44 protein-coding genes and 3 pseudogenes (2 of these 47 only partly in view) are annotated in these 57671 nt (G+C 62.9%); 27 read left to right on the top strand and 20 right to left on the bottom strand.

What is annotated here, in order from left to right:
- Both betB and betI read right to left on the bottom strand, forming a co-directional pair.
- On the bottom strand, window positions 1-608 hold the start of the coding sequence (gene betB / locus HU719_RS10430; protein WP_186537157.1) for a betaine-aldehyde dehydrogenase. 865 nt of this gene lie to the left of the window's left edge; the window shows 608 of its 1473 coding nt (coding positions 1-608); it begins with the start codon at window positions 606-608; its stop codon lies off the left edge, out of view.
- Window positions 609-647: 39 nt separating this feature from the next.
- Window positions 648-1304 carry a transcriptional regulator BetI gene (gene betI, locus HU719_RS10425; protein ID WP_186537158.1) on the bottom strand — a complete coding sequence of 219 codons (657 nt, stop codon included), beginning with the start codon at window positions 1302-1304 and terminating at the stop codon, window positions 648-650.
- 478 nt (window positions 1305-1782) lie between these two features.
- On the opposite strand from betI, the gene HU719_RS10420 reads away from it, so the two are divergent.
- Window positions 1783-3786 (top strand): BCCT family transporter, encoded by a 2004-nt coding sequence (locus tag HU719_RS10420; protein ID WP_186537159.1) that lies wholly within the window; start codon window positions 1783-1785, stop codon window positions 3784-3786.
- 179 nt (window positions 3787-3965) lie between these two features.
- The gene (locus HU719_RS10415) at window positions 3966-8612 is read left to right on the top strand and encodes a dermonecrotic toxin domain-containing protein (protein WP_186537160.1); all 4647 of its coding nucleotides are present in this window, start codon (window positions 3966-3968) and stop codon (window positions 8610-8612) included.
- Here the strand turns inward: HU719_RS10415 and HU719_RS10410 are convergent.
- The 4 genes from HU719_RS10410 to gpmI all read right to left on the bottom strand — a co-directional run bounded on the left by HU719_RS10410 (window position 8599) and on the right by gpmI (window position 13820).
- Complete coding sequence (locus tag HU719_RS10410) at window positions 8599-9381, bottom strand: divergent polysaccharide deacetylase family protein (RefSeq protein WP_186537161.1); 783 nt, start codon at window positions 9379-9381, stop codon at window positions 8599-8601. The two genes, HU719_RS10415 and HU719_RS10410, sit on opposite strands and share 14 nt — an antisense overlap.
- Window positions 9382-9390: 9 nt before the next feature.
- Window positions 9391-10725, bottom strand: coding sequence for a S41 family peptidase (locus HU719_RS10405; RefSeq protein WP_186520934.1), 1335 nt, complete (start codon window positions 10723-10725; stop codon window positions 9391-9393).
- A gap of 86 nt (window positions 10726-10811) precedes the next feature.
- On the bottom strand, window positions 10812-12110 hold the full coding sequence (locus HU719_RS10400) for a murein hydrolase activator EnvC family protein (RefSeq protein WP_186537162.1): 1299 nt from the start codon (window positions 12108-12110) through the stop codon (window positions 10812-10814).
- Window positions 12111-12284: 174 nt separating this feature from the next.
- On the bottom strand, window positions 12285-13820 hold the full coding sequence (gpmI, locus tag HU719_RS10395) for a 2,3-bisphosphoglycerate-independent phosphoglycerate mutase (protein WP_186537163.1): 1536 nt from the start codon (window positions 13818-13820) through the stop codon (window positions 12285-12287).
- A gap of 206 nt (window positions 13821-14026) precedes the next feature.
- On the opposite strand from gpmI, the gene HU719_RS10390 reads away from it, so the two are divergent.
- From HU719_RS10390 to secB, 3 genes are read left to right on the top strand one after another with little or no spacing between them, the layout of a single operon-like run.
- Entirely contained in the window at window positions 14027-14440 is a 414-nt protein-coding gene (locus HU719_RS10390; protein ID WP_186520937.1) for a rhodanese-like domain-containing protein, read from the top strand.
- 1 nt (window position 14441) lies between these two features.
- Window positions 14442-14696 (top strand): glutaredoxin 3, encoded by a 255-nt coding sequence (gene grxC, locus HU719_RS10385; protein WP_186520938.1) that lies wholly within the window; start codon window positions 14442-14444, stop codon window positions 14694-14696.
- 39 nt (window positions 14697-14735) lie between these two features.
- Window positions 14736-15221 (top strand): protein-export chaperone SecB, encoded by a 486-nt coding sequence (gene secB, locus HU719_RS10380; protein WP_186520939.1) that lies wholly within the window; start codon window positions 14736-14738, stop codon window positions 15219-15221.
- Between the two features lie 53 nt (window positions 15222-15274).
- Here the strand turns inward: secB and trmL are convergent, their stop codons facing one another.
- Window positions 15275-15736, bottom strand: a complete 462-nt coding sequence (gene trmL, locus HU719_RS10375; protein WP_186520940.1) for a tRNA (uridine(34)/cytosine(34)/5-carboxymethylaminomethyluridine(34)-2'-O)-methyltransferase TrmL — start codon at window positions 15734-15736, stop codon at window positions 15275-15277.
- On the opposite strand from trmL, the gene HU719_RS10370 reads away from it, so the two are divergent.
- Both HU719_RS10370 and HU719_RS10365 read left to right on the top strand, forming a co-directional pair.
- On the top strand, window positions 15735-16172 hold the full coding sequence (locus tag HU719_RS10370) for a hypothetical protein (RefSeq protein WP_186520941.1): 438 nt from the start codon (window positions 15735-15737) through the stop codon (window positions 16170-16172). The genes trmL and HU719_RS10370 overlap by 2 nt on opposite strands.
- A 407-nt stretch (window positions 16173-16579) precedes the next feature.
- A pseudogene (locus HU719_RS10365) lies at window positions 16580-17032 on the top strand (REP-associated tyrosine transposase); the annotation flags it as partial.
- A 530-nt stretch (window positions 17033-17562) separates the two neighbouring features.
- Here the strand turns inward: HU719_RS10365 and ntrC are convergent.
- From ntrC to glnA, 4 genes are all read right to left on the bottom strand, one after another.
- Window positions 17563-18999: a nitrogen regulation protein NR(I) gene (ntrC, locus tag HU719_RS10360; RefSeq protein WP_186520762.1), complete on the bottom strand. Its 1437-nt coding sequence runs from the start codon at window positions 18997-18999 to the stop codon at window positions 17563-17565.
- On the bottom strand, window positions 18996-20081 hold the full coding sequence (gene glnL / locus HU719_RS10355) for a nitrogen regulation protein NR(II) (protein ID WP_186520763.1): 1086 nt from the start codon (window positions 20079-20081) through the stop codon (window positions 18996-18998). Before glnL ends, ntrC begins: the two co-directional genes overlap by 4 nt.
- Before the next feature lie 255 nt (window positions 20082-20336).
- On the bottom strand, window positions 20337-20885 hold the full coding sequence (gene aroQ, locus HU719_RS10350) for a gamma subclass chorismate mutase AroQ (protein ID WP_186536697.1): 549 nt from the start codon (window positions 20883-20885) through the stop codon (window positions 20337-20339).
- A 149-nt stretch (window positions 20886-21034) separates the two neighbouring features.
- Window positions 21035-22441, bottom strand: a complete 1407-nt coding sequence (gene glnA, locus HU719_RS10345; protein WP_186520765.1) for a type I glutamate--ammonia ligase — start codon at window positions 22439-22441, stop codon at window positions 21035-21037.
- 493 nt (window positions 22442-22934) lie between these two features.
- Here glnA and thiI point away from each other — a divergent pair, with 493 nt between their 5' ends.
- Entirely contained in the window at window positions 22935-24389 is a 1455-nt protein-coding gene (gene thiI / locus HU719_RS10340; RefSeq protein ID WP_186536698.1) for a tRNA uracil 4-sulfurtransferase ThiI, read from the top strand.
- A gap of 126 nt (window positions 24390-24515) precedes the next feature.
- Window positions 24516-26339, top strand: a complete 1824-nt coding sequence (typA, locus tag HU719_RS10335) for a translational GTPase TypA (RefSeq protein WP_186520767.1) — start codon at window positions 24516-24518, stop codon at window positions 26337-26339.
- A gap of 283 nt (window positions 26340-26622) precedes the next feature.
- On the opposite strand, the gene HU719_RS10330 is transcribed toward typA, so the two are convergent.
- Window positions 26623-27027, bottom strand: coding sequence for a YkgJ family cysteine cluster protein (locus HU719_RS10330; protein ID WP_186520768.1), 405 nt, complete (start codon window positions 27025-27027; stop codon window positions 26623-26625).
- Between the two features lie 186 nt (window positions 27028-27213).
- Here HU719_RS10330 and HU719_RS10325 point away from each other — a divergent pair, with 186 nt between their 5' ends.
- The 3 genes from HU719_RS10325 to HU719_RS10315 all read left to right on the top strand — a co-directional run bounded on the left by HU719_RS10325 (window position 27214) and on the right by HU719_RS10315 (window position 31492).
- A complete protein-coding gene (locus tag HU719_RS10325) occupies window positions 27214-29679 on the top strand; it encodes a glycogen/starch/alpha-glucan phosphorylase (protein ID WP_186536699.1) in 2466 nt (821 codons plus the stop codon).
- A gap of 202 nt (window positions 29680-29881) precedes the next feature.
- Window positions 29882-30892 carry a class 1 fructose-bisphosphatase gene (locus tag HU719_RS10320; protein WP_186520770.1) on the top strand — a complete coding sequence of 337 codons (1011 nt, stop codon included), beginning with the start codon at window positions 29882-29884 and terminating at the stop codon, window positions 30890-30892.
- 3 nt (window positions 30893-30895) lie between these two features.
- Window positions 30896-31492 (top strand): DUF924 family protein, encoded by a 597-nt coding sequence (locus HU719_RS10315; protein ID WP_186520771.1) that lies wholly within the window; start codon window positions 30896-30898, stop codon window positions 31490-31492.
- 117 nt (window positions 31493-31609) lie between these two features.
- Here HU719_RS10315 and HU719_RS23895 read toward each other — a convergent pair whose 3' ends face one another.
- Together HU719_RS23895 and HU719_RS23890 are read right to left on the bottom strand one after the other, a co-directional pair.
- Window positions 31610-32335, bottom strand: coding sequence for a methyl-accepting chemotaxis protein (locus HU719_RS23895; RefSeq protein WP_424804415.1), 726 nt, complete (start codon window positions 32333-32335; stop codon window positions 31610-31612).
- A 129-nt stretch (window positions 32336-32464) separates the two neighbouring features.
- A pseudogene (locus HU719_RS23890) lies at window positions 32465-33502 on the bottom strand (HAMP domain-containing protein); the annotation flags it as partial.
- Between the two features lie 202 nt (window positions 33503-33704).
- Here HU719_RS23890 and bamE point away from each other — a divergent pair.
- Complete coding sequence (gene bamE, locus HU719_RS10305) at window positions 33705-33959, top strand: outer membrane protein assembly factor BamE domain-containing protein (protein ID WP_186520773.1); 255 nt, start codon at window positions 33705-33707, stop codon at window positions 33957-33959.
- Complete coding sequence (locus HU719_RS10300; RefSeq protein ID WP_186520774.1) at window positions 33956-34528, top strand: lipocalin family protein; 573 nt, start codon at window positions 33956-33958, stop codon at window positions 34526-34528. Before bamE ends, HU719_RS10300 begins: the two co-directional genes overlap by 4 nt.
- Before the next feature lie 187 nt (window positions 34529-34715).
- Here the strand turns inward: HU719_RS10300 and HU719_RS10295 are convergent, their stop codons facing one another.
- Window positions 34716-36080 (bottom strand): formimidoylglutamate deiminase, encoded by a 1365-nt coding sequence (locus tag HU719_RS10295; protein WP_186536701.1) that lies wholly within the window; start codon window positions 36078-36080, stop codon window positions 34716-34718.
- Between the two features lie 145 nt (window positions 36081-36225).
- Here HU719_RS10295 and hutC point away from each other — a divergent pair, with 145 nt between their 5' ends.
- From hutC to HU719_RS10230, 13 genes and pseudogenes are all read left to right on the top strand, one after another.
- Complete coding sequence (hutC, locus tag HU719_RS10290; protein ID WP_186536708.1) at window positions 36226-36936, top strand: histidine utilization transcriptional repressor HutC; 711 nt, start codon at window positions 36226-36228, stop codon at window positions 36934-36936.
- Entirely contained in the window at window positions 36933-37505 is a 573-nt protein-coding gene (locus HU719_RS10285; protein ID WP_186536702.1) for a HutD/Ves family protein, read from the top strand. The genes hutC and HU719_RS10285 overlap by 4 nt, the downstream gene beginning before the upstream one ends.
- A 198-nt stretch (window positions 37506-37703) precedes the next feature.
- Complete coding sequence (hutU, locus tag HU719_RS10280) at window positions 37704-39377, top strand: urocanate hydratase (RefSeq protein WP_186536703.1); 1674 nt, start codon at window positions 37704-37706, stop codon at window positions 39375-39377.
- A gap of 85 nt (window positions 39378-39462) precedes the next feature.
- Entirely contained in the window at window positions 39463-40995 is a 1533-nt protein-coding gene (hutH, locus tag HU719_RS10275; protein ID WP_186520778.1) for a histidine ammonia-lyase, read from the top strand.
- Window positions 40996-41086: 91 nt separating this feature from the next.
- Window positions 41087-42490, top strand: coding sequence for an amino acid permease (locus HU719_RS10270; protein ID WP_186520779.1), 1404 nt, complete (start codon window positions 41087-41089; stop codon window positions 42488-42490).
- A gap of 14 nt (window positions 42491-42504) precedes the next feature.
- The gene (hutI, locus tag HU719_RS10265) at window positions 42505-43710 is read left to right on the top strand and encodes an imidazolonepropionase (protein WP_186536704.1); all 1206 of its coding nucleotides are present in this window, start codon (window positions 42505-42507) and stop codon (window positions 43708-43710) included.
- A 10-nt stretch (window positions 43711-43720) separates the two neighbouring features.
- Window positions 43721-44524: an N-formylglutamate deformylase gene (hutG, locus tag HU719_RS10260; RefSeq protein WP_186536705.1), complete on the top strand. Its 804-nt coding sequence runs from the start codon at window positions 43721-43723 to the stop codon at window positions 44522-44524.
- 264 nt (window positions 44525-44788) lie between these two features.
- Window positions 44789-45760, top strand: a complete 972-nt coding sequence (gene pip / locus HU719_RS10255) for a prolyl aminopeptidase (protein ID WP_186536706.1) — start codon at window positions 44789-44791, stop codon at window positions 45758-45760.
- On the top strand, window positions 45757-46194 hold the full coding sequence (gene dtd / locus HU719_RS10250; RefSeq protein WP_186520783.1) for a D-aminoacyl-tRNA deacylase: 438 nt from the start codon (window positions 45757-45759) through the stop codon (window positions 46192-46194). Before pip ends, dtd begins: the two co-directional genes overlap by 4 nt.
- Window positions 46195-46458: 264 nt before the next feature.
- Window positions 46459-48186 carry a glucan biosynthesis protein G gene (locus HU719_RS10245; protein ID WP_217843715.1) on the top strand — a complete coding sequence of 576 codons (1728 nt, stop codon included), beginning with the start codon at window positions 46459-46461 and terminating at the stop codon, window positions 48184-48186.
- A complete protein-coding gene (gene mdoH, locus HU719_RS10240) occupies window positions 48179-50746 on the top strand; it encodes a glucans biosynthesis glucosyltransferase MdoH (RefSeq protein WP_186536707.1) in 2568 nt (855 codons plus the stop codon). Before HU719_RS10245 ends, mdoH begins: the two co-directional genes overlap by 8 nt.
- 339 nt (window positions 50747-51085) lie before the next feature.
- A complete protein-coding gene (locus HU719_RS10235) occupies window positions 51086-51883 on the top strand; it encodes a transporter substrate-binding domain-containing protein (protein ID WP_186521761.1) in 798 nt (265 codons plus the stop codon).
- A gap of 77 nt (window positions 51884-51960) precedes the next feature.
- Window positions 51961-52341 (top strand): annotated as a pseudogene (locus HU719_RS10230) (amino acid ABC transporter permease); the annotation flags it as partial.
- On the opposite strand, the gene HU719_RS10225 reads toward HU719_RS10230, so the two are convergent.
- The 5 genes from HU719_RS10225 to tatB form a co-directional block, all read right to left on the bottom strand.
- Complete coding sequence (locus tag HU719_RS10225) at window positions 52293-53753, bottom strand: methyl-accepting chemotaxis protein (RefSeq protein WP_186534860.1); 1461 nt, start codon at window positions 53751-53753, stop codon at window positions 52293-52295. The pseudogene HU719_RS10230 and the gene HU719_RS10225 overlap by 49 nt on opposite strands.
- A gap of 174 nt (window positions 53754-53927) precedes the next feature.
- Window positions 53928-55844 carry a HAMP domain-containing methyl-accepting chemotaxis protein gene (locus tag HU719_RS10220; protein WP_186534859.1) on the bottom strand — a complete coding sequence of 639 codons (1917 nt, stop codon included), beginning with the start codon at window positions 55842-55844 and terminating at the stop codon, window positions 53928-53930.
- 99 nt (window positions 55845-55943) lie between these two features.
- Window positions 55944-56651 carry a 16S rRNA (uracil(1498)-N(3))-methyltransferase gene (locus tag HU719_RS10215; protein WP_186534858.1) on the bottom strand — a complete coding sequence of 236 codons (708 nt, stop codon included), beginning with the start codon at window positions 56649-56651 and terminating at the stop codon, window positions 55944-55946.
- Window positions 56648-57436, bottom strand: a complete 789-nt coding sequence (gene tatC, locus HU719_RS10210; protein ID WP_186521736.1) for a twin-arginine translocase subunit TatC — start codon at window positions 57434-57436, stop codon at window positions 56648-56650. Before tatC ends, HU719_RS10215 begins: the two co-directional genes overlap by 4 nt.
- Window positions 57433-57671 carry the 3' portion of a Sec-independent protein translocase protein TatB gene (gene tatB, locus HU719_RS10205; RefSeq protein ID WP_186534857.1) on the bottom strand. It continues 115 nt past the right edge of the window, so the window shows 239 of its 354 coding nt (coding positions 116-354); the start codon falls outside the window, past its right edge — the gene reads right to left on this strand; it ends in the stop codon at window positions 57433-57435. Before tatB ends, tatC begins: the two co-directional genes overlap by 4 nt.

Genomic DNA, 57671 nt, shown 5'->3' with positions numbered 1-57671 from the left:
TTGAACACGCCGTTGGGCAGGCCCGCTTCGGTGTAGATCTCGGCAAGCTTGAGGGTGGTCAGCGAGGTGACTTCCGACGGCTTGAAGATCATCGCGTTGCCGGCAGCCAGGGCTGGGGCGGATTTCCACAGGGCGATCTGGATCGGGTAGTTCCACGCGCCGATACCGGCGGTCACGCCCAGCGGCTCACGGCGGGTGTAGACGAAGGACGATTCGCGCAGCGGGATCTGCTCGCCTTCGATGGCCGGGACCAGGCCTGCGTAGTACTCCAGCACGTCGGCGCCGGTGACGATGTCGACATAACGGGTTTCGGAGTACGACTTGCCGGTGTCCAGGGTTTCCAGTTGGGCCAGCTCGTCGTTGCGCTCGCGCAGGATTTCTACAGCACGGCGCAGGATGCGCGAGCGCTGCATGGCGGTCATGGCAGCCCAGACTTTCTGGCCGCGCTCGGCGCTTTCGACGGCTTTCTCGACGTCAGCCTCGGTTGCGCGCTGCACATGGGCGAGGACTTCGCCGGTGGCCGGGTTGATGGCTTCGAACGTGGCAGTGCTGCCAGCGTCGACGTAAGCGCCATCAATGTAGAGTTTTTGCGTTCCGAAACGGGCCATAGTGTCCTCGCAAGTGCAGTGTGTGGTTTGGCTGCCGCGTCACGCCCCTGCCGTTTGGCCAGTGGCTGCGCGCGGTTGATCAGAGGCCTGGTTGGTAATGCCCAGGGTCTGCTGTTTAGCCAGTTGTAGATCCATGTATTCGTTGGCAATTCGTATGGCTTGGGCGGTGTCGAAGGCATCTCCGGACAACGCGCCGCGCAGCCACAGGCCGTCGATCAACGCTGCCAGGCCGCGGGCTGCCTTGCGTGCATGGTAAAGCGGCAAGACGCGGCGGAACTGGCAACACAGGTTGGAGTACAAACGGTGGTCGTTGATCCGTTGCAACCTGTGCAAAGACGGCTGGTGCATGCTGGAGGCCCAGAAGGCCAGCCAGGTTTTCATTGCCGGGCCATTGACCTGGCTGGCATCGAAGTTGCCCTCGATGATGACCTGCAGGTGGGCTCGCGGGCTGTCATCGGTCAGGGCCTGACGGCGCGCGCTCACACCTTCGTTGAGCATGTTCATGATGTAGCGCATCGTCGCTGCGATCAGGCCGTTCTTGTCCTGAAAGTAGTGACTGATGATGCCGTTCGACACACCGGCCAAACGGGCAATCAGCGCAATGCTGGCGTCACCCAGCCCCACCTGATCGACCGCCAACAGCGTCGCTTCGATCAATTGCTGGCGGCGGATGGGTTGCATACCGACCTTGGGCATTCTTGCGTTCTCCTCAGGCCTGGCGAGCGGACGACCGGCGTCTGACTCGGCGAGGACCAGTCTATTTTGTTTTGATTGAACGTTCAATCAATAAAGAATAAGCTCTGCGACAATTTGTGCCATTGACAGTTTTTCAGGCGGTCAAAAAAGCACGGATTGGCACCCCAGGAAATCGCGTAACCCCCGGAATACAAGGCGTTGACGGGCACGGGCGATGCAAGTTACAGATTCTGCCGAGCGGTCACTGACCTGCGCGGACGGCCCTAGGAGCGGGCCAGGCGCTGTGGCGAATGCGCGCACCTTGGTTACCAAGTGCACGCCAGCCGCGGCCCACCGATCTGTTTTTTGCACCGTTTCAATTCGGGTACACGGTTTCCAGGGGGCTTTTATAACACCTGACGCAGTAGGGCTATTGCACCAATTGCGCGGGAAATGACTGATTAGCCTCCACTGCCGCACTGCCCGGAGCATTCGTGCAATGAGTTCTGCCTCCCTTACCAAACCCCCCGCCGAGAGGGTTCGGGTCAACCGCGTGGTGTTCTACACCTCCGCGCTGATGATCCTTGTTCTGACTGCCTTACTGATTGCTGTCCCCGAAGCTGCTGGCGAAGTGCTTGGCGTTGCCCAGAAATGGCTGACGCGCACCTTCGGCTGGTACTACATGCTGGTGATCGGCAGCTACCTGGTATTTGTCATCTACCTGGCCTTCTCCGACTTCGGCAAGCTCAAGCTGGGCGGCAAGGACGATACGCCGGACTTCAGCTACGGCGCCTGGGCCGGCATGCTGTTTTCGTCCGGTATCGGTATTTCGTTGCTGTACTTCGGCGCCTCCGAACCGCTGGACCACTATTTCAACCCGCCTGAAGGTACGCCGGCCAGCCTCGAGGCTGCGCGCCAGGGCTTGCAGCTGACGTTCCTGCACTGGGGCCTGCACGGCTGGGCGATCTACGCCTTGGTCGGCCTGGCCGTGGGCTACTTCGCCTATCGCCACAACCAGCCGCTGGCACTGCGCTCGGCGTTGTACCCGCTGGTGGGCGAGCGTTGGGTCAAGGGCGCTGCCGGCAACGCGGTCGACGTGTTCGGCATGTTCGTCACCTTGCTGGGCCTGGTGACCAACCTCGGTATCGGCTCGATGCAGGTGGCCTCGGGGCTTGAATACCTGTTCGGCATGGACCACAGCAAGACCAACCTGCTGGTGGTGATTCTGGTCATGGCAGGTGTTGCCACCGTGGCTGCTGTGTCGGGTGTGGAAAACGGTATTCGCCGCCTGTCCAACCTGAACATCGTGCTGTTCAGCGGCCTGCTGATCTTCGTGCTGCTGGCCGGCAATACCCTGTACTTGTTCAATGGCTTCGTGCAGAACATTGGTGATTACCTCAACGGCTTTGTGCTGAAGACCTTCGACCTGTACGTGTACGAAGGCGCAGGCGACAAGTCCGAGCGCTGGCTGGGCCTGTGGACCGTGTTCTACTGGGCCTGGTGGATTTCCTGGGGCCCGTTCGTCGGCATGTTCATCGCCCGTATTTCCAAGGGCCGCACCGTGCGCCAACTGGTCAGCGGCGTACTGTTGATCCCGCTGGGCTTCACCTTGGCCTGGCTGTCGATCTTCGGTAACACCGCGCTGGACCTGGTGATGAACCACGGCGCCGTTGAGCTGGGCAAGACCGCGCTGGAACAGCCCTCGATGTCCATCTACCAACTGCTGGAATACTTCCCGGCTGCCAAGATCGTCATTGGCCTGGCAGTGTTCGTCGGCTTCGTGCTGTTCCTGACGCCTGCCGACTCGGGTGCGGTAATGATGGCCAATCTTTCTTGCAAAGGTGGGCAGGTCGACGAAGATGCCCCGCACTGGATGGTGGTGTTCTGGTCGGTCATCATCACCTTGGTGACCATCGGTTTGCTGTTTGCCGGCAACTTCGAAGCCATGCAGACCATGGTGGTGCTGGCGGGGCTGCCGTTCTCGGTGGTGCTGGTACTGTTCATGTTCGGCCTGATGAAGGCGATGAAGCAGGACGTGGCCGCAGAGAGCGAGCGCGCCGAACTTGCCGCCCGTGGGCGTCGCGGCTTCAGCGAGCGGCTTGGCCAGATGGACCTGGAACCGACCCAGGCGGTGGTGCAGCGCTTCATGGACAAGCAAGTCAGCCCGGCCCTCAAGGAGGCCGCCGAGCAATTGGCTACGCTGGGCTTCGAGGTGGAAACCCGGATTGGCCAGTCGCGCAACATGATGGGCCTGCGGGTGATGATGGAGGAGGGCAACCCCTTCGTTTATGAAGCAAGCCTGGATGGCTACCTGGCGGCGCCGAGCGAGGCCCCGGTCGAGGGCGAGCCGCAAGTGCGCCAGCGCTTCTACCGCGCCGAGGTGTACCTGCATGACGGCAGCCAGGAATACGACCTGATGGGCTTCACTCGCGAACAGATCGTGCGCGATGTGCTGGATCAGTTCGAAAGCCACCGCCAGTTGCTGGGGCGTGTCTACGCCTGATTAGTGGCTGCGCGGTGCAAGACCGATACGGCTGTTCACTCGATCCTGGCGATACCTCGCATGGGTGAATGGCCGTAAGCAGCGCGCCTTTTCACGTTTGGCAAGGCGATCAATAACTACCGCCTGAGGCCCTGCGTTGCGCAACATCCTCCGCCCTCCACCTATAGAGGGCTTTGAGCATGTCGACCTTCAACGTATCCCCCTTCGATTTCATGAGCGCCGCTGCCACCGAGTTTGCGGGCCGCCCAACCCTGCGTTCAGTGGTCAGCGAGCAACTGTTGGCCACGCTAGTCAAGCAGTTTCCCGACCTTGAGGCGGTCACCCCGCCGCTGACCTCAGCTGATCCGCTGTTGCTCATCTCGCCTGTAGAAGGTGAGCACTTCAGCACCACCCGCCCGCTGGTGGACCTGGTGCTGGACGCCATGGCGCAGGGTGACGCGCTGCTTATGGAGCCTGCGCAGGAGCAGGCGTACAGCCTCAAACTTTCCGCTGAGTATCGCTTCAAGGGTGCTGACAGCGAGTTCGACGTCAAGGCGGTCACTGGTGCGAGCGAGCCGCTCAACGCCCTGTTGGCCGAACTTGGCCAGGCGTTTGCCCAGGCTCAGCGCGACTATTGGCGCGCCGATGGCGCTGCCGGAGCCAGCCGCGACCGCTGGCTACAACTTCTATTGAAGCAGGCGCTGTTGCAAAACCTTCCTCTGCAAGGCCTGGATGAGCAGGAGCAAGCCTGTGTTCACGGGCTGCTGAGGGGCGAAAGTACTCCATCGACTTTCCTGGTTCACGCACAGCTCGGATATGGCGACGAGTCGTTCAGCATTACGCACCCCAACCTGCTGCTCACTGGGGAGTGGGACGAGCGCCTGGTGGTGCTGTGGTACTCGCCATCGAGCAGGGTTCGAAGCTTCGAGTCGCTGGATGCCTTCGCTCTGGCACTGCGTGACGAGCTGGCGCTTGAGTATCGCTTCGAGACCATGACCTGGGACCGCTATCTACTGGAGGGCGACGTATTCGCCCAACTGGCGGCATTGCTGCTCAATGACATGCAGCAGCGTATTGGCCAGGTGCGGTACTCGCAGGTCGACGACGCCGCGCAGCTCGAAGCGTTGTTCGCGGCCCTGAGCAACCCTGCGCAGTGGTTCTACGCGGACTACTTCATCGATGCGCAGGTGGTTGCAAACCCGCCCCCAGGTATAGCCGCAGCCAATGCCAGCAACCGGTTCGCCTATCAGGACGCGTTGTTCAATCTGGCGCTGGATCAAATCGATGCCGACGGTGTCGGTGCATTGGCCGACATTCTGGATTTGCACAGCTATACCCGTGAGCGCCTGGCCGAGCGGATGAACGAGCTGCACCCTGACGAAGAAAACCCCTCTGCCGACGACGTTCAGCTGGCGCTGGCCGTGGCGGCGGGCGAGGCGGGTGGCGCAGGTGCTGGTACCGGCGGTGGTGAGCCTTTGGTGCCGAGCCCTGGCATGACGCTCACCGAGTTCGCCATCGGCAACCTGGCCGGGCTGGTCGGTCATGTGATCACGGGTATTTCGCTCGAGTCGGGCGGTGAGGTTCCCGTTTGGATGGACGCTGATGCCCTGAAAACCCTGGTTAGCTATGTCGATGTGGGGGAGCGCTACCCACGCTACGTGGCAACCCTTCTGGACGATCGCGCCACCCGTGATGCCAGGGTTGTTCGTTTCGCCCGCGAGTGGCGCTCCGCGCTCTTGTTTGCCGGCCTTTCGGCAAGGATCGACGGCAAATTGAGCGATGAAGGCCTGCAGTGCCTGACCGACTTCTGCCGCCCGCACGCCAATGGCGAGTCGCTGGACATGACTCTGTTCCCGCTGGCCTTCAAGCGGCGCCCCGACACCGATGTCCATGACCAGGTCGCCGGCATGTACGTGCTGTATCGCGCAGTGCCTGCGACGGTGCTTCTGTACCGGCCGCTGTATCGCAGCCGCACGCTGCGCGAATTCGCCAGCCTTGATCTGCTGATGGCGGCGATCCGCGATGAGACCGAGCTGCAGCAGGAAATACTGCAGTGGATTGCGCCAGAGGTGCAGTCTATCTACGACAACGGTGGATTCGCCGAACCGCATATCAGCAGCATCGGCATCGACCCGTTCGACCTGCCCGAGCGTCCCGCCCCTGCGGGCCTCGGTGTGGTGTTGTGGCGCACCAACGTGGATGAAAAGCTATACCAGGCCAACCGTGATTTGCTGGTCGCGCTCGCTGATCTGCAATCGACATCGAATGCCGAGAGCCGCTGGGCGTTGCTGAGCGGTGGTGCATGGTTGCTCTACAACACGGTATCGCTGTTTTTGAGCGGGCCGGTCGCCTCGGTGGACTGGTTGATGCAGAGCGTTGAAAGCCTTGAGAGCGATCTTGAGGCGATCAGTTCTGCCGGCGAGTTCGACCGTTCGAAGGTGGCGGTCGACGTGGTGCTGAGTTTGGGCATGGCACTGTCGCACGTGAAGTCGGCAGCTATCGAGCAGATTGAGGTCAGCCCCTTGCCGCAAAACCGCCAGTTCGAGGGGCCGCCGCTGCGTGGGCAGGCGACTCAAGTGATCAGTGCGGTGCCCTTGCAGGGCAAAGTGGGGGAAGCAGGCTCGGTAGGCCAGGTGCAGGGCCTCTGGCACGATTTGTCGTGGCGCGGTCAGCAAGGTTTCAACATCTTCCCGCCGGCCTTGCGTCAAGCGCTGAGGGCGCTGCGTGTGGGCGTTGACCTGAAATCCGTTGAACCACTGACCGAAGGCGAGGCTGCGCATACTTATGAGGTTGATGGGCTTCATTATGTGAGCCTGGCCAGCGACAACTACCAGGTGAGCATTACCGGTGAAGGCGTACGGGTGGTCGGTGCCCAGGGCGAGCAAGGGCCTATGCTGTCGAGGGTGTTGGGAGCCTGGCGGGTTGATGATGGTCTCAACCTGCCAGGTGGCGGGCGAACGCCGACCAGTGTCAACCTGGAGCGAAACTTCAAGAAGATGCGACAGGCCGCTGACCGTGATACCGAGCACGCGAACGTTGCCGCAGAAAAGTTCAGTAAGGTCGGTCAAGAGGTAAGAGCACTAAGTGACGAGCTTGAGGCCGCCCACACGCTCATGGTGAACGCTCAGGCAGAGGCTGAGGTCGATGAGGTGTTGGTCCAGCAGTACGCAAGCCGCATCGCCGAACTCAAGGAGCAAATACACACCAAGCGGCTTGAAGCTGTTACCGAGATGGAAACCGTCATCCAGATCTACAGCAAGGCTTCGGCTCTTTTGGGACAGATGCTGGAGCCCAAGTACGGCGCGTCGATCAGGCTGATGGGCGAGGCCATTCCGATCCAAGCGCGGGCTGAAATGCACAATGCCATGATCAACGGCAACGACTTCGTGTTGGGCGAGTTGGAAGAGCTGGTCGACTACCCAAAACTGAACGAGCAAGTCAAAGCTATTCAGGGGGTTATTCCTCGCAAGTCCAAGGAGCAATACCGCCTGTTCCGCCTTGAACTCGAGAAAGCGGTGGCGCTGCAGGAGCGGATGCTGGTCTGCACGTCGAACCTCGACCAACTGCTGGCGCAGTCGGAGCCCGAGTTGCAGATAGTTGCTGGAGCCTCGACGCGCAGCGTGGCACAGATCGTCGCTAAGCGCCTGTTCACCACGGAGGACCTGCGTTTTCATCACGTGCTGGATCTGGTAACCCTGTCTTTGCACCACGACTCGCCTACAGGTTTGAGCAAGCTGGCGCACTACGAGGAGGCATTGCGTGGGGCCAGCTTGCGCAGCACCGCCAACGCCCACGGCGATTCGATCATGGCCAACCTGTCGCACACTGATCGTGTGATCATTCTGCAGGAGGCGTGGGATGAATATGCTGCCGCGATCATCAACAGCGATTTCGTCGCCAGGGACGGTGGCGCACTGGTTGATCCGGCAATGCTCAAGCGCTACAAGGAGCATCTGCAACTGCTCAAGGATGACGCCGGGCGGCGCCTGGTCGAGGCGCGTAACGCGCTTGACGGTAAGCCCGTCAGCACTACGGTCGGCAGTGCCTATGTAACCTCTGGCGAAGTGCAGCACGCCATCCGTAACAGAGACGGCATGCTCATCATTGCCACCGAGGTGCAGGAAGACGGCGTCGACCTGTTGGTGGTGCGTGACCCGTTGAGGCAGGCAGTGGTGCAGCGCTTCGATAGGGTCGATGGGCAATGGGTCGAGCGTACTGGCGGGGTTGCGGCGCCCGTGGCGGCTGAAGAACCTGCCGAGGACCGCGCCCGTGAGGTACTGGCAGATAATGCCAGGGTGCTGGAACTGGCGCCGCGATATGTGGCGCAGGACATCAGCGGTAGGCGCCTGGCTAGGTTGTTCGACCAGCAGATCACCCGGCTCCAGGCCGCCGAGGGCGAGTTGCCCGAGCAAAGTGATGTCGGCGAGTCGCTGGTTGCAGGGCGCACAGCGCTGCAAGACAAGAAGATCGAGCGTCTCACCCAGCTATATTTGGCCACACCTTATCCCGATGCCGAAGCGCTGCGCTTCATGCATGCGCGAGAGCTGATCAGGGCCGAGTATGTTGCGCGTAAAACCATGGTTGATGGCAGCGCGTTCGATGAGTACCGGATCATCTCCCTGAGTGCTCCAGGCAAGACCAAAGGGCGCAACCTCTGGGTTGCCCACTTCCATCTTCCCTCCCAGGACGCCGCTGCCCGCGACTTCACGCGTGGTCACCTGAAGCTTTGGCAGCAACGCTTCGAGACCAACCGTGCGCCTGCAGCGACCAGTGACCTGGCGCCGGGCAGGCGCGTGCATTACGGCCCGCTGACGCTCGCTGAGGCTGAAGGGATCATTCCTTTCTAAGCGCCCCAGCGTGGGCGTAGCGGCCATGCCGGCCATGGGCCGGCATGGCCTGGTTGCTGCGTTCGGCAACCATTTGCTGCAACCTGATCAGTTCGATCCCCTGGCTGCGAAGCCGGGGGATTTCTCGTTCCAGCACTTGCAAGGTTTGCGGATAGGGATGGCCGATCAACACCGCAGAGCCTTGCTTGCGCGCCATTTCGACGCCAAGGCGCAGTTGCCCGGTAATCGCTTCTGGAGTACGCACGTCGTCCAGGAATACGTCCCGCGATACATGCGCCAGGCCGATTTTCTGAGCTTCGGCGGCGGCGACCGTGGCGGCGCTGGTGCGGCTGTCGACGAACAAGAGGTGGCGGCGTTGCAGTTCGCCCATCAGCCAAGCCATGGCTTCGCGCTGCGAGGTCATGCGGCTGCCCATGTGATTGTTGACGCCTGCGGCATACGGCACCTTGGCCAGTGCTGCGTTCAGGCGCTGTGCCAGTTCTGGTAATGCGATGCCGGGGTGCCAGGCGTAGGGGCCGGTGGCTGGGTCCATGGGCATGTGCAGGATCACCGTCTTGCCGGCCTTGTGCGCCTGGCGGGCGAAGTCGGTGGCGTGCGGGGTATCGGGCATGATGGCCATGGTCACCGGCCCGGGCAGGGCGAGGGTGCGCTGGTCGCGCTCTGTGCTCTGGCCCAGGTCGTCGATGATGATGCTCAGGTAGGCCTTGGCCGGGGCCGCTTGCGCGGCGCCGGCCAACAGGCACAACAGCAGGGACAGCAGATAACGCATGGCCGTGGGTCAGTCGCCCTTGGTGATGTTCAAGCCCTTGAGCAGGCTGAGCGCCTGGCTGAGCTGGAAGTCGTTGTCCTGCGGACGCTCCTTGCGCTTGCTGCTGCCGGTCGGGCGGTCGGCGCCGCCGTTGCCGTTGCCCAGGTGGCCTTGCAGGTCGGCTTCCTTGAAGTTCTCGGTGTCGGCTTCGGCGGTGAGCTTGGCCGGGCGAACTTCGATGTCGGGGACGATGCCCTGGGCCTGGATCGAGCGGCCGTTAGGGGTGAAGTACAGCGCGGTGGTGAGCTTCAGGGCGCGGTCGTTGGCCAGCGGCAGCACGGTTTGTACCGAGCCTTTGCCGAAGCTGTCGGTACCCATCAGCACACCGCGTTTCTGGTCTTGCAGGGCGCCGGCGACAATCTCCGAAGCCGAGGCGCTGCCGCCGTTGATCAGCACCACCAGCGGTACGCCTTCGCTGGCGTCGGCGGGGTCGGCCGAGAAGCGCAGTTCGGAGTTGGCGATGCGGCCCTTGGTGTAGACGATCAGGCCCTTGGTCAGGAAGTGGTCGGCCACTTCGACGGCCGATTGCAGCACGCCGCCTGGGTTGTTGCGCAGGTCGAGGATTACCCCGCGCAGCTTCTTGCCGTTGTCCTTGCGCAACTTGGCCAGCGCCTTGCCGACTTCTTCGCCGGTCTTGACCTGGAACTGGGTGATGCGGATGTAACCGTAGTCGTTCTCGAGCAGTTGGCTCTTGACGCTTTTTACCTGGATAACCGCACGGGCCAGGGTCACGTCGAACGGCGTGCCACCATCGCGCACCAGGGTCAGGGTGATCTTGTCGCCGATCTTGCCGCGCATCTTGTCGACCGCTTCGGTCATGCTCTGGCCACGGGTCGGGGCGCCGTTGATCTTGACGATCAGGTCGCCGGCCTCGATGCCTGCGCGCGACGCGGGGGTGTCGTCGATGGGCGAAACCACTTTGACGAAGCCGTCTTCCATGCCCACTTCGATGCCCAGGCCGCCGAATTCGCCGCTGGTGCTCTCTTGCAGTTCCTGGAAGTCTTCAGGGCCAAGGTAGGCCGAGTGCGGGTCAAGGTTGCTGAGCATGCCTTTGATGGCGTTTTCCAGCAGGGTCTTGTCGTCCACAGGCTCCACATAGGCGGCCTTGATGCGGTCCATGACCTCGGCGAAAGTGCGCAGCTCTTCAAGCGGCAGCGGCGCCTTGGCGGTAGCCTCGGTGGCCGGGGCCGCAGCCGGTTTGGCGGCAGCCGCAGGCTTGGCCGGCTCGGCAGCGATGGCCAGAGGTGCGCCAACCGCCAGGGCGATGGTCAGGGCCAGCTGGGTGAGGCGAGGCGAGTGCAGCATGTCGAACGAACTCCTGATCCTGTTGGCGCCCCTTGCGGGAGCATCGGTGCGGGCTGTTGTGCCCGCACCGTAAAAGTAAAGGGTGCCTAGCCGCGGCACCATTGCGCAGGGTCGGCGGGGCGGCCCTGCTGGCGAATCGCGAAGTACAGGCCTGCATCTTCCTGGCCGCCACTGTCGCCGACGGTGGAAATGGCTTCACCGGCCTTGACCACGTCGCCGGCGCTCTTGAGCAGGCTCTGGTTGTGGCCGTACAGGCTCAGGTAACCATTGCCATGGTCGAGAATGACCAGAAGTCCGGCGCCGCGCAACCAGTCCGCGAACACCACGCGCCCGCCATGCACGGCGCGCACCTGGGTGCCGGCGCTGGCGCTGATCATCACGCCGTCCCACTTGGCTCGGGCATCGCTGCCGCGCGCATCACCGAAACGTGCCAGCAATCGACCATTGACCGGCCAGGGAAGTTTTCCCCGTGCTGCAGAAAAAGCACCGCCATAGTTGGCGCCGTCGCTGGAAACCACCGGGCCCAATGTGGTGCGGGCCTTTTTCGGCGCCTCTTCAGGCGTGTTGTCGCGGGCAGCGGCCAGGGCTTGTTCCTTGCGGCGTTTTTCTGCTTCCTGCTCGGCCAGCAGGGCGCGCTGGCGGGCTTCTTCGGCCTCGCGGGCCTGGCGGGCGAGGGTTTCCTCGATGGTCTTGAGCACCTTGCCAAGCTCGGCCTGGTCCTGCTCGCGGGCTTGCAGCTTCTGGTCGCGCTCTTTCATGTCGCTGTTGAGCTTGGCCAGCACCTGCTTGCGTTTGTCACGCTCGGCCACCAGCGCCTGGCGACGGCTGTCGAGGTCGGCCTGCTGGGCCAGCAGTTGCTCCTGTTGGCGGCCGATGTCGAGCTCGACGTTGGCCAGCTGGCGCAGGGTCTCGTTGAAGGCACGCAACTGCTCCAGGCGCGCCTTGCTGAGGTAGTCGTAGTAGCTCAGGGTGCGGGCGAACTTCTCGGGGTTCTGCTGGTTGAGCAGCAGCTTGAGGTATTCCTCGCGGCCATTGTTCTGGTAGGCCGAACGGGCCTGGATGGCAATCAGCCGCTGTTGTTCAACGCGGGCGCTCTGGAGTTTTTTTTTCTCGTGATCAAGGCGCTCCAGCTCGCCCTCGGTCTTTTTTAGTTCCTGCTGCAGTGCCTCCACCTGTTTTTCGAGTTTGCCGATATCGGTCTCGGTGGATTGGAGGTCTTTCTGCACGCCGGACTTTTCGTCCTGAAGCTTGCCCAGCATTTTCTTCAGCTCGGCAATGTCCTGACGGGTGGCGTCCAGCTGCTGCTGGGTCTGTGCGCGCTCGTCGGCAGCGAAGGCCGGTGCGAGCAGGCATGACAGGGCTAGTAATAGAAGGGCGCGGAGCATGGGGTTGGGCGTACCAGGGATGGAGACTGGCCTAGTATGCCCGCGTGGGCGTGCAAAAAAAACGCCCAGCGGCGGATGCGGCGGGGCGTTTGTCTGGAATTGCGCTGGGAGCCACTTGTGGGAGCGGGCTTGCCCCGCGATTGCTGTCGCGGGGCAAGCCCGCTCCCACAAGGGTCAAGCGTCGATCAGAATCGACGTGCCGGTCATTTCAGCCGGCTTTTCCAGGCCCAGCAGCTTGAGCATGGTTGGCGCCACGTCGGCCAGCACGCCGCCTTCGCGGACCTTGACTTTGCGCTTGCCAACATAGATGAACGGTACAGGCTCCGTGGTGTGCGCGGTATGCGCCTGGCCGGTGCATTCGTCTTCCATCTGCTCGACGTTGCCGTGGTCGGCGGTAATCAGCGCCTCGCCATCGACCTTGTCCAGGGCTTCGACGATACGCCCGACGCAGGTGTCCAGCGCCTCGACAGCCTTGACTGCTGCCTCGAATACGCCGGTGTGGCCCACCATGTCGCCGTTGGCATAATTGACCACGATAACGTCGAAGCGCTGCTGCTCGATGGCCTCGACGATGCGATCGGTCACTTCCGGTGCGTTCATTTCTGGCTGCAGGTCGTAGGTGGCGACCTTTGGCGACGGGATCAGAATGCGTTCTTCACCCTCGAACGGCTCTTCGCGCCCGCCGGAGAAGAAGAACGTTACGTGGGCGTATTTCTCGGTTTCGGCGATGCGCAGCTGGGTCTTGCCGTTTTTCGCCAGATACTCGCCCAGCACGTTGTCCAGGCTGGCCGGGGCGAAGGCTGCAGGGGCGGCGATCTTGGCCGAATACTGGGTCAGGCCGATAAAGGCGGCCACTTTTGGCAGCCGCGCGCGGGGGAACTCGGCGAAGTCCGGCTCGACGAACACCCGCGACAGTTCGCGGGCCCGGTCGGCGCGGAAGTTCATGAACACCACGGCATCGCCGTCTTCGACCTTGACGGCCTCGCCGATGCGCGTGGCTTTTACGAATTCGTCGCTTTCGTCGCGGGCGTAGGCGGCCTCAAGGCCGGCCTGGGCGGTCGGCGCGCTGTAGTCGGCAACGCTGTCGACGATCAGGTTGTAGGCGGCGCTGACGCGGTCCCAGCGATTGTCGCGGTCCATGGCGAAATAGCGGCCGATCAGGCTGGCGATGCGGCCTTTGCCCAGCTTGGCGAAGGTGGCATCGAGCAGTTCGATGGACGACTGGGCGCTGCGCGGCGGTGTGTCGCGGCCATCAAGGAAGGCGTGCAGGTAGATTTTCTCGGCGCCGCGCTGGGCGGCGAGCTCGGCCATGGCGACCAGGTGGTCCTGGTGGCTGTGCACGCCGCCATCGGACAGCAGGCCGAGAATATGCACGGCCTTGCCGGCAGTAACGGCCTTGTCCACCGCGCCGGTGAGCACCGGGTTGGTGAAGAAGTCGCCATCGCGGATGGCTTTGGTCACCCGGGTGAAGTCCTGGTACACCACGCGGCCGGCGCCGAGGTTCATGTGACCGACTTCGGAGTTGCCCATTTGCCCGTCTGGCAGGCCGACATCCATGCCGGAACCGGAAATAAGACCATGCGGCTGGGTGGCGCGCAGGCGGTCGTAGACCGGTGTGTTGGCAGAGTAGATGGCGTTGTAGTCAGGGCTTTCGCTGTGACCGAAGCCATCCAGGATGATCAGGACCAGAGGTTTAGGCGTGCTCGTCATCAATCAAACTCACGGTTGTTCAAAGATGATAAAGACACGCATTTTAGGGCAAATGCGCCATCTGCGGCGAATATTCCTCCCCATGCCCGACCGGCGCGCTCGGGCATGTCGGATGAAAGGCGATTTGCCGCTGGCCCAGCGGGCTTTGGTGGTATTGGGGTGCTGTGTATACTGGCCGCCATTTTCAATCGCCTGGAACACCCCCGATGGTTGCTCACCTGATTCAATTCGCGACAGATCACTTCATCCTGGTAGCGATCTTCGTCGTTCTGCTGATCCTGCTGTTGGTCAACGAAGTGCGTCGTGGCGGCCAGAGCCTGAGCAATGGCCAGCTGACCGCGCTGGTCAACGCCGACAAGGCCCTGGTGGTCGATATCCGTACCGCCAAGGAATACTCGGCCGGGCACATCGTCGGTGCGGTGAACATCCCGCAGGACAAGCTCATCGCCCGCATGGCCGAGCTGGACAAGCACAAGGACAAGACCCTGATCCTGGTTGACGCGATGGGCCAGCAGTCCGGCGGCCTGTGCCGCGAGCTGCTCAAGGCGGGTTACACAGCGGCCAAGCTCAGCGGTGGCGTGTCCAGCTGGAAAGCCGATAACCTGCCCCTGGTGAAGTGATATGAAGCCCGTCATCGTCTACTCCAGCGACTACTGCCCGTACTGCATGCGCGCCAAGCACCTGCTCCAGAGCAAAGGTGTGGCGTTCGAAGAGATCAAGGTCGACGGCAAGCCCCAGGTTCGCGCGCAAATGAGCCAGAAGGCCGGCGCCACCTCGGTGCCGCAGATCTGGGTCGGCAGCACGCACGTTGGTGGGTGCGATGACCTCTACGCCCTGGAGCGCGCGGGCAAGCTCGACGCGCTGCTGGCGGACTGATTTGCACTGCATTCAAACACATTAGGAAAAGGATCCGTCATGACTGACCAACAGACCAACGGCGCTGCCGCTGAAGACACCAGCCCGCAGTTTTCCCTGCAGCGCATCTATGTGCGTGACCTGTCGTTCGAGGCCCCGAAAAGCCCGCAGATCTTCCGCCAGCAGTGGGAGCCGAGCGTTGCGCTGGACCTGAACACCCGTCAGAAAGCCCTTGAAGGCGACTTCCATGAGGTCGTGCTGACCCTGTCGGTTACCGTCAAGAACGGTGACGAAGTGGCGTTCATCGCCGAAGTGCAGCAGGCCGGTATCTTCCTGATTGCCAACCTCGATGCATCGTCCATGAGCCACACCCTGGGTGCGTTCTGCCCGAACATCCTGTTCCCGTACGCGCGCGAAACCCTGGACAGCCTGGTGACCCGTGGCTCGTTCCCGGCCCTGATGCTGTCGCCGGTCAACTTCGACGCCCTGTACGCGCAAGAAATGCAGCGCATGCAGGAAGCCGGCGAAGTGCCGACCGTGCAGTAACCGCTACATGCAAAAAGGGCGACTTCGGTCGCCCTTTTTTGTGCCCGAGCGCATCAGCTGCCGGCAAAGCCCTGCTGGCGCCAGGCTTCATACACCGTCACCGCCACGGTATTGGACAGGTTCAGGCTGCGACAGCCTTCGCGCATTGGCAGGCGCAGGCGCTGTTCGGCCGGCAGGCTGTCCAGCACCTCGCTTGGCAGGCCGCGGCTTTCGGGGCCGAACAGGAAGGCGTCTCCGGGCTGGTAAGCCACTTCATGGAACGGGTGCGAACCCTTGGTGGTGAAGGCGAACAGCCTTGGGTTGCCGAGGTGTTCCAGGCACGCTGCCAGGCTTTCGTGGCGTTTGAGCGTGGCATACTCGTGGTAGTCCAGCCCGGCGCGGCGCAGGCGCTTGTCGTCGAGTTCGAAGCTGATCGGGTCGATCAGGTGCAGTGCACAACCGCTGTTGGCGCACAGGCGGATTATGTTGCCGGTATTCGGCGGAATTTCAGGTTGAAAAAGGATGACGTGAAACATGCACGGCTCCAAGCATGAAGATGACGAGCATTCTACCCCCGAACCGGACGTGCGTTCGAAAGCCTTGCCGCGGATGATCCTGTCGCTGGCACTGGCCGGGGTGATGATCGGGTTGATGATTGGCCGCCTGACTGCGCCGGCAGAGCGGGTGCTTGAGGAGGTGGCGGTGGTGCAGGATGGGCTGGACCTGTGGTTCAACGATGAGCCGCCGCTGCATGGCGAGAATGTCGACGGCACTGTGGCTGTGGTGTTCCAGGCTGCTGGCAAGAGCCAGCGCGGGCAGTTGCTGCTTGAGGGCAAGCCGGTGGGGTGGCGTTTGCAGAAGAGCCAGCAAGGCTTGCTGTTGACGGTGATTGCCGCGCGCCCCCTGCGTGGCGAGTGGGCCGGTGCAGAGGACGCGGGGCGCTGGAAGGTGCAGGTCAGGCTGCACGAATAAAAGAGGGGATGTCCCGGCCTGCCTGTACCGAGGTCCCCGAAGCGGGCACTGCTTGAATAAAAAGGGGATGTCCCGGCCTGCCTAGTACCGAGGTCCCCGAAGCGGGTATTGCTGAATAAAAGAGGGGCTTTCCCGGCCTGCCTGTACCGAGACCCCCGAAACTGGGTATGCAGGGGTTATTGCAGGGTGCGTGCCAATTTTGCAAAACCCGTGAATACGGGCTTTGGAGGGGGATTTGGCCGGATTTTGAGGGGGGTTGTGCCTTGGCACGGTGCAGCGGGCACAGGTTCGGTGCATGGGCTCGCAATTGATCGCGATGGCTTTCGCGCCGAAACATCGAGTGCTCATTACCTTGCGCGGGCCTCATAGAGCCGATCTACCTTGATACCTTCATCAAGGAGGACGACATGGAACACCCCCAATCCCATCTACTGAGGCGAGGGCGATTTTCTGAGCCTGGCCGGGTCTATCTTTTGATAAGCACCACCAAGGACCGCACGCCATTTTTCAAGGATTTTCAGTCCGCCCGTTGCCTCCCACTCCACTTCGCCGAAGCGCAGCACGAGGGTTCTTTGCAAAGCCTCGCTTGGGTAATCATGCCGGACCACATCCACTGGCTGGTCGAACTTGGCGATGCCACCCTTGCCACTGTCATGCGGCGATTCAAGTCGCGTAGCCGTTGTTCGCTGCACAAAATTGGAAAGGTCAAAGGGCAGTTATGGCAGGTTGGCTACCATGATCGGGCGCTTAGACGCGAAGAGGACTTGAGAGCCTTCGCAAGATACGTAGTGGCCAACCCGATCCGGGCTGGCCTGGTAGAGCGTCTTGGGGACTATCCGCTTTGGGATGCGATCTGGGTGTCGACACCAACCGCTCCTGAAGGCTGCGCATGTCGCAGCTTGGGCGAAACGCTGGAAGACACGTCTTTGTGGTGAGCGGGCTTGCCCCGCGCGTTGGGCTGCGGAGCAGCCCTGAGGGTAATCAGCGGCTACGAGATCGAGTCGATTGCCACCTGTGTGAGAACAGTCTGGTTTCGGGGCTGCTTCGCAGCCCAACGCGGGGCAAGCCCGCTCGCCACAAGGTAATGTGTCTGGGGCTGAGAAGCTGTGTAGATGCTTATAGTGCGATGATGCCCGCAGGACGAATTGAAATGGCGTCTTCGCAGTGGTTCGGCACGCCGAGCAATGAGCATGTATCTGCGCAGCTTGGGCTAAACGCTGGAAGGCGGGTTTACGCGGGAAGACTGGTTTTTGTGGTGAGCGGGCTTGCCCCGCGTTGGGCTGCGGAGCAGCCCTGAGGGTAATGTCAGCCGTTTAGGGGACAGCTCTGCAGCCCATCGCAGTGGTGCGGCACTCCAAGCAAGCCCACGTTATAGGCTCACTGCTGTACCTCAGTGATCGTCGCCGTCATCATCCTCGGCGCCATCCACCTTCATGCCCAGCTCCTTGATCTTGCGGGTCAGGGTGTTGCGGCCCCAGCCCAGCAGCACGGCAGCATCGCGGCGGCGGCCGGCGGTGTGTTTGAGGGCGGTTTCGATCATGATCCGCTCGAAGCTCGGCACGGCGCTGTCGAGCAGGCTCGACTGGCCACGCGCCAAGGCCTGGTCGGCCCACTGGCGCAGGGCCTGCTCCCAGTTGGTCACCGGGGTGGCGTCAGTCGGCAGGTTGAGCAGCTCTGGCGGCAAATCGCCCACCAGCACTTCGCGGCTCGACGCCATTACGGTGATCCAGCGGCAAGTGTTCTCCAGCTGGCGCACGTTGCCTGGCCACGGCAGGTTGCGGATGAACTCCTCGGTTTCCGGCTTGAGCAGCTTGGGCTCCACCGACAACTCCTGGGCGGCGCGGCCAAGAAAGTGGCGAGCCAGTGCCGGGATGTCTTCGCGACGGTCAGCCAGGCGCGGGATATGGATGCGGATCACGTTCAGGCGGTGGAACAGGTCTTCCCGGAACTTGCCGGCCTGCACCAGCGATTCGAGGTTCTGGTGGGTGGCGGCAATGATGCGCACGTCCACTTTCACCGGAATATGGCCACCCACGCGGTAGAACTCGCCGTCGGCCAGCACCCGCAGCAAGCGCGTCTGGGTGTCGGCAGGCATGTCGCCGATTTCGTCGAGGAACAGCGTGCCGCCGTCTGCCTGTTCGAAGCGGCCGCGGCGCAGGTTGGCAGCACCGGTAAAGGCGCCTTTCTCATGGCCGAACAGCTCCGACTCCATCAGGTCCTTGGGGATCGCCGCCATGTTCAGCGCGATGAACGGCGACGCTGCCCGCGGGCTGTGGCGGTGCAGGGCATGGGCGACCAGCTCTTTACCGGTGCCGGACTCGCCATTGATCAACACCGTGATGTTGGAGTGGCTGAGCCGGCCAATGGCGCGGAACACCTCCTGCATGGCCGGCGCTTCGCCGATGATCTCTGGGGTGCGGGTCAAGGCCTGCGGCACGGCCAGGCCTTGCTGTTCCTGGGCATGCTGGTTGGCGCGCTTGACCAGCGACACCGCCTCGTCGACATCGAACGGCTTGGGCAGGTATTCGAACGCACCGCCCTGATAGGAGGCCACCGCGCTGTCCAGGTCGGAATGTGCGGTCATGATGATGACCGGCAGGCGCGGGTGCTGTTCGCGAATCTGCGCCAACAGGTCCAGGCCACTGGCGCCGGGCATGCGGATATCGGAAATGATCACGTCAGGCTGCTGGCGCGCCAGGCGGCCCATGACACCGTCCGCACTGTCGAAGCTCTGGGTATTCATGCCTTCCTGCTGCAGGGCTTTTTCCAGCACCCAGCGGATAGAGCGATCATCATCGACGATCCAGACGGTTTCACTGCGGCTCATGAGGCGTTGGCTCCTTGTTCCAGTGGCAGGTAGATCGAGAAGGCGGTGTGGCCGGGATGGCTCTCGCACTCGATCAGGCCCTGGTGCTGGCTGATGATGTTCTGGGTAATGGCCAGGCCCAGCCCGGTACCGTCGGGGCGGCCGCTGACCATTGGGTAGAAGAGGGTGTCTTGCAGTTCGGCAGGGATGCCGGGGCCGTTGTCGATGATCTCGACCCGCGCCACCAGGCGATGGCGCACATGGCCAATGGTGAATTGACGCACCGCGCGGCTGCGCAGGGCAATGCGCCCCAGGCGCAGCTCGTTCTGGCCGCTGATCGCCTGCATGGCGTTGCGCACGATGTTGAGCACCGCCTGGATCATCTGTTCGCGGTCGATCAGCACATCCGGCAGGCTGGGGTCGTAGTCACGCACCAAGGTGATGCCGCCCTGGGTTTCGGCCTCGACCAGGCTGCAGACGCGCTCCAGCACCTCGTGGATGTTGGTCATGGCCAGCGATGGCAGTTTGTTGGAGCCGAGCATACGGTCGACCAGGTTACGCAGGCGGTCGGCCTCTTCGATGATCACGTTGGTGTAGTCGCGCAGGCCATCGTTTGGCAGCTCGCGGGCCAGCAACTGTGCCGCGCCGCGAATGCCGCCCAGCGGGTTCTTTATTTCGTGGGCAAGGCCGCGCACCAGCATCTTGGTGGTTTCCTGCTTGCTCAGCTGGGCCTCTTCCTTGGTGATGCGCAGCAGCCGGTCGCGCGGGTGCACCTCCAGCAACAGCAGGGTCTGGCCCTGGTGCAGGATCGGCGTGACCGCGTAATCGACGGTGATGGCCTGGCCGGTCAGGGAGGTCAACAGCGCTTCACGCTTGGTGAACGGGTGCGCGTGTTCCACGGCCTGGCGCAGCGAGTTGAGCGCCTCGCTGGACTCGGTGAACAGTTCGCTGATGAATTGCCCATGGCTGCGCTGGCCGCTGACGGCCAGCAGCATTTCGGCCGCTGGGTTCATGTACTCAAGGCGCAGCTCGGCATTGAGCAAAAGCGTGGCCGTGGTCAGGTTGTCCAGAAGCAGACGGTGCTGTGCATCGCTGATGGTCATAAAGTGTCGTTGACCTCTTTTGGCGCTTGCAGCCCCCGGGGCCTGCCCGGGGTGGGTGCGCTATGGATCCGCTGATGCCTGGAAAATGCAAGAAACAAACCAAGGCTCCGAAAAGAAGCGGAATTTCCTGATAAACCCCGGAAGATGCGCATATTCGGACCAGAATCTTCTGAAAATGCGCGTGCTGCGACCTGTTTTGGGGTGACGGGCGGCGCGTAGTGCCTTGCCATGCACCAATATAGAGCATTGCCGCCTTCACTGTTTCAGGCACAGCTGGCCGGTGGCGCGCACCAGGGCCAAGTGGCGCAGTTCATTGTCGGTGCGCCCGGCCAGGGCGTCGGCCAGGTTGCGTGTGCAGTCGGGCATTGGCTTGCGGTCCAGCTCGGCAAGTTCGAACAACAGGCTGGCCTGGAGTTTGTCCAGGCGTGGGCGCAGCTCACTGGCAAGGTCGCGCGGGGCCGCCAGCGCGTTGGGGTCCAGGGTTGCCCAGCGGTCGAGCAAGGCGTACTGGATCAACTTGTTGGCTTCCATCTGGTCGGTAAAAAACGCAGTGGCACGTGCGGGGGGCAGGCCATAGTCGGAGGCTTCCAGGCGCACCTTGGCGAGTACTTGCCGTTCGCGTTCGGGGGCTTCTACCGGCAAGTCGTTGCGCCATTTGTGCTGGGCGACCGAGCGGGCGAGGTCGAGGCGTTGTTCGATGGCGTCAAGCAAGGGGGCGAACTGATTGGCGGTGGGGCTCGCTGCTGTGCAGCCGGCGAGGGCGAGGGTCAGGGCGAAGGGGGGGAGTGCATAGGTGAGGCGCATTGGGGATCTCCGTGGCTGGGAGACCTAGTGTGGGCAGTTGGGCTCGGATTACTTGTAGGACGCATCTGAATAGATTGCGGGCAGAAACGAAAACGGCCTTCCGAAGAAGGCCGTTTGTCTGAAGTCACCGGCGCAGGGCGCCGCTCACATCAGCAGCTGTAGTACAGCTCGTATTCCAGCGGGTGCACGAAGGTGCGGACCTTGATCTCTTCTTCGCTCTTCAGCTCGATGAAGGCATCGATGAAGTCGTCGGAGAACACGCCGCCCTTGGTCAGGAACGCACGGCCTTTATCCAGCTCTTCCAGAGCTTCTTTCAGGCTGCCGCACACTTGCGGGATTTCCTTGGCCTCTTCAGGCGGCAGGTCGTACAGGTTCTTGTCGGCAGCATCGCCTGGGTGGATCTTGTTCTGGATGCCGTCCAGGCCTGCCATCAGCAGTGCAGCGAAGGCCAGGTACGGGTTGGCCGATGGGTCCGGGAAGCGCGCTTCGATACGGCGGGCTTTCGGGCTGCCAACGTAAGGAATACGGATCGAGGCGGAACGGTTGCGGGCCGAGTAGGCCAGCATTACCGGTGCTTCGAAGCCTGGGACCAGACGCTTGTACGAGTTGGTCGACGGGTTGGTGAAGCCGTTCAGGGCCTTGCCGTGCTTGATGATGCCGCCGATGAAGTACAGAGCGGTATCCGAAAGGCCGGCATAGCCTTCACCGGAGAAGGTGTTTTTGCCGTCTTTCCAGATCGACATGTGCACGTGCATGCCCGAGCCGTTGTCGCCGTACAGAGGCTTAGGCATGAAGGTAGCGGTGCGGCCGTAAGCGTCGGCAACGTTGTGCACGACGTATTTCAGGGCCTGAACTTCGTCCGCTTTCTTCACCAGGGTGTTGAACTTGACGCCGATTTCGTTCTGGCCGGCAGTTGCCACTTCGTGGTGGTGAACTTCGACGATCTGGCCCATTTCTTCCAGTGCGTTGCACATGGCAGTACGGATTTCGTGGTCGTGGTCGAACGGCGGAACCGGGAAGTAGCCGCCTTTGACGCCTGGACGGTGGCCTTTGTTGCCGCCTTCCACGTCAGCACCGGTCATCCACGAGCCTTGCTCGGAGAAGATCTTGAACATCGAGCCGGAAATGTCCGACTGGAACTTCACTTCGTCGAAGATGAAGAACTCAGGCTCCGGGCCTGCGAAGACGGTGTCACCGATGCCGGTGCTCTTCAGGTACTCTTCGGCGCGCTTGGCGATCGCACGTGGGTCGCGGTCGTAGCCCTGCATGCTCGAAGGGTCGACGATGTCACAGGTGATGATCAGGGTCGGTTCTTCGGTGAACGGGTCCAGTACGGCAGTATCATCGACCGGCATCAGGATCATGTCGGAGGCTTCGATGCCTTTCCAGCCGGCAATGGAGGAACCGTCGAACATCTTGCCGACTTCGAAGAAGTCTTCGTCCAGGCCATCGCGCGCCGGCATGGTCACGTGATGCTGAATGCCTTTGGTGTCCGTGAAACGCAGATCAATCCACTTGACGTCATGATCTTTGATGAGTTGAACCGACTTCGACATGTTGTCCTCCGGAGGGTCTAGAGCGCGGTAGGCCGCTGCTCTGGAAAAAGGGTGTTGCCGGGCGCGGATAGTCGGCCAAGCTTACCTGCCTCACAAGGGAGCAAATTGCATGCCAGTGCCCGAAAATGGCGAGCGCAGGATAAAAGGCGGCGTTTGCGGGCATTTGCGGGCGGGGTGCCGAGGAAAAACGCACTTATAAGAGGCGTAATTTAATGTGTGCGCACCATTGTGGTGCCTTGATGGAGGTTGGGGCCTCATCGCGGGGCAAGCCCGCTCCCACGCATGGCTTTGCAGTCAGGCTCCCAAGGAATTGAATAGGTGTCCAACTCCTTGAGGCCAGCCGACCCTTGTGGGAGCGGGCTTGCCCCGCGATGAGGCCGGTAAAGCCAAGATAATTCGACGCCAGCGTTCAAAAACTGCTCAAAACCTGAGCAATTTCCGATATAATTCGCGCCCCTCATTTTCGGCAGGCCCTGCGCGCGCTGTTAACCCAATGAAACTTATCGTCAAAGTCTTCCCAGAGATCACCATCAAGAGCCGGCCGGTGCGCAAGCGCTTCATCCGCCAGCTCGGCAAGAACATCCGCAACGTGCTCAAGGACCTCGATCCTGAGCTCGTGGTTGATGGTGTCTGGGACAATCTCGAGGTGGTCACCCGCATCGAGGACGAAAAGGTTCAGCGCGAGATCATCGAACGCCTTACCTGCACCCCGGGTATCACCCACTTCCTGCAGGTCGAGGAGTACCCGCTGGGCGACTTCGACGACATCGTTGCCAAGTGCAAGCAGCACTTCGGCCACCTGTTGGCCGGCAAGCACTTTGCCGTGCGGTGCAAGCGGGGTGGCCACCACGACTTCACCTCGATGGACGTCGACCGCTACGTTGGCAGCCAGTTGCGCCAGCAGTGCGGCGCCGCCGGTATCGAGCTGAAGAAGCCCGAAGTGCTGGTGCGTATCGAAATCCGCAACCAGCGCCTGTACGTGATTCACAACCAGCACCAGGGCATTGGCGGCTACCCGCTGGGCGCCCTGGAGCAGACGCTGGTGCTGATGTCCGGCGGCTTCGACTCCACCGTGGCGGCCTACCAGATGATGCGTCGCGGCCTGATGACCCACTTCTGCTTCTTCAACCTTGGCGGCCGTGCCCACGAGCTGGGCGTGATGGAAGTGGCGCACTTCCTGTGGAAAAAATACGGCAGCAGCCAGCGCGTGCTGTTTATCAGCGTGCCGTTCGAAGAAGTGGTCGGCGAGATTCTCAACAAGGTCGACAACAGCTACATGGGCGTGACGCTCAAGCGCATGATGCTGCGCGGCGCCGCACATATGGCCGACCGCCTGCAGATCGACGCGCTGGTCACCGGCGAGGCGATTTCCCAGGTGTCCAGCCAGACTTTGCCGAACCTGTCGATCATCGACTCGGCCACCGACAAGCTGGTGCTGCGCCCGCTGCTGGCCAGCCACAAGCAGGACATCATCGACCAGGCCACCGAAATCGGCACCGCCGACTTCGCCAAGCACATGCCTGAGTACTGCGGCGTGATCTCGGTAAACCCGACCACCCATGCCAAGCGCCACCGCATGGAGCATGAAGAGAAGCAGTTCGACATGGCCGTGCTCGAGCGCGCCCTGGAGCGCGCGCGGCTGATCTCCATCGACCATGTGATCGACGAGCTGGGCAAGGACGTTGAAATCGAAGAAGTGGCCGAGGCATTGCCGGGCCAGATCGTCATCGATATCCGTCACCCCGATGCCCAGGAAGACCAGCCACTGGTCATCGACGGCATCGAGGTCCAGGCTATGCCGTTCTATGCCATCAACAGCAAATTCAAGCAGCTGGATGCCAACCGGCAGTACCTGCTGTATTGCGACAAGGGTGTGATGAGCCGTTTGCACGCACACCATCTGCTCAGTGAGGGACATGCCAATGTGCGTGTTTATCGTCCGACATAAGATGCCGGGGCTCTATGGCGGCAGCATCCGCCATCGCCCCCCCGACCGCCGGGCCCGCTGAGCCTTTTAACTTCATATTGGCCGTCTAGACTGGCGGCAACCGAATCCTCTGATCGAGATACAGTTGTGATCGAAAATCTGCGTAACATCGCCATCATCGCCCACGTTGACCATGGTAAAACCACCCTGGTCGACAAACTCCTGCGTCAGTCCGGCACTCTGGAGCGTAACGAGCTCAACGACGAGCGCGTCATGGACTCCAACGACCAGGAAAAAGAGCGCGGTATTACCATTCTGGCGAAAAACACCGCCATCAACTGGAACGGCTACCACATCAACATCGTCGACACCCCCGGCCACGCCGACTTCGGTGGCGAGGTTGAGCGTGTAATGTCGATGGTCGACTCCGTGCTGCTGCTGGTCGACGCCCAGGACGGCCCTATGCCGCAAACCCGCTTCGTGACCAAAAAGGCGTTCGAAGCTGGCCTGAAGCCAATCGTCGTGATCAACAAGGTCGACCGTCCGGGCGCGCGTCCTGACTGGGTTCTGGACCAGATCTTCGACCTGTTCGACAACCTCGGCGCTACCGACGAGCAGTTGGACTTCCAGGTTGTCTACGCCTCGGCCCTGAACGGCATCGCCGGCCTGGACCACACCGCCATGGGCGAAGACATGACTGCCCTGTACCAGGCTGTCGTCGACCACGTTCCAGCGCCAGCTGTTGACCGTGACGGCCCGTTCCAGATGCAAATCTCGGCACTGGACTACAACAGCTTCCTCGGTGTTATCGGTGTTGGCCGTATCGCCCGTGGTCGCATCAAGCCGAACACCCCGGTTGTTGCCATCGACGCCGACGGCAAGAAGCGTAACGGCCGTATCCTCAAGCTGATGGGTCACCACGGCCTGCACCGTGTAGACGTCGAAGAAGCCCAGGCTGGCGACATCGTCTGCATCAGCGGTTTCGACGAGCTGTTCATCTCCGACACCCTGTGCGACCCGACTGCCGTCGAGGCAATGAAGCCGCTGACCGTCGACGAGCCTACCGTTTCGATGACCTTCCAGGTCAACGATTCGCCGTTCTGCGGCAAGGAAGGCAAGTTCGTCACCAGCCGTAACATCAAGGACCGTCTGGACAAAGAGCTGCTCTACAACGTTGCCCTGCGCGTTGAAGAAACCGACTCCCCAGACAAGTTCAAGGTCTCGGGCCGTGGCGAGCTGCACCTGTCGGTACTGATCGAAACCATGCGTCGCGAAGGCTTCGAACTGGCCCTGGGTCGTCCTGAAGTGATCATCCGCGAAGTGGATGGCGTCAAGCAGGAACCGTTCGAAAACGTCACCATCGACATCCCTGAAGAATCCCAGGGCAAGGTCATGGAAGAGATGGGTCTGCGTAAGGGCGACCTGACCAACATGGTCCCGGATGGCAAAGGCCGTGTGCGCCTGGAATACAACATCCCGGCCCGTGGTCTGATCGGTTTCCGTAACCAGTTCCTGACCCTGACCAACGGTGCAGGCATCCTGACCTCGATCTTCGACCGCTACGACACCGTGAAGTCCGGCCACATGTCCGGCCGTCAGAACGGCGTACTGGTTTCGGTTGAAACCGGCAAGGCACTGACCTACTCGCTGGAAACCCTGCAGGCGCGTGGCAAGCTGTTCGTCGAGCACGGTCAAGAGATCTACAACGGTCAGATCGTCGGCCAGAACAGCCGCGACAACGACCTGGGCGTCAACCCTACCAAGGGCAAGAAGCTCGACAACATGCGTGCTTCGGGTAAAGACGAAGTCATCGCCCTGGTGCCGCCGGTTCGCTTCACCCTGGAACAGGCTCTGGAATACATCCAGGAAGACGAGCTGTGCGAAGTCACGCCGAAGTCCATCCGTCTTCGCAAGAAGATTCTGGACGAAAGCGAGCGTACCCGCGCTGCCAAGAAAGCCAAAAACAGCTAAGTTAGTGTTGGCTGAATAAAAACGCCCCCGGTCGAAAGGCCGGGGGCGTTTTTTTGTCTGCGGGTTTTGTGCGGTCTGTGCCGGCCTCATCGCGACAAGGGTCGCGTCTGGCATCGCCAGCGTGCCTGGCTCGGTCGCTGTAGGAGCGGCCTTGTGTCGCGAATGGGCTGCGCAGCAGCCCCAGGATCTCGGCCTCTTGCAGAATCGCCGGGGCCGCTGCGCGGCCCTTTCGCGACACAAGGCCGCTCCTACAGAGATCCCGCCGCGGTGGTCAGGCCGCCGCTTAGCGCCCGACTACCTTGGGCTTGTACGCGCAGTAGCCAGGCCGTGGCCCGATCTTGGGGTGGTTGCGGCAGGTGTCCGGGCGCTTTTCGTAGATGGTGCACAAGCGGCTCTTGCGATCCAGGTACATGCAGTCATCGTTGCTCATCCGGGTCAGGGTGAAAATGCCTGACTTCTGGTTGAAGCGTTCGATGATGCCTTCCTTCTGCAAACGCTTGGCGACGTTCTTCGGCGGCTCGTCTTTTTCGAACTCATCCACCACACCAATGCGGATCAGATCCTTGATCTTCACCTCCACCGGCAAGGTGCAGCAGGTGGAGTGGCAGCCACCGCACATGTGGCTGGCATAACGCTGCCAGGTCTCCAGGCGGTCGACTTCGGCGGCGGCAATCAGGGTCGTTTTCATTTTTTTGGCTGGGCGTATCACGGGTGGGGGCGCGCGATGATACCGGAGTTGTTCAATTTGTGAACAACCTTTCGCCAGATTCCGCTTCACTTGATGAAAACCGCGAACCGCCGCTTTCACTCTGTGTCAGAGCGTCTAGGCTGAACAATCTCCCAGCGCTTTCGCCTACTTGCCCGAGGATGCCGGATGTCCCAGGAAAACAAGGCCCGTGAGGCCAAAGCTCGACATGAAGAGGTGGCGGACTTTCGCGCCGCCGTACTGGCCAAACTGACCTACGCGGTCGGCAAGGACCCCGAACACGCCTTCGACCACGACTGGTTCGAAGCCATCGCCCTGGCCGCCCGCGACCATATGGTCGATCACTGGATGGACCACACTCGCCAGGCTTACCGCCGTAGCCAAAAGCGGGTGTATTACCTTTCGCTCGAATTTCTGATCGGCCGGCTGCTGTACGACAGCCTCAGTAACCTCGGTTACCTCGACATTGCTCGCGAAGCCTTGGAAGGGCTGGATGTCGACCTTGAGCGTATTCGCCTGCTCGAACCCGATGCTGCGCTGGGTAACGGCGGCCTGGGCCGGCTGGCCGCGTGCTTCATGGAAAGCATGTCGACCTTGGGCATTGCCGCCCACGGTTACGGCATTCGCTACGAGCACGGCCTGTTCCGCCAGGCAATAGTGGATGGTTGGCAGCAGGAACAGACCGAAAACTGGCTGGATTTCGGCAACCCCTGGGAATTCGAGCGCGCCGAGGTGATCTACCCGATCAGCTTTGGCGGCAGTGTCGAAACCGTGCACCAGCCCGACGGCCAGCAACGCCAGGTGTGGACGCCCGGCGAGACGGTGCGTGCGGTGGCCTATGACACGCCGGTGGTGGGCTGGCGCGGCTCCAGCGTCAATACCTTGCGCCTGTGGCGCGCCCGGGCGCTCGAAGAGCTGCACCTGGAGCGCTTCAACGCCGGTGACCATTTGGGCGCGGTGGCCGAAGTCGCCCGTGCCGAGAGCATTTCGCGGGTCCTGTACCCGGCAGACAGCACCGAGGCAGGCCAGGAACTGCGCCTGCGCCAAGAGTACTTCTTCGTTTCGGCGTCCTTGCAGGACTTGCTGCGCCGCCATCTGAACATGCACGACAGCCTGCTCAACCTGCCGGACGCGGCGGCTATTCAGCTCAACGACACCCACCCCTCGATTGCCGTGGCCGAGCTGATGCGCCTGTTGGTGGACCAGCACGAAATCCCGTGGGACACCGCCTGGGAGCTGACCGTCGGCACGCTGGCCTACACCAACCACACCTTGCTGCCCGAGGCGCTGGAAACCTGGCCGGTGGCGCTGATGGAGCGCATGCTGCCCCGGCACATGCAGATCATCTACCTGATCAACGCCTACCATATCGACGCGCTCCGGGCTAAAGGCCAGCACGATTTCGATGTGCTGCGCGCGGTATCGCTGATCGAAGAAGACAACGGCCGCCGCGTGCGCATGGGCAACCTGGCGTTTCTGGGCTCGCACAGCGTCAACGGCGTATCGGCGCTGCACAGCAAGCTGATGAAGAGCACGGTGTTCTCCGAGCTGCACAAGCTTTACCCCGAGCGTATCAACAACAAGACCAACGGCATTACCTTCCGCCGCTGGCTGTACCAGGCCAACCCGCAGCTCACTGCCATGCTGGTGGAGGCGTTGGGCGCCGACTTGCTCGACGACCCCGAAGGCAAGCTCAAGGCGCTGGAACCGTTTGCCGACAAGCCCGCCTTCCGCAAACAGTTCGCGGCCCAGCGCCTGCACAGCAAGCGCGCTCTGGCGAGCATCATCCAGGACCGCATCGGCGTCACGGTAAACCCCGAGGCGCTGTTCGATGTGCAGGTCAAGCGCATCCACGAGTACAAGCGCCAACTGCTCAACCTGTTGCATACCGTGGCCCTGTACCAGGCCATTCGCAACGAGCCGGGCACCCCCTGGGCGCCGCGGGTGAAGATTTTCGCCGGCAAGGCGGCGGCCAGTTATCACCAGGCCAAGTTGATCATCAAGCTGACCAACGACATCGCCCGGGTGGTCAACAACGACCCGACCGTACGCGGCCTGCTGAAAGTGGTGTTCTTGCCCAACTACAACGTCAGCCTGGCCGAGAGCATCATCCCGGCGGCGGACCTGTCCGAACAAATCTCCACCGCCGGCTACGAGGCATCGGGTACCAGCAACATGAAGTTCGGGCTCAATGGCGCGCTGACCATCGGCACCCTCGATGGCGCCAACGTCGAGATGTGCGAGCAGGTGGGCGCCGACAACATGTTCATCTTCGGTCTGACGGCGCAGCAGGTGGGCGCACGCGGCAAGGCCGGCGACTTTGGCGCCAGTGCCGCGATTGCCGCCTCAAGCCGGTTGGGTGATGTGCTGCAGGCCATTCGCAGCGGCGTGTTCTCGCCGGACGACCCGTCGCGTTATACCGGGCTGGTGGATGGCCTGGTCGACCATGACCGCTTCCTGTTGTGCGCTGATTTCGACGCCTACTGGGACGCCCAGCGCCGCGTCGAAGAGCTGTGGCATACGCCCGAGCAGTGGTGGCGAATGGCGGTGCTCAATACCGCGCGCATGGGCTGGTTCTCCTCGGACCGTACCATCAGGGAATACGCCAACGAGATCTGGAAAGCGCTGGATTAGCCTGAACAAATCGCGGGGCAAGCCCGCTCCCACGCAGGGTTTGCGTAGGGGCGGGCTTGCCCCGCGATTGTCTGTTCTGGCGACCATCGGCAGGGCCTGCGCTGAACCTAACCCCCTCAAGCGAGTCTCTTTGCTCGCTAGCCTGCAACTCTCCCTGTAAACTGCGGGGGTTGTTTCTCCCTTATTTCCTTCGGAGCCTTACATGTCCCGCGTTACCCTGAGTCGCTATCTGATTGAGCAGACCCGCAGCAACAATACCCCTGCCGATCTGCGCTTCCTGATCGAAGTGGTGGCGCGTGCGTGCAAGGAAATCAGCCACCACGTTTCCAAAGGTGCCCTCGGCGGCGTACTGGGCAGCATGGGCACCGAAAACGTGCAGGGCGAAGTGCAGAAAAAGCTCGACGTGATCTCCAACGACATCCTGCTCGAAGCCAACGAGTGGGGCGGCCACCTGGCCGGCATGGCGTCCGAAGAAATGGACAACGCCTACCAGATCCCGGGCAAATACCCTAAAGGCGCCTACCTGCTGGTCTTCGACCCGCTCGACGGCTCGTCGAACATCGACGTCAACGTCTCGGTCGGCACCATCTTCTCGGTATTGCGTTGCCCTAACGAATACCTGAGCCAGAACGAAACCCTCAACGAAAACGCCTTCCTGCAGCCAGGTACCGAGCAGGTCGCCGCCGGTTATGCCATCTACGGCCCGCAGACCATGCTGATCCTGACCCTGGGCAACGGCGTCAAGGGCTTCACCCTGGACCGCGAGCTGGGTAGCTTCGTGCTCACCCACGAAAATATCCGCGTGCCGGAAAGCACCGCCGAGTTCGCCATCAACATGTCCAACCAGCGCCATTGGGAAGCCCCGATCCAGCGCTACGTCGGCGAGCTGCTGGCCGGCGAGACCGGCCCGTTGAAGAAAAACTACAACATGCGCTGGATCGCCTCGATGGTTGCCGATGTGCACCGCATCCTTACCCGTGGCGGCCTGTTCATGTACCCGCGTGACGCCCGCGACCCAAGCAAGCCAGGCAAGCTGCGCCTGATGTACGAAGCCAACCCGATGTCGTTCATCATCGAACAGGCCGGTGGTGTGTCCACCGATGGCTACCAGCGTATCCTCGACATCAAGCCTGAAGGTCTGCACCAGCGCGTATCGGTGATTCTCGGCTCGAAGGAAGAGGTCGAGCGCGTCACCGCCTACCACAAGGAGTAACCCATGCTCGCACCTTGGCAGCCGTTGTTGGAATGGTGGTTCGGTTGGGGCGCAAACGCCCAGGCCGTGGCTGACGAGAAGAACACGCTGTGGTTCGGCAAGCACCACGACGACGAAGCACGGGCGCACTTTGGCGAGCTCGTCGAGCAAGCCCTGGCGGGCGGGCTCGATGAGTGGCAGCAAAGCCCGCAAGGCTGGCTGGGGTTGCTGATCCTGCTGGATCAGCTGCCGCGCATGATCTACCGCGACACGCCGCGCGCCTTCGAAGGCGACCGACGTGCGCAGGTGCTGGCCATGCAGGGGCTGCAAAAAGGCTGGGATTTCCAGTTGCTGCCGATTCAACGGGTGTTTGTGCTGCTGGTGCTGGAGCACGCCGAGGTGCTCGACTGGCAAAACCAGTGCATCGAGCGTTACCAGGCGTTGCTCGATGAGCAGCCCGAGGCTAGCCGCCGGTTGTTCGAAGGTTTCCTGGATTACGCCGAGCAGCACCAGCGGGTGATTGCCCGGTTTGGCCGCTTCCCGCAGCGTAATCTGGTACTGGACAGGCCGAGTACCAGCGAAGAGATGGACTTCTTGCTCGAGCCTGGGTCCAGGTTCTGAAGCGCTGGGCCTGCTGCGCAGGCCTTTCGCGGCACAAGGCCGCTCCTACAGGGGACTACGTTTACCTGTAGGAGTGGCCTTGTGCCGCGAAAGGGCCGCAACGCGGCCCCGGCTATCTTAAATCCTGAAACTCCCCACCAGATGCTTCAACCGCTCCACCTGGCGCTCAAGGTCGGTGCAGGCACGCAAGGTGCTCTGCAGGTTGTGCACCCCTTCCTGATTCAGCGTATTGATCTCGGTAATGTCGACATTGATCGACTCGACCACAGCCGTCTGCTCTTCGGTCGCGGTCGCCACCGACTGGTTCATGCCGTCGATCTCGCCAATGCGCTGGGTAACGCTGCCCAGGCGCTCACCGGCCTGGTTGGCAATGCCCACGCTGCGGTCACTGTGCTGCTTGCTCTGGTTCATGGTGCTCACGGCCATCTGCGCACCGGCCTGCAGCTCCTCGATCAAGCTCTGCACCTGCTGCGCCGACTCCTGGGTGCGATGGGCCAGGTTACGCACTTCGTCAGCCACCACGGCAAAGCCGCGCCCTGCCTCACCGGCGCGCGCGGCTTCAATAGCCGCGTTCAGCGCCAGCAGGTTGGTCTGCTGGGAAATGCCGCTGATCACATCGAGAATCTGCCCAATGTTGGCGGTGTGATTGTTCAGCGTCTCAATGTTGCCGCTGGCATCGCTGATGCGCGCCGACAGCTGGTTCATCACCTCGATGGTTTCGCCCACCACCTGCTGGCCTTCGCTGGCAAGGCCGCGCGCGGCGCTTGAATGCTGCGAGGCGAGGGCGGCGTTCTGGGCGATCTCCTGGGCCGCGGCGCCAAGCTGGTTGATCGCTGCTGCCACGCTGCTGGTGCGCTCGGACTGCTGGTCGGCGTTGATGATCGAGGCATTCGATGCGCTGACCACCTGGCCGGCGACGCTATTGACCTGGCCGGTGGCCGAGGACACCTCGCGGATCGACTCGTGGATACGTTCGACAAAGCGGTTGAACGACTGCGCAAGGCTGCCGAACTCGTCCTGGGCGTGGATTTTCAGGCGCCGGGTCAGATCGCCTTCGCCCTCGGCGATGTCATGCATGGCGCGCCCCATCACGTGCAATGGCTCCATCAGCACGCGGATCAGCACGCTCAGCAGGCCGATGATCACCAGAATCGCAATCAGCGTGGCCACCAATGCGGAGGTGCGCAGCTCGCCGAGCATGGCGAACGCGGCGTCCTGGTCGAGCACCAGCGCGACGTACCAGTCCGCCGAGGGCACACCGTCGATATGGGTGAAGCTGATGAACTGCTTGTGGCCATCCACCTCCACTTCCTTCAGCCCGCTGCCAATGCTCGGCGTAGTGCCGGGGTAGACGTCGGTGAGGGTCTTGAGGGCCAGCTCGGCGTTGGGGTGGATGAGGATCTTGCCTTCGCCATTGACGATGAACGCATGGCCGTGGCCATCGAAGTCCAAGGTATTGATCAGCTTGCTGATGGTTTGCAGGTCGGTGTCGACGCCGGCCACGCCGGCCAGGCTGCCGGCCTGTTGCACCGGGGTTGCCAGGGTGATCACCAGCTTGCCTGCCGAGGCCGAGATGTACGGCTCGGTGACGATGGTCTGGCCTGCGGCGGTGGCGGCCTTGTACCAGCCGCGGGCACGCGGGTCGTAGTCGGCTGCGCGGTTGCCGGCAGGTACCGACTGCATGCGGCCATCCTTCGCGCCGAAGTAGGTGAGCATGAAGTTGCTGGCATATACCGGCAGCGCCAGGCTGCGGTCCAGGCTGGCCTTGCTGGGGCCATCGACAGCGACCTGCTGCGCCACGCTGTCTAGCAACTGGATACGGCTGTCGAGCCAGTTGCGGATGTTGCCGGCCGTGAGGCTGCCCAGGTCCTGCAGCGTGGTCTGGGTATCGCTGCGCAGGGACTGGCGTTGGCGGTAATCGTTGTACAGCACGAAGCAGGTGAACGCGGCTGCTACCACGAGTGCTGCGGCCAAAAGGATCTTGTGGCTGAACTTCAGAGTCTTGGTCATCTTGAGAAATCTACGCACCCCAGAGGACAGGCGAGTGTGGCAGAGGGCCATACCCTTTACGACTGTTTAGTTGTCCGCAACACCGCATTCCAGACACCGGCCGACGAAAAGCACCGTCGGCACGGAACCACGGACCCTTTTTTCCTTCTAAGCCCCCTGCAGGCTTTCTCGCCTGCGTGTTCATCTTCAGGAGTGTCCCGTCATGTCGTTGCGTTCCCTCGCCCTGTTGACGCTGTGCGTCGTGTTGACTGCCTGCAGCAAGGTCAACCAGGAAAACTATTCCAGGCTCAAGGCCGGCATGAACAAAGCCGAGGTCGAGCAACTGCTGGGCAAGCCTACCGAGTGTTCTGGCGCGTTGGGCATGAGCAGCTGCACCTGGGGTGACGAGAAGGCGTTCATCAGCGTGCAGTACGCCGCTGACAAAGTGTTGATGTACTCCGGGCAGGGCCTCAAATGAGGCGTTTGCACCTGCTGCTCGGCGTGTGCCTGGTGATGCTGCTGGGTGGCTGCGCCACCTCTGCCACCGACCCGCTGGCGCCGAAGACCGCAGGTGCGGTCGACCTCAAGCGTTACCAGGGCAAATGGTTCGAGCTGGCGCGCCTGCCGATGAAGTACCAGGACGGCTGCGCCCAGTCCGAGGCCCACTACAACCTCAAGCCTGACGGCACTGTCGGTGTGCTCAACCGCTGCCGCACCCTGGGTGATGAATGGCTGCGCGCCGAAGGCCATGCCACCGCGCAGCAAGCCGGGCACACGGACAAGTTGTGGGTCGAGTTCGACAACTGGTTCACCCGCCTGGTACCGGGCGTGGCCAAGGGTGATTACTGGATTCTCTACGTGGACGAGCGCTACCGCACCGCGATTGTCGGCAGCCCCGACCGCAAGTACCTGTGGATTCTGGCGCGCAATCCGGCGCTGCCGGCCTGGGAACGCGAGAGCTTGATGTCCAAGGCGCGCCAGCAGGGCTACGACACCAGCCGGCTGATCTGGCGCACGCCAGACCGCGAGATTGTTGCTCGTCACTAGCCGTGCCCACGTCGAGTTCAAGGGAGGCACGGTCCCGTGTAGGAGCGGCCTTGTGTCGCGAAAGGGGTGCGAAGCGCCCCCAAGATTTGCATCACCCTGAGATCGCCGGGGCAGCTACGCAGCCCTTTCGCGACACAAGGCCGCTCCTACAGAGACTGAGCCCAGCCGCGATTTTGACGCCTATGGGCTAACCCAGCAGCTGGCGCAACACCTCGGCAAACGCCAGCGCACTCTCTTCTTCCAGGTTGTGCCGCCCCTGACGCACTACCCATTGACCGTTGACCATCACATCGCGCACCTGGCGATCCCCGCCGGCGAACAGCCAGCGGTTGAGAATGGCATCCTCCTCGGCCACCGCCAGGTACGGGTCACGCCCATCGAGCACCAGCCAGTCGGCACGCTTGCCCACCGCCAACTCGCCCACCGGCTGCCCCAACGCCTGGGCACCGCCCTGTAACGCTGCGTCATACAGCGTGCGCCCAACCATCGGCTGGTCGCCGCGATACAACCGGTTACGCCGTTGATCACGCAGGCGCTGGCCATACTCCAGCCAGCGCAGTTCCTCGACCACACTCAGCGACACATGGCTGTCCGAACCAATGCCCATGCGCCCGCCCTGGGCCAGGTAGTCGACCGCGGGGAAGATCCCGTCACCCAGGTTGGCCTCGGTGGTCAGGCACAAGCCGGCCACCGCGCCGCTGCGGGCCATGGCCGCCACTTCATCGGGTTGGGCGTGGGTGGCGTGCACCAGGCACCAGCGCGCGTCCACATCGGCGTGCCGGTACAACCACTGCAACGGGCGCAGGCCGCTCCAGGCCAGGCAGTCGTCGACCTCTTTCTGCTGCTCGGCAATATGGATGTGCACCGGGCAGTGAGCGTCGCTGGCGCCGAGTACCTCGGCGATCTGTTCAGGGGTGACCGCCCGCAGCGAGTGAAAACACAGCCCCAGGCGCTGCGCAGGCTGCGCCGCCAACAGCGGCGCCAGTTGCTGCTGCAAGCGCAGGTAGTGCTCGGTTGAGTTGATGAAACGCCGCTGTCCCTCACTTGGCGGCTGGCCGCCAAAACCTGCGTGGCTGTAGAGCACCGGCAACAGGGTCAGGCCGATCCCGGTGGCCGCAGCAGCCGCGCTGATGCGCAACGACAGCTCGGCAGGGTCGGCGTAGCGGCGCCCATCGTGGTCGTGGTGCACGTAATGGAACTCTGCCACCGAGGTGTAGCCGGCCTTGAGCATCTCGATGTACAACTGACGGGCGATCACCTGCAGTTGCGCAGGGGTTACCGAGCCTGCCAGGCGGTACATCAGTTCGCGCCAGGTCCAGAAACTGTCGTTGGGGTTGCCGACCACTTCTGCCAGCCCGGCCATGGCCCGCTGGAACGCATGCGAGTGCAGGTTTGGCATGCCCGGCAGCAGCGGCCCGGCCACGTGTTCGGCACCCTCGGCGCTGGCGCCTGCGCTGATCGACGCCAGCAGGCCATCGGCCCCGACCTCAAGGCGGACGTTGCGGGCCCAGCCCGTGGGCAGCAGGGCGCGTTCGGCAAAATAGGCGGGCATCAGTGAATTCCTGTTATTGTCTGACTTGTATATACATATACAGCCGTTTGCCTGCCGGGTAAACTCCGGCAAGCTACCGCCCACTCCAACCGCACAAGGACTCAACGCCGTGCCGACACAACCTGTCTCCGCGCTGGTTGCCCAGATGGGCGAAGGCCCGGCGCCGCTCTATGCCCGGGTGAAGCAGATGATCATCCAGCAGATCGAGAACGGCAGTTGGCCGCCGCATCACCGGGTGCCCTCGGAGAGCGAGCTGGTTGCCGAGCTGGGTTTCAGCCGCATGACCATCAACCGTGCGCTGCGCGAGCTGACCGCCGAAGGCCTGCTGGTGCGCATGCAGGGCGTGGGCACCTTCGTCGCCGAGCCCAAGAGCCGCTCGGCGCTGTTCGAGGTCAACAACATCGCCGACGAGATCGCCAGCCGCGGCCATCAGCATAGCTGCCAGGTGATCACCCTGGTCGAAGAGGCCGCAGGTTCCGAGCGGGCGCTAGCGCTGGACATGCGCGAAGGCCAGCGGGTGTTCCATTCGCTGATCGTGCATTACGAAAACGGCGTGCCGGTGCAGATCGAGGACCGCTACGTCAACGCGGCCATTGCCCCGGATTACCTGCGCCAGGATTTCACCCGGCAAACACCCTATGAGTACCTGTCGCGGGTTGCGCCACTGACCGAAGGCGAGCACGTGGTCGAGGCGATCCTCGCCGAGCCCGATGAGTGCCGCCTGCTGCAAATCGAGCCCGGCGAGCCGTGCCTGCTGATTCGCCGCCGCACCTGGTCGGGCCGCCAGCCGGTGACCGCCGCACGCCTGATTCACCCAGGTTCGCGCCACCGCCTGGAAGGACGTTTCAGCAAATGAGCCAGTTGCAGCTGTTGCGCGCCGACACCTACCCGCGCATGCCGTGGAAGAACGGCGGCGGTTTCACCGAAGAGATCACCCGCGATGGCGGCGACAGCCTGGACGGCTTCGGCTGGCGCCTGTCGATCGCCGATATTGAAGAGTCCGGCGGTTTTTCGACCTTCGCCGGCTATGAGCGGATCATCACCGTGCTGCAAGGCGATGGCATGCGCCTGTTGGTCGATGGCCAGGCCAGTCGGCCGCTGTTGCCGTTCGATGCCTTCGCCTTCGATGGCCACAGCCAGGTCAGTTGCAAGCTGCTGGGCGGGCCGATTCGCGACTTCAACCTGATCTACTCGCCGCAGCGCTACAGCGCCCGGTTGCAATGGCTGGATGGCAGCCACCGGCTGTTCAGCTCGGCGCCGACGCTGCTGGTGTTTGCTGCCAGCAACCATGCCGAGGTGGCTATGGCGGGGCAGCCGGCGCAGCAGTTGGGGCGCTATGACTGCCTGCGACTGGATGGCAACCCAGGGTTGCTGGAGCTGGATGTGCAGGGGCGTTTTTGCCTGATTGAATTGATGCCGCGTTAAACCTGGCACAGCTGATCGCGGGGCAAGCCCGCTCCCACAGATGCATGAAAGCTGCTTTTGTGGGAGCGGGCTTGCCCCGCGATTTTTTTTGCTCGGTATTTTGGTTGTCCATGCTTGTACATACAAGTAAAGGTGTGTTTGTATAGCGCCATCGACACACACACACCTGCCGTCGGATGACCGCCAAGGACCTTCCCCGTGACTGACAACAACAAATACCGTGACGTAGAAATCCGTGCCCCGCGTGGCAACAAGCTGACCGCCAAAAGCTGGCTGACCGAAGCGCCGCTGCGCATGCTGATGAACAACCTCGACCCACAGGTCGCCGAGAACCCCAAGGAACTGGTGGTCTACGGCGGCATCGGCCGGGCAGCGCGCAACTGGGAGTGCTACGACAAGATCGTCGAAACCCTGACCCGCCTTGAAGACGACGAAACCCTGCTGGTGCAGTCGGGCAAGCCGGTCGGCGTATTCAAGACCCACAGCAACGCCCCGCGCGTGCTGATCGCCAACTCCAACCTGGTGCCGCATTGGGCCAGCTGGGAGCACTTCAACGAGCTGGATGCCAAGGGCCTGGCCATGTACGGCCAGATGACCGCCGGCAGCTGGATCTACATCGGCAGCCAAGGCATCGTCCAAGGCACCTACGAAACCTTCGTCGAGGCCGGCCGCCAGCACTACAACGGCAGCCTCAAAGGCAAGTGGGTACTCACTGCAGGCCTGGGCGGCATGGGCGGCGCGCAGCCACTGGCCGCAACCTTGGCCGGTGCTTGCTCGCTGAACATCGAATGCCAACAGAGCCGCATCGACTTCCGCCTGCAGACCCGCTACGTCGACGAGCAGGCCAGCGACCTGGATGACGCCCTGGTGCGCATCGCCAAATACACCGCCGAAGGCAAGGCCATCTCCATCGCCCTGCACGGCAACGCCGCCGAAATTCTGCCCGAGCTGGTCAAGCGGGGTGTGCGCCCGGACATGGTCACCGACCAGACCAGCGCCCACGACCCGCTCAATGGCTACCTGCCTGCTGGCTGGACCTGGGAACAGTACCGCGACCGTGCGCAGACCGACCCGGCTGGCGTGGTCAAGGCGGCCAAGCAGTCGATGGCCGTGCACGTACAAGCCATGCTCGACTTCCAGAAACAAGGCATCCCGACCTTCGACTACGGCAACAACATCCGCCAGATGGCCAAGGAAGAGGGCGTTGCCAATGCCTTCGACTTCCCAGGCTTCGTGCCGGCCTACATCCGCCCGCTGTTCTGCCGTGGGGTTGGCCCGTTCCGTTGGGCGGCGCTGTCGGGTGAGGCCGAGGACATCTACAAGACCGACGCCAAGGTCAAAGAGCTGATCCCTGACGACGCCCACCTGCACCGCTGGCTGGACATGGCCCGCGAACGCATCGCCTTCCAAGGCCTGCCGGCACGTATCTGCTGGGTCGGCCTGGGCCTGCGCGCCAAGCTGGGCCTGGCCTTCAACGAAATGGTCCGCAGCGGCGAGCTGTCGGCGCCTGTTGTCATCGGCCGCGACCACCTGGACTCAGGTTCGGTATCGAGCCCCAACCGCGAAACCGAAGCCATGCGTGATGGCTCCGATGCAGTGTCCGACTGGCCGCTGCTCAATGCCCTGCTGAACACCGCAGGCGGCGCCACCTGGGTATCGCTGCATCACGGCGGCGGCGTGGGCATGGGCTTCTCCCAGCACTCCGGCATGGTCATCGTCTGTGACGGTACCGACGAGGCTGCCGCGCGCATCGCCCGCGTACTGACCAACGACCCAGGCACCGGCGTCATGCGTCACGCCGATGCCGGCTACGACATCGCCATCGAATGCGCCAAGGAGCAGGGCCTGGACCTGCCGATGATCACCGGCTGATTGCCGCGCTTTGGTTCGCACCCCTGAACGGGTGATACTTAATAACAAGAAGGGGCCTGCGGGCCCCAGCGAATGGAGTAGCGAAGTGACCGAACTGACCCTCAAGCCCGGCACCCTGACCCTGGCCCAATTGCGTGCCATCCATGCCGGGCCCGTGCGCCTGCAGTTGGATGCCAGCGCAGCGCCGGCCATCGAGGCAAGCGTTGCCTGCGTCGAAAAGATCATCGCCGAAGACCGTACCGCCTACGGCATCAATACAGGTTTCGGCCTGCTGGCCTCGACCCGCATTGCCAGCCACGACCTGGAAAACCTGCAGCGCTCGCTGGTGCTGTCGCACGCCGCCGGTATTGGCGCGCCGCTGGACGACGACCTGGTGCGCCTGATCATGGTGCTCAAGATCAACAGCCTGAGCCGCGGTTTCTCGGGGATCCGGCGCAAGGTCATCGAGGCGCTGATCAGCCTGGTCAATGCCCAGGTGTATCCGCATATTCCGCTCAAGGGCTCGGTTGGCGCATCCGGCGACCTCGCACCCTTGGCGCACATGTCGCTGGTGCTGCTCGGCGAAGGGAAGGCGCGCTACCAGGGCCAGTGGCTGCCCGCCACCGAAGCACTGGCAGTGGCCGGGCTTGAGCCGCTGACCCTGGCAGCCAAGGAAGGCCTGGCGCTGCTCAACGGCACCCAGGCGTCCACCGCCTACGCGCTGCGCGGGTTGTTCCACGGCGAAGACCTGTACGCGGCGGCCATCACCTGTGGCGCCCTGAGCGTGGAAGCCGCGCTGGGTTCGCGTTCGCCGTTCGATGCGCGCATCCATGAAGTGCGTGGCCAGCGCGGGCAGATCGACACTGCGGCGTGCTTCCGCGACCTGCTGGGCGACTCCAGCGAAGTATCGCAGTCGCACAAGAACTGCGACAAAGTGCAAGACCCGTACTCGCTGCGCTGCCAGCCACAGGTCATGGGCGCATGCCTGACCCAGCTGCGCCAGGCCGCCGAAGTGCTGGGTGTCGAAGCCAACGCCGTGTCGGACAACCCGCTGGTGTTTGCCGCCGAGGGTGATGTGGTGTCTGGCGGCAACTTCCACGCAGAGCCTGTGGCCATGGCTGCCGACAACCTGGCCCTGGCCATTGCCGAAATCGGCTCGCTGAGCGAACGCCGCATCTCGCTGATGATGGACAAGCACATGTCGCAACTGCCGCCGTTCCTGGTAGAAAACGGCGGGGTCAACTCCGGCTTCATGATCGCCCAGGTCACCGCCGCCGCGCTTGCCAGCGAAAACAAGGCGCTGTCGCACCCGCACAGCGTCGACAGCCTGCCGACCTCGGCCAACCAGGAAGACCACGTGTCCATGGCGCCTGCCGCCGGCAAACGCCTGTGGGAAATGGCCGAGAACACCCGTGGCGTCATCGCCATCGAGTGGCTCGGCGCCTGCCAGGGGCTGGACCTGCGCAAAGGCCTGAAAACCTCGGCCAAGCTTGAGCAGGCGCGCCAGGCGCTGCGCCGCGAAGTGCCGCACTACGACCGTGACCGGTTCTTTGCCCCCGACATCGAGGCGGCCGTCGCGCTGCTGGCCAAAGGCACACTGACCGGGCTGCTCCCAGCCGGGGTTCTGCCTAGCCTGTGACACCCCAACTGCGGGGCAACCTCGTTTCCTTTGTGGGAGCGGGCTTGCCCCGCGATGCGCTTCACGACCAAAACAACAATAAGGACGTGACATGCAACAAGCTCAAGAACTCAAGCGCGGGCTGACGGCTCGCCATATTCGCTTCATGGCCCTCGGTTCTGCCATCGGCACCGGGCTGTTCTACGGTTCTGCCTCGGCTATCCAGATGGCCGGCCCCGCGGTACTGCTGGCCTATCTGATCGGCGGCGCCGCGGTGTTCATGGTCATGCGCGCACTCGGCGAAATGGCTGTGCACAACCCGGTCTCCGGCTCCTTTGGGCATTACGCCACTTCCTACCTGGGCCCGATGGCCGGGTTCGTCCTCGGCTGGACCTACGCCTTCGAGATGGTCATCGTCGCCATTGCCGACGTGACTGCCTTCGGTATCTACATGGGCTTCTGGTTCCCTGAAGTGGCCCGCTGGATCTGGGTGCTGGGCATCGTGTTCCTGATCGGCGGGCTGAACCTGTGCAACGTCAAGGTGTTCGGCGAAATGGAGTTCTGGCTGTCCCTGCTCAAGGTCGGCGCCATCGTCGCGATGATCCTGGCAGGCCTAGGCATCATGGCCTTCGGCTTCAGCCAGGTGGGCGTCGACCAGCCGGTCGGGCTGAGCAACCTGGTCGAGCACGGCGGCTTCATGCCCAATGGCATTGGCGGCGTGATCGCCTCGTTCGCGGTGGTGATGTTCGCCTTTGGCGGCATCGAGATCATTGGCGTTACCGCCGGTGAAGCCAAGGACCCGCACCGGGTCATCCCCAAGGCGATCAACGCCGTGCCGCTGCGCATCCTGCTGTTCTATGTGCTGACCCTGTTCGTGCTGATGTGCCTGTACCCGTGGCCACAGATCGGCAGCCAAGGCAGCCCGTTCGTGCAGATCTTCAGCAACCTCGGTATTGGCTCGGCTGCGGCAGTGCTCAACGTGGTGGTGATTTCGGCCGCCGTGTCGGCGATCAACAGCGATATCTTTGGTGCCGGCCGCATGATGTACGGCCTGTCCCAGCAAGGCCACGCCCCACGCGGCTTCGGCAAGCTGTCGCGGCACGGCGTGCCATGGCTGACCGTGGTGGTGATGGGCTGTGCACTGCTGCTTGGGGTGCTGCTCAACTACCTGATGCCTGAAGACGTGTTCCTGCTGATTGCCTCGATCGCCACCTTCGCCACGGTGTGGGTGTGGATGATGATCCTGGTTACCCAGGTTGCCATGCGCCGCAGCATGACCCGTGAACAGGTCGCCGAGCTGAAATTCCCCGTGCCGTTCTGGCCTTATGGGCCGGCCATGGCCATCGCCTTCATGCTGTTCATCTTCGGTGTGCTCGGCTACTTCCCTGACTCTCAGCCGGCGCTGGTGGTCGGTGTGGTCTGGGTGGTGTTCCTGGTGGCGTCCTACCTGCTGTGGTGCAAACCGCGTGCAGGCCGCGGCGAGCCGGTGCGCGAACCTGCCGAGCTGCAGCGCTGAACAAGGAGAATCTGATGAGAACCCTCTGGCAGCACTGCCATGTCGCCAGCATGACCGATGGCCGCTATGCGGTCATCGAAGATGCCGCCATCGTCACCTGCGCTGGCCTGATCGAGTGGGTTGGCCCACGTGAGCAGTTGCCCGTGCAGGCAGTCGAGCGCAGCGTCGACCTTGAGGGCGCCTGGGTCACCCCTGGCCTGATCGACTGCCACACCCACGCGGTGTTCGGCGGCAACCGCAGCGGCGAGTTCGAGCAGCGCCTGCAGGGTGTCAGCTATGCCGAGATTGCCGCCCAGGGCGGCGGCATCGCCAGCACCGTGCGAGCAACTCGCGCCGCGTCCGAAGACGATCTGTTCGCCAGCGCCCGGCAGCGGGTGCTGGCGCTGATGCGCGACGGCGTGACCACGCTTGAGATCAAGTCCGGCTACGGCCTGGATTTGGCGAGCGAGCGCAAGATGCTACGTGTGGCCCGGCGCCTGGGTGAGGAACTGGCCGTGACCGTGCGCACCACGTGCCTGGCTGCCCACGCGCTGCCGCCGGAGTATGCGGGCAGGGCGGATGACTACATCAGCCATATCTGCGAACAGATGCTCCCGGCGCTGGCTGCCGAGGGCCTGGTGGATGCGGTGGATGCGTTCTGCGAACACCTGGCGTTTTCCCCGGCCCAGGTCGAGCGGGTATTCATCAAGGCGCGTGAGCTCGGCTTGCCGGTCAAGCTGCACGCCGAGCAGTTGTCGTCGCTGCACGGTTCGAGCCTGGCGGCGCGCTATCAGGCGTTGTCGGCGGACCATCTGGAATTCATGACCGAAGAAGACGCCATCGCCATGGCCGCGGCCGGCACCGTTGCCGTGCTGCTGCCGGGGGCGTTCTATTTCTTGCGCGAAACCCAGTTGCCGCCGATGGATGCCCTGCGCCGCCACGGCGTGAAGATTGCCCTGGCCAGCGACCTCAACCCCGGCACCTCGCCCGTGCTGTCGCTGCGCTTGATGCTGAACATGGGCTGCACGCTGTTCCGCATGACCCCCGAAGAAGCCTTGGCCGGCGTCACCCTGCATGCCGCTACCGCGCTGGGCCTGGGCCACAGCCACGGCTCGCTCGAGGCGGGCAAGGTGGCGGACTTCGTCGCCTGGCAAATAGAACGCCCTGCCGACCTTGCCTACTGGCTGGGCGGCGACCTGCCCAAGCGCGTGGTGCGCCTGGGTGTCGAGATACCCCACTGAGCGAGGGCACATGGACAACGTATTCAGTTTTCACCAGGGCCAACTGCCGCTGCTGATCAGCATCCCCCACGCCGGCCTTAAACTGACCGACACGGTGCGCGACGGCCTGGTGCCGGCTGCGCGCAGCCTGCCGGACACCGACTGGCACATTCCGCAGCTCTACGACTTTGCCCGCGAGTTGGGTGCAAGCGTGGTGGCTGCGCAGTATTCGCGGTTCGTCATCGACATCAACCGCCCGGATGACGACAAACCGCTGTATGTCGGCGCCACTACGGGCCTGTACCCGGCCACCTTGTTTGAAGGTGAGCCGTTGTTTATCGAGGGCAAGGCGCCCAGCGCACAGCAGCGGGCGCAGTACCTGGAGCAAATCTGGCGGCCCTATCACGCCAAGGTCGAGAGCGAACTGGCGCGGCTGCGCGAGGCATTTGGCTACGCCTTGTTGTGGGATGCCCACTCGATTCGCTCGCAGATTGCCCACCTGTTCGATGGCAAGCTGCCGGACTTCAACCTGGGCACCTTCAATGGCGCCAGTTGCGACCCTGAGCTGGCGCAGCGGCTCAAGGGCGTATGCGCGGGCTTCCCGGCGTACACCCATGTGCTCAATGGGCGCTTCAAGGGCGGGCACATCACCCGCCATTACGGCGCGCCGGCCAATCACATCCATGCGGTGCAGTTGGAGCTGGCGCAGAGCACCTATATGAATGAAGTGGAGCCGTTCGCCTACCGTGAAGACCTGGCGCAGCCGACCCAAGTGGTGCTTCGCGGGTTGCTGGAAACCTTGCTTGGGTGGGGCAGGGAGCGCTACGGGCGCTGACCGCCGCGCGGGTCATCTGCGCGATCTCTGTGTAGGAGCGGCCTTGCGCCGCGAAAGGGCCGCAGCGCGGCCCCGGCTTTCCACGCGTTGAGGCAGAAATCCTGGGGCCGCGCTGCGGCCCTTTCGCGACACAAGGCCGCTCCTACCACGATTGCGGGCTGGCTTGAGGTCCAATACCCAGACAATTCACACGGACACATGCTCTTCGCGCATTTCAGGTTTATGATGCCCAACGGCAGACTTAATCCTCACACGGAGTGCGCAATGCAGACCCTGTACCCGCAGATCAAACCCTACGCCCGGCACGATCTGGCCGTGGAAGCGCCGCACGTGCTGTATGTCGATGAAAGCGGTTCGCCGGAAGGTCTGCCTGTGGTGTTCATCCACGGAGGGCCGGGTGCTGGCTGCGATGCCCAGAGCCGCTGCTATTTCGACCCCAACCTGTACCGCATCATCACCTTCGACCAACGCGGCTGTGGCCGCTCCACGCCCCACGCCAGCCTGGAAAACAACACCACCTGGCACCTGGTCGAAGACCTTGAGCGTATTCGCGAGCACCTGGGCATCGACAAATGGGTGCTGTTCGGCGGCTCCTGGGGTTCCACGCTGGCGCTGGCCTATGCCCAGGCCCACCCTGAGCGCGTGCACGGCCTGATCCTGCGCGGCATCTTCCTGTGCCGCCCGCAGGAAATCAGCTGGTTCTACCAGGAGGGCGCCAGCCGCCTGTTCCCCGACTACTGGCAGGACTACATCGCACCCATCCCGGCCGAAGAGCGCGGCGACCTGGTCAGCGCCTTCCACAAACGCCTCACTGGCAGCGACCAGATCGCCCAGATGCATGCCGCCAAGGCCTGGTCCACCTGGGAGGGCCGCACTGCCACGCTGCGCCCCAACCCGCTGGTTGTCGACCGCTTCTCCGAGCCGCAGCGCGCGCTGTCCATCGCCCGCATCGAGTGCCACTATTTCACCAACAACGCGTTCCTCGAGCCAGACCAACTGATCCGCGACATGCCGAAAATCGCCCACCTGCCGGCGGTGATCGTGCATGGCCGCTACGACGTCATCTGCCCCCTGGACAACGCCTGGGAGCTGCACCAGGCCTGGCCGAACAGCGAGCTGAAAGTGATCCGCGACGCAGGCCACGCCGCCTCCGAGCCCGGTATCACCGACGCCTTGGTGCGCGCCGCCGACCAGATGGCACGGCGCCTGCTCGACCTGCCCCTGGAAGAGGCATGAAGTGCCTGATACAGCGCGTTAGCGCAGCGCGCGTCGAGGTGGCCGGCGAAATCGTCGGCGCCATCGACCAGGGCTTGCTGGCGCTGGTAGCGGTGGAGCCTGAAGATTCGGCCGAACATGCCGACAAACTGTTGCACAAGCTGCTCAACTACCGTGTGTTCAGCGACGAGCAGGGCAAGATGAACCGCTCGCTCAAGGATGTCGCTGGCGGGCTGCTGCTGGTGTCGCAGTTCACCCTGGCTGCCGACACCCGCAATGGCATGCGCCCGAGCTTTTCGACCGCCGCACCACCGGCGTTGGGTGCCGAAGTGTTCGACCATTTGCTGGCCCAGGCCAGCCGGCAGCACCCGCAGGTTGCCAGTGGGCGTTTCGGCGCCGATATGCAGGTCCACCTGGTCAATGATGGCCCTGTGACATTCATGTTACAAATTTGACGTCGGAAAACCCCTTGTCTTGATGAAAACAAGGGGTTTTGTACGATAAATAGTTGTGCCAGCCTGATGCGTTGTAACGCGACCTGCTGGATAATCGCGCGCTGCATGGGCCTGCGTTCGCAGGCTTGATCCACTTTGACACGAGCATTGTCTGGGTCCGTTTGGGGAATCATTACGCCCTTACGGGGTCCGAACAGTGCTCGCCAACCCGGCATTTGTCGCTGGCCGTTGGTTTCATGATCTGTTTTTCGGCGAGGATTGCTCGTGATTGTAAGCCCCTGTATTGCACCAAGAATCCCCGGTAACCGGCTGCGCAAGGCGATGCTGGCTGGCGTTGCGCTGGTCGGCCTGATGAGCGCAGGCCAGCTCTGGGCATTCAATCTGGACGACGTTGCAGCCAAGGCAAAGGATCTGGCCGGCCAGAAGTACGAGGCACCGAAGAGCAACCTGCCGCCGGTGTTCCGCGACATGAAGTACGCCGACTACCAGAAGATCCAGTTCCTTCAGGAAAAGGCCGAGTGGGCGAAGGACAAGACCCCCTTCAAGATTTCGTTCTACCACCAGGGCATGCACTTCGACACCCCGGTGACGATCAACGAGATCACTGCCAACAAGGTTACCGAGATCAAGTACGACCCGAGCCGCTTCGAGTTCGGCGACGTGCCGCATGATGCCGACGCCACCAAGAACCTCGGCTACGCGGGCTTTCGGGTGCTCTACCCGATCAACAAGGCCGACAAGCAGGACGAGATCATGACCCTGCTTGGCGCCAGCTATTTCCGCGTGGTCGGCAAAGGCCACCGCTACGGCCTGTCGGCCCGTGGCCTGGCGATCGACACCGCGTTGCCGTCGGGTGAAGAATTCCCGCGCTTCCGTGAATTCTGGATCGAAAAACCCAAGCCTAACGACAAGCACCTGGTGATCTACGCGCTGCTCGATTCGCCGCGTTCCACCGGCGCCTACAAGCTGACCCTGCGCCCAGGCGAAGACACCCTGGTCGACGTCAAGTCGCGTGTGTACCTGCGTGACCATGTCAGCCGCCTGGGTATCGCCCCGCTGACCAGCATGTTCCTGTTCGGCCCTAACCAGCCGTCCAAGGTGCAGAACTACCGCCCGGCCCTGCACGACTCCGAAGGCCTGAGCATCCATGCCGGCAATGGCGAATGGCTGTGGCGCCCGCTGAACAACCCGAAACACCTGGCCGTGAGCAACTTCAGCGTTGAAAACCCGCGTGGTTTCGGCCTGCTGCAGCGCCAGCGCGCGTTCAGCGACTTCGAAGACCTCGACGACGAGTACGAAAAGCGTCCGAGCGCCTGGATCGAGCCTAAAGGCGACTGGGGCAAAGGCACCGTCGACCTGGTCGAAATCCCGACTGCCGATGAAACCAACGACAACATCGTTGCGTTCTGGAGCCCGGAAACCCTGCCTGAGCCAGGCAAGCCGTTCCAGTACGACTACCGTCTGCGCTGGACCATCAAAGAAGACCAACTGCACGCCCAGGACCTGGGCTGGGTCAAGCAGACCCTGCGCTCCAGCGGTGACGTCAAGCAGGCCAACCTGATTCGCCAGCTCGACGGCAGCGTTGCCCTGCTGGTCGATTTCGTCGGCACCAACCTCGCAGCGCTGCCGGCCGATGCCGCCGTGCGCAGCCAGGTCAGCACCGGCGACAACGCCGAGGTGGTCGAAAACAACCTGCGCTACAACCCAGAAACCAAAGGCTGGCGCCTGACCCTGCGGTTGAAGATCAAAGACCCGAAAAAATCCACCGAGATGCGTGCCGCGCTGGTACGTGATGTCCCGGTCGAGCAGCCAAAACCTGCCAAAGAAACCAAGGCCGCAGCCAAGCACGCTCAAACCAAGGCCGAAAAAGCCAAGGCTGAGAAAGCTGCCGAGCAAGCGGCGGCGGATGCGGCGTCCACCAACGAGGCCCCGGCCACCACTGAAAAAGTGCTGACCGAGACCTGGAGCTATCAGTTGCCTGCCGATGAGTAACTCAAGCCCAAGGCCGGAATCGCTTGGCGAATACCTGGCCCACCTCCCACTGAGCGACGAGCAGCGTGCGGAACTCGCAAGCTGCACCTCGTTCAGCGAGCTGCACCAACGTCTGGCGGCGCAACCCGTCGCCAGCACCACTGAGGCCGCGCAGGCCTCGGTGGGTTCGCGCCTGACCGTCGGCACTGCCGCCGAGCTGGAAGAGGCCGAAATGCTCGGCGTCGATGCCAGCGGGCGCCTGTGCCTGAAGATCGCGCCGCCGATCAAACGTACCAAGGTGGTGCCCGAGCCTTGGCGCACCAACGTGCTGGTACGCCTGTGGCGGCGCCTGACCGGCCGCCCCAACGCGCCGCAGCCGCCCCAGCGCGAGCTGCCGCCGGCGCGTTGGCGCACCGTCGGCTCGATCCGCCGTTATATCCTGCTGACCCTGATGATCGGCCAGACCATCGTGGCCGGCTGGTACATGAAGGGCATCCTGCCGTACCAGGGCTGGTCGTTCGTCGACCTCGACGAAGTGCTCAACCAGCCGCTGTGGGACACCGTGGTACAGGTATGGCCGTATGCACTGCAAACGTCCATTCTGGTGCTGTTCGGCATCCTGTTCTGCTGGGTGTCGGCCGGTTTCTGGACCGCCCTGATGGGCTTCCTCGAGCTGATTACCGGGCGCGACAAGTACCGAATTTCCGGCAGCAGTGCCGGTAACGAGCCGATCGCCCCTGAAGCGCGTACTGCACTGGTCATGCCGATCTGCAACGAAGACGTGCCGCGTGTATTCGCCGGCCTGCGTGCAACGTTCGAATCGGTCGCCGCCAGCGGCAACCTCGACCGCTTCGACTTCTTCGTGCTCAGCGACACCAACGACCCCGACATCGCCGTTGCCGAACAACAGGCGTGGCTGGACGTGTGCCGCGAGACCAAAGGCTTTGGCCGCATTTTCTACCGCCGCCGTCGGCGCCGGGTGAAGCGCAAGAGCGGCAACCTCGACGACTTCTGCCGTCGCTGGGGTGGCGAATACAAGTACATGGTCGTGCTCGACGCCGACAGCGTCATGACCGGTGAATGCCTGAGCAGCCTGGTGCGCCTGATGGAGGCCAACCCGGACGCCGGCATCATCCAGACCGGCCCACGGGCATCGGGCATGGACACCCTTTATGCGCGCATGCAGCAGTTCGCCACCCGCGTGTACGGCCCGCTGTTCACCGCCGGCCTGCACTTCTGGCAGCTGGGCGAGTCGCACTATTGGGGCCACAACGCGATCATCCGCATGAAGCCGTTCATCGAGCACTGCGCGCTGGCGCCGTTGCCGGGCAAAGGCGCGTTCGCCGGGGCCATCTTGTCCCACGACTTCGTCGAAGCAGCGCTGATGCGCCGTGCTGGCTGGGGCGTGTGGATTGCCTATGACCTGGCCGGCAGCTATGAAGAACTGCCGCCGAACCTGCTCGATGAGCTCAAGCGCGACCGCCGCTGGTGCCACGGCAACCTGATGAACTTCCGGCTGTTCCTGGTCAAGGGCATGCACCCGGTGCACCGTGCGGTGTTCCTGACCGGGGTGATGTCGTACCTGTCGGCACCGTTGTGGTTCCTGTTCCTGGTGCTGTCCACCGCGCTGCTGGCGACCAACACGCTGATGGAGCCGCAATACTTCATCGAGCCGTTCCAGTTGTATCCGTTGTGGCCGCAGTGGCACCCAGAAAAAGCCATCGCGCTGTTCTCTACCACGGTCGTGCTGCTGTTCCTGCCCAAGCTGTTGAGCGTGGTGCTGATCTGGGCCAAGGGCGCCACCGAGTTTGGCGGGCGCATCAAGGTCACCTTGTCGATGCTGATGGAGATGTTGTTCTCCATGTTGCTGGCGCCGGTACGCATGATCTTCCACACCCGCTTCGTGCTGGCCGCGTTCCTTGGCTGGGCTGCGACCTGGAACTCGCCACAGCGTGACGATGACTCCACGCCGTGGAGCGAGGCCGTCCGCCGGCATGGCCCGCAAACCTTGCTGGGCTTTGCCTGGGCTGCACTGGTGGCGTGGCTGAACCCAAGCTTCCTGTGGTGGCTGGCGCCTATCGTCGGTTCGCTGGTGCTGTCGATCCCGGTTTCGGTGATTTCCAGCCGTGTGCGCCTGGGCCTGGCCGCGCGTGACGAGAAGCTGTTCCTCATCCCCGAGGAGTACGCAACGCCGCAGGCGCTGCTGGCCACCGACCAGTACACCCACGAAAACCGTTGGCATGCGCTGCATGACGGCTTCGTGCGTGCGGTGGTCGACCCGCGTCAGAACGCCCTGGCCTGCGCCATGGCTACCGCGCGGCATGGCCAGGCAGCACCGATCGAGGCACTGCGTGCCGAACGCATCGCCAAGGCGCTGGAAGTCGGGCCGAAGGGCCTGGATGGCAATACTCGCCTGGCGTTGCTGAGCGACCCGGTGGCGCTGTCGCGCCTGCACGAGCAGGTCTGGGCCGGGCATCATTCGGCCTGGATCGACCTGTGGCGAGCCTCGATCGACAACGACCCGCACTCGCCACTGCTGCCGCTGCATCCAGAAGCTGAGGCGCAGCCAGCGCTGGCGTGAGCCACCTTGGGCCGCATTGCGGCCCATCGCGGGGCAAGCCCGCTCCTACACAATCAAAAGCGACTTGCCTGAAACCATAGAATCTCCCACAGGATCTGGGTCAATCCACACTATCGAGGCTAGGCAAGTTCACTGTGGGAGATTCTATTGGCATATCTCCTTGTGGCGAGCGGGCTTGCCCCGCGATGCTTTCAGGCCGATTTTGGCCAACAAAGTCCCCCTCGCTACTAGGTGCCAAGCGCCGCATGCGTTAGCATCCCCCCCGACATTGCGCATCGGTCGGTACGGCCGTGCCTACAAAAAAAATACGCGTACTCTTTTTCAGGGGACTTGGTGATGATGAAAAAATACCTGTCGCGACTGCTGGTCGGCGTGACCGCGTTGGTTGCGGTAACCACCGCCCAGGCTGGCGCCATCGACGATGCGGTCAAGCGCGGCACCCTGCGGGTGGGCATGGACCCGACCTACATGCCGTTCGAAATGACCAACAAGCGCGGCGAGATCATCGGCTTTGAAGTCGACATCCTCAAAGCCCTGGCCAAGTCGATGAACGTGAAGCTGGAGATGGTCTCCACTGCCTACGACGGCATCATCCCGGCCCTGATGACCAACAAGTTCGACTTCATTGGCAGCGGCATGACCCTGACCCAGGAACGCAACCTGCGCCTGAACTTCAGCGAACCCTTCATCGTGGTTGGCCAGACCCTGCTCATCCGCAAGGAACTGGCGGGCGAGATCAAGTCGTACAAAGACCTCAACAACGAAAAATATCGCCTGACCTCCAAGCTCGGCACCACCGGTGAAATGGTCGCCAAGAAGCTTATCGGCAAAGCCAAGTACCACGGCTACGACAACGAGCAGGAAGGTGTAATGGACGTGGTCAACGGCAAGGCCGACGCCTTCGTCTACGACGCCCCATACAACGTGGTAGCGGTGGAGAAGGCCGGCGCTGGCAAACTGCTGTTCCTCGAAGAACCCTTCACCTACGAGCCGCTGGCGTTCGGCCTGAAGAAGGGCGACTACGACAGCATCAACTACATCAACAACTTCCTGCACCAGATCAAGCATGACGGGACCTACGATCGTATCCACGACAAGTGGTTCAAGAACAAGGATTGGCTGAAGGAAATGGAATAAGGTCCGGGCCACAAGCCCAGGCTTGACCCCGACGCGCAGGCAAGCCCTGCGCGTTTCGCTTTTACGGAAGTACCCACGTGATCAAACACAAGAAAGCCCAGTGGCCTTGGCATGGCTTGACCGCGCTGGTCCTGGTGGGCCTGGCGATCAGCTTGTACCTGGCCACTTCGATGATTTCCTACGAGTGGCGCTGGAACCGCGTTCCGCAATACTTCGCCTACAAGGCCGAGGAAACCCAACGTGCCGCCAACCCAGGCACGGTCGAAGAGATCGTGGTGTCCGGCGACAACGCCCGGGTCACCCTCAAAGATGAAAGCGGCGACACCCAGGTGCTCGACGTTGCCAACGACAGCCTGGTGCTGGCACGTGGCGATGATGTGGCCGAAGGCGATGCCATTGGCGTGACCCGTCACTGGGCCGCCGGGCCCCTGGCCTGGGGCTTGTGGACCACTCTGTGGCCCATGGCGGCCTGGCAGTGGTCCATCTGCCCGGCCAACTGCTCGATCTGGTTTATAGCCTGCGCCACCACCTGGTCACCGACCTGCGCCTGCTGGTCGGCGGTAGTGGCCGCCATCGAGGCCAGTTCGGCGTTGTGCGCCACCTCCTGCACGGTGGCGCTCATCTGGTTCATGGCCGTGGCTACCTGGTCGGTCTCCTCTTTCTGCTGGCCGACCCGAAGCTGGGTTTGCTCACTCACGGTGGTCAGTTCGTCAACTGCCAGTGTCAGTTGGCTCACGCTGCGGTCGATGCCGCCGAGCAACTCGCGCAGGCTCAGGGTCATGGCGCGCATGCTGCCTTGCAGTTGCCCCAGTTCGTCGCGGCGGTCGACTTCATTCAGCTGACTGAGGTCGCCGCGGGCGATGCGCTCGGCTTGTTGCAGGGTTTGGTGCAGGGGCGTGGTGATCTGCTGGCTGATCAGCCAGCCGGCGAGAATACCCAGCAGCAAGGCCAGTATGGCCACGGTGGTCATCAGGCTGCGGGCGGCGATCGCCTCTTCATCCCGCTGGGTCAGCTGGCTGTCGCTGAGGGCACGGCCACTGATGGTGATCTGGTCGCCGAGGGTTTCCATGTCATTCTGCAACTGCTCGACGCCAATAGCGGCGCGGGCGTAGTTGCGCAGTTGTTCGCGATAGCGCGCCAGGGCGTTGACCACAGGTTCGTCCATCGCCCGGTCGAGCTTCAGCTCGCGCAGCAGCGTATCGACCTCGCCCAAGGTGGTTTGCGCAGCGGCAATCGCAGGCTGGCCAACTTCCTCAAAGGCTTGCAGCGGGTCGGTGAAATAGGCCGGGGTGGCGGCGCGCTGGCCGGCCAGCTCGACATGTCGGCTTAGCCGGTCAAGCAGGTCGAATGCCTGGCGTTGTGCGTTGGGCATGTCCAGTTCGGCCAAGTGGACCACCAGTTGGTTGTGCAGCTCGCTGACGGCTTTGTCCAAGGCGCCTTCCAGCTCCGCCAGGGCCTGGTGCTGCTGTTGGCGGGCGGCCACGCTTTTGCGCAGGTTGGCGAAATCGGTGTCGTAGCGGCGGATGACTTCGCGTTTCTCGTTCAGCAGGCGCATGCTTTCCGGGTTGTGGAAGCGCGGGCGCATCTCGTCGATCAGCGTCTTGATCTGGCCAATGGCGAGCTCCAGTTGGGCGCTGCTCTTGTCGTCATTGAGTACCCGATAGGTGATGCGCTCGGCGCGCAGGTCCTTGCTGTAGTCGTTCAGCTGGGCGATCTGGGTCAGCTTCTCCGAGCGCTCGATGGCATCGCCCAGGGCGAGCCAGCCGGTCACGGTAGTCAGCAGGGTGAGCAGCAGCACCACGGCGAACCCCGAGGCCAGCTTGAGGCGCACGCTGAGGTTGCTGAGCACGCGGTTGATAGGTCCGAGCATGGGGATTCTCCGGCAGATAAGTGCAATGGGCGCGGTTTAGGCGCTAACCCTTTGCTCATCGGCCGGAGGTGCGTAGGACTGGACCTGTGTTTGCTGTAGGAGATTTCGCTTGGACCCATAGGAAGTTTCGCCGCACCTGGGCGGGTGCGGCGTGCAGCCTATTTTTGCTGCCTGTTACAGCCTGAACTTGCCCACCAACCCCTGCAAGTGCGTGCCCAGGCGCGCCAGCTCGACGCTGGAGCTGGCGGTCTCTTCGCTGGCGGCAGACGTCTGTTCGGAGATATCACGCACGTTCATCACGCTGCGGTTGATCTCCTCGGCCACGGCGCCTTGCTGCTCGGCAGCGGTGGCGATCTGCTGGTTCATGGCCTGGATCGACGATACCGTGCGGGTGATGGTGTCCAGCGAGCCGCCGGCGCGGCGGGTCAGTTCGACACTGCTGTCGGTCAGGGCGCGGCTGTTGTCCATCACGCTGGCCACGCGTTGGGTGCCGCTTTGCAGGCCTGCAATCAGCTCTTCGATTTCTTCGGTCGACTGCTGGGTGCGCTGCGCCAGGCTGCGTACCTCGTCGGCCACTACGGCAAAGCCACGGCCGGCTTCACCGGCGCGGGCCGCTTCGATGGCGGCGTTGAGCGCCAGCAGGTTGGTCTGTTGGGCGACCGACTTGATCACGTCGAGCACGCTGCCGATCTTGTCGCTCTCGGCCTTGAGCTGGTTCATCGCCTCGCTGGAGTTGACCACCTCGCTAGCCAGGCGCTCGATCTGGGCAATTGCCTCACCGACCACCTTGTCGCCTTCGCGGGCTTGCTGGTCGGCCATCAGCGCGGCTTCCGAGGCTTGTTCGGCGTTGCGCGCCACTTCCTGCACGGTGGCGGCCATCTCGTTCATGGCGGTGGCCACCTGGTCGGTCTCGACCTTTTGATTGTTCACCCCGGCGCTGGTCTGCTCGGTCACGGCCGACAGTTCCTCGGCAGCGCTGGCAATTTGCGTGACGCCATCGCCGATGCCACCGATCAGCTGGCGCAGGCTGAGCGTCATGCGCTGCATGCTGGCTTGCAGTTGGCCCATTTCGTCGCGACGCTCGACTGCCAGGTCATGGCGCAAGTCGCCGCTGGCCACGCGTTCGGCGGCGTCCAGGGTCTGGCGCAGCGGCACGATGATCTGCCGGGTGATCAGCAAAGCCGCCAGTACGCCGAGCAGCAGGGCCAGCGCAGTAGCGCCGCCGAGCAGGGTCTTGGCGCGCTGTGTGCCTTGGTCGCGCACTTCGGTTTGCGAGAGGGTCATGGCCACGCTGTTGTCGAGCAGCACCTGGCCTTGCACAACCATGCGTTGCAGCGCCTCGGCGCTGGTGCTCTGGGCGTTGCCGAACTGGGTGACGGCATCGCGGTAGGCGGCCATGGCGCTGGCGCTGTCGGCCAGGCTTGCGGCATATTCGGCAGGCAGGCGTGCCGGCAGCGATTTAAGCAGGTTCAGTGCCTGGTCGATGGCGTTCAACGCCGTTTGCTGGAATTCGGCCTTGCCGCTGTAGGTGTAGCCGCGCACCTGGAAGCGCGCCTGTTGCAGCAGCGCGGCGGCTTGTACGGCTTCCTGGTACTGCTGGATGTCGCCGGCCTGCAGCAGACGCTGCTGAACCTTGCCAATCAAGTCGGCGGCCTTGTCGGCACTGTCGCCGAGTGTGGCGCGGCTGGCCTCGCGGCGCTCGCCGGCCTGGCGCAGGTCGGTGAAGGCTTGTTGGTACTGGCGGATGGCTTCTTCCTGCTGATGCAGGCGCTGGACGTCGGCGGGGCGTTCGATGCGCTGGAGCATCATCTGCACTTGGCGCTCAAGCTTGGCCAGGCCTTTTTCAAGCTCGGCGATGCTGGCGGCGTCGCGGTTGCGGTCGTAGTCCTGGCGGGCGATGCGCAGTTCCTGGGTGTACTGGTGAATCACCGAGATGTTACCGAGCTTGTCGCCGCGGTTGGTCACCTCGTCGATGCCCATCCAGCCGGTGGAGGCAATGCCCAGTGTGAGCAGAAGTACCAGCCCGAAGCCGACCCCCAGTTTGCGGTTGACGCTTACATTTCCCAGTGACTGGGTTACCCAACGGTACATGGACGACTCCCCCGGTTGCGGCTGTGCAGATTATTTTTCTGATGCACAGAGCATCGGCGCCAGCCGGGGAAACTTGATCAGAAATATCTGACCGACCTGTCAGAAAATTCGCGAAAGCAGGGCAGTCACAGCCGTCTCGACCCGTAGGATGCGATCACCCAATTGCACCGGCTGCAGGCCTGCCTTGGCCAGCAGGTCGACTTCATAGGGGATCCAGCCGCCTTCCGGGCCAATCGCCAAGGTTACCGGGCCGGTTACCGCGCGCGGGCAGGCAGGGTAGGGGCCGGGGTGGCCGACCAGGCCCAGGGTGTCGGCGGCGATGGCCGGCAGGCGGTCTTCGACGAACGGCTTGAAGCGCTTTTCGATGATGACCTCGGGCAGCACGGTGTCACGCGCTTGCTCAAGGCCCAGAATCAGGTTTTCGCGGATGGCCTCGGGGGTGAGGAACGGCGTTTGCCAGAAGCTCTTCTCGACCTTGTAGCTGTTGAGCAGGATCAGCCGCGGCACGCCCAGGGTGGCAATGCTCTGGAACAGCCGGCGCAGCATTTTTGGCCGGGGCACGGCCAGCACCAGGGTCAGCGGCAGCTTGGCTGGCGGTGGCTGGTCGAAGGCCACCTGCAATTCGGCCTGGTGGCCCTCAAGGCGAACCACCTCGGCCTTGCCCATCAGCCCGCCGATGCGCCCCACGCGCAGGGTGTCACCCACCGCCACGCGGTGGATGTCCTGCATATGGGTAAAGCGCCGGTCGGCCAGCACGACACGGTCGGCCGCGATGAAATCGGCCTCCTCGAGCAGCAGCAGGTTCACGGCTGGGTCGCGGGGGGCTGGTCGTTGTGGTCGTCCGCCGGGTCTGGCGCAGCGCTGCGCTTGCGGATCAGGCTGCCGCACAGCACGCCGATCTCGAACAACAGCCACATCGGCACGGCGAGCAGGGTCTGCGAGAAAATGTCCGGCGGGGTGAGGATCATGCCTACCACGAAGCAGCCGATGATCACGTACGGGCGGACCTTCTTCAGGTACTGCACATCGACCACGCCGATCCAAACCAGCAGCACCACGGCCACCGGGATCTCGAAGGCTACGCCGAAGGCGAAGAACAAGGTCATGACGAAATCAAGGTAGCTGGCGATGTCGGTCATCATCGACACGCCTTCAGGGGTGGCGGCGGCGAAGAAGCTGAACATCAGCGGGAACACCAGGAAATAGGCGAACGCCATGCCGGCGTAGAACAGCAGGATGCTCGACACCAGCAGCGGGATGGCGATGCGCTTTTCGTGACGGTACAGGCCCGGGGCGATGAACCCCCAGATCTGCTGCAGGATGACCGGGATCGCCAGAAACAGCGAGACGATCATGGTCAGCTTGAACGGCGTCAGGAACGGCGAGGCCACGTCGGTGGCGATCATCGTGGCGTTGGCCGGCAAGTGGTCGCGCAGCGGCGCCGACACCAGGGTGTAGATCTGCTGGGCGAAGGAGAACAGCCCGGCGAAGATCAGAAAAATGACCGCGACACAGCGCAGCAGGCGCGTGCGCAGTTCGGTCAGGTGCGAGACCAGCGGCATCGGCTGGTCATGTTCCGGATTCTCGCTCATGGGGCTCGCGGGGGTTGTGGCGGCTCGGAGGGTGGCGTTGCAGGCGCCTGCTCGGGGCTGATGGCGGCAGGCGCTGCGGGTGTTTCAGGGCTGGCGGCGGGCTTGTGCGGGTTGAGGATGCGCTTGGCTTCCTCTTCCATTTGCAGAATGTGCTCGTTGTGCAGCTGGCGGCGGATGTCGTCGGCGCCGATTTCGCGCTCGACTTCCATCTTGATGGCGTTGAAGCTGCGCTTCA

Origin of the sequence: Pseudomonas farsensis (assembly GCF_014268805.2) — a bacterium.
In the GTDB taxonomy this organism is placed as follows: Bacteria; Pseudomonadota; Gammaproteobacteria; order Pseudomonadales; family Pseudomonadaceae; genus Aquipseudomonas; species Aquipseudomonas farsensis.
Note: the sequence above shows the minus strand (reverse complement) of the source record. Positions and strands in the feature narration are given on the sequence as shown.

Coding starts and splice junctions, on each gene's coding strand:
- betI (WP_186537158.1), bottom strand. CDS start 1,304: ATGCCCAAGGTCGGTATGCAACCCATCCGCCGCCAGCAATTGATCGAA.
- HU719_RS10420 (WP_186537159.1), top strand. CDS start 1,783: ATGAGTTCTGCCTCCCTTACCAAACCCCCCGCCGAGAGGGTTCGGGTC.
- HU719_RS10415 (WP_186537160.1), top strand. CDS start 3,966: ATGTCGACCTTCAACGTATCCCCCTTCGATTTCATGAGCGCCGCTGCC.
- HU719_RS10410 (WP_186537161.1), bottom strand. CDS start 9,381: ATGCGTTATCTGCTGTCCCTGCTGTTGTGCCTGTTGGCCGGCGCCGCG.
- HU719_RS10405 (WP_186520934.1), bottom strand. CDS start 10,725: ATGCTGCACTCGCCTCGCCTCACCCAGCTGGCCCTGACCATCGCCCTG.
- HU719_RS10400 (WP_186537162.1), bottom strand. CDS start 12,110: ATGCTCCGCGCCCTTCTATTACTAGCCCTGTCATGCCTGCTCGCACCG.
- gpmI (WP_186537163.1), bottom strand. CDS start 13,820: ATGACGAGCACGCCTAAACCTCTGGTCCTGATCATCCTGGATGGCTTC.
- HU719_RS10390 (WP_186520937.1), top strand. CDS start 14,027: ATGGTTGCTCACCTGATTCAATTCGCGACAGATCACTTCATCCTGGTA.
- grxC (WP_186520938.1), top strand. CDS start 14,442: ATGAAGCCCGTCATCGTCTACTCCAGCGACTACTGCCCGTACTGCATG.
- secB (WP_186520939.1), top strand. CDS start 14,736: ATGACTGACCAACAGACCAACGGCGCTGCCGCTGAAGACACCAGCCCG.
- HU719_RS10370 (WP_186520941.1), top strand. CDS start 15,735: ATGCACGGCTCCAAGCATGAAGATGACGAGCATTCTACCCCCGAACCG.
- trmL (WP_186520940.1), bottom strand. CDS start 15,736: ATGTTTCACGTCATCCTTTTTCAACCTGAAATTCCGCCGAATACCGGC.
- ntrC (WP_186520762.1), bottom strand. CDS start 18,999: ATGAGCCGCAGTGAAACCGTCTGGATCGTCGATGATGATCGCTCTATC.
- glnL (WP_186520763.1), bottom strand. CDS start 20,081: ATGACCATCAGCGATGCACAGCACCGTCTGCTTCTGGACAACCTGACC.
- aroQ (WP_186536697.1), bottom strand. CDS start 20,885: ATGCGCCTCACCTATGCACTCCCCCCCTTCGCCCTGACCCTCGCCCTC.
- glnA (WP_186520765.1), bottom strand. CDS start 22,441: ATGTCGAAGTCGGTTCAACTCATCAAAGATCATGACGTCAAGTGGATT.
- thiI (WP_186536698.1), top strand. CDS start 22,935: ATGAAACTTATCGTCAAAGTCTTCCCAGAGATCACCATCAAGAGCCGG.
- HU719_RS10330 (WP_186520768.1), bottom strand. CDS start 27,027: ATGAAAACGACCCTGATTGCCGCCGCCGAAGTCGACCGCCTGGAGACC.
- HU719_RS10325 (WP_186536699.1), top strand. CDS start 27,214: ATGTCCCAGGAAAACAAGGCCCGTGAGGCCAAAGCTCGACATGAAGAG.
- HU719_RS10320 (WP_186520770.1), top strand. CDS start 29,882: ATGTCCCGCGTTACCCTGAGTCGCTATCTGATTGAGCAGACCCGCAGC.
- HU719_RS10315 (WP_186520771.1), top strand. CDS start 30,896: ATGCTCGCACCTTGGCAGCCGTTGTTGGAATGGTGGTTCGGTTGGGGC.
- bamE (WP_186520773.1), top strand. CDS start 33,705: ATGTCGTTGCGTTCCCTCGCCCTGTTGACGCTGTGCGTCGTGTTGACT.
- HU719_RS10300 (WP_186520774.1), top strand. CDS start 33,956: ATGAGGCGTTTGCACCTGCTGCTCGGCGTGTGCCTGGTGATGCTGCTG.
- HU719_RS10295 (WP_186536701.1), bottom strand. CDS start 36,080: ATGCCCGCCTATTTTGCCGAACGCGCCCTGCTGCCCACGGGCTGGGCC.
- hutC (WP_186536708.1), top strand. CDS start 36,226: ATGGGCGAAGGCCCGGCGCCGCTCTATGCCCGGGTGAAGCAGATGATC.
- HU719_RS10285 (WP_186536702.1), top strand. CDS start 36,933: ATGAGCCAGTTGCAGCTGTTGCGCGCCGACACCTACCCGCGCATGCCG.
- HU719_RS10270 (WP_186520779.1), top strand. CDS start 41,087: ATGCAACAAGCTCAAGAACTCAAGCGCGGGCTGACGGCTCGCCATATT.
- hutI (WP_186536704.1), top strand. CDS start 42,505: ATGAGAACCCTCTGGCAGCACTGCCATGTCGCCAGCATGACCGATGGC.
- hutG (WP_186536705.1), top strand. CDS start 43,721: ATGGACAACGTATTCAGTTTTCACCAGGGCCAACTGCCGCTGCTGATC.
- pip (WP_186536706.1), top strand. CDS start 44,789: ATGCAGACCCTGTACCCGCAGATCAAACCCTACGCCCGGCACGATCTG.
- dtd (WP_186520783.1), top strand. CDS start 45,757: ATGAAGTGCCTGATACAGCGCGTTAGCGCAGCGCGCGTCGAGGTGGCC.
- mdoH (WP_186536707.1), top strand. CDS start 48,179: ATGAGTAACTCAAGCCCAAGGCCGGAATCGCTTGGCGAATACCTGGCC.
- HU719_RS10235 (WP_186521761.1), top strand. CDS start 51,086: ATGAAAAAATACCTGTCGCGACTGCTGGTCGGCGTGACCGCGTTGGTT.
- HU719_RS10225 (WP_186534860.1), bottom strand. CDS start 53,753: ATGCTCGGACCTATCAACCGCGTGCTCAGCAACCTCAGCGTGCGCCTC.
- HU719_RS10220 (WP_186534859.1), bottom strand. CDS start 55,844: ATGTACCGTTGGGTAACCCAGTCACTGGGAAATGTAAGCGTCAACCGC.
- tatC (WP_186521736.1), bottom strand. CDS start 57,436: ATGAGCGAGAATCCGGAACATGACCAGCCGATGCCGCTGGTCTCGCAC.